The sequence below is a fragment of the Sphingobium sp. GW821-FHT02B05 genome (assembly GCF_059421905.1).
Genome location: NZ_JBWKVW010000001.1, coordinates 839661 through 895727, shown reverse-complemented (window position 1 = coordinate 895727; position 56067 = coordinate 839661). Strand labels below are relative to the sequence as shown.

General features: G+C 62.7%; 54 protein-coding genes and 3 tRNA genes (2 of these 57 running past the window's edge). 39 read left to right on the top strand and 18 right to left on the bottom strand.

What is annotated here, in order from left to right:
• The 8 genes from AC07UX_RS04555 to AC07UX_RS04520 all read left to right on the top strand — a co-directional run.
• Positions 1–1169 carry the 3' portion of a hydrolase gene (locus AC07UX_RS04555; protein WP_495190784.1) on the top strand. It extends 79 nt beyond the left edge of the window, so only the last 1169 of its 1248 coding nucleotides appear in the window; its start codon lies off the left edge, out of view; it ends in the stop codon at positions 1167–1169.
• Positions 1166–2185, top strand: coding sequence for an arginine N-succinyltransferase (locus AC07UX_RS04550; protein ID WP_495190783.1), 1020 nt, complete (start codon positions 1166–1168; stop codon positions 2183–2185). The genes AC07UX_RS04555 and AC07UX_RS04550 overlap by 4 nt, the downstream gene beginning before the upstream one ends.
• Positions 2182–3444, top strand: a complete 1263-nt coding sequence (locus AC07UX_RS04545) for an N-succinylarginine dihydrolase (protein ID WP_495190782.1) — start codon at positions 2182–2184, stop codon at positions 3442–3444. The genes AC07UX_RS04550 and AC07UX_RS04545 overlap by 4 nt, the downstream gene beginning before the upstream one ends.
• Before the next feature lie 26 nt (positions 3445–3470).
• Positions 3471–3686 (top strand): hypothetical protein, encoded by a 216-nt coding sequence (locus tag AC07UX_RS04540; protein ID WP_495190781.1) that lies wholly within the window; start codon positions 3471–3473, stop codon positions 3684–3686.
• 93 nt (positions 3687–3779) lie between these two features.
• On the top strand, positions 3780–4664 hold the full coding sequence (locus AC07UX_RS04535; protein ID WP_495190780.1) for a PAS domain-containing protein: 885 nt from the start codon (positions 3780–3782) through the stop codon (positions 4662–4664).
• A 172-nt stretch (positions 4665–4836) separates the two neighbouring features.
• Complete coding sequence (locus AC07UX_RS04530; protein WP_495190779.1) at positions 4837–5280, top strand: TadE/TadG family type IV pilus assembly protein; 444 nt, start codon at positions 4837–4839, stop codon at positions 5278–5280.
• Complete coding sequence (locus tag AC07UX_RS04525) at positions 5277–6902, top strand: pilus assembly protein TadG-related protein (RefSeq protein WP_495190778.1); 1626 nt, start codon at positions 5277–5279, stop codon at positions 6900–6902. The genes AC07UX_RS04530 and AC07UX_RS04525 overlap by 4 nt, the downstream gene beginning before the upstream one ends.
• Before the next feature lie 40 nt (positions 6903–6942).
• Positions 6943–8394 (top strand): cobyric acid synthase, encoded by a 1452-nt coding sequence (locus AC07UX_RS04520; RefSeq protein WP_495190777.1) that lies wholly within the window; start codon positions 6943–6945, stop codon positions 8392–8394.
• A 55-nt stretch (positions 8395–8449) separates the two neighbouring features.
• On the opposite strand, the gene AC07UX_RS04515 is transcribed toward AC07UX_RS04520, so the two are convergent.
• Positions 8450–8526, bottom strand: a tRNA-Arg gene (locus AC07UX_RS04515).
• Positions 8527–8581: 55 nt separating this feature from the next.
• Positions 8582–8658 (bottom strand) — tRNA-Arg (locus AC07UX_RS04510).
• Positions 8659–8784: 126 nt separating this feature from the next.
• Here AC07UX_RS04510 and AC07UX_RS04505 point away from each other — a divergent pair.
• Positions 8785–9261: a helix-hairpin-helix domain-containing protein gene (locus tag AC07UX_RS04505; protein WP_495191787.1), complete on the top strand. Its 477-nt coding sequence runs from the start codon at positions 8785–8787 to the stop codon at positions 9259–9261.
• Between the two features lie 53 nt (positions 9262–9314).
• On the opposite strand, the gene ppdK is transcribed toward AC07UX_RS04505, so the two are convergent.
• The 3 genes from ppdK to AC07UX_RS04490 all read right to left on the bottom strand — a co-directional run bounded on the left by ppdK (position 9315) and on the right by AC07UX_RS04490 (position 15320).
• Positions 9315–12014 (bottom strand): pyruvate, phosphate dikinase, encoded by a 2700-nt coding sequence (gene ppdK, locus AC07UX_RS04500; protein ID WP_495190776.1) that lies wholly within the window; start codon positions 12012–12014, stop codon positions 9315–9317.
• A 139-nt stretch (positions 12015–12153) separates the two neighbouring features.
• Positions 12154–14448, bottom strand: coding sequence for a glycine--tRNA ligase subunit beta (gene glyS / locus AC07UX_RS04495; RefSeq protein WP_495190775.1), 2295 nt, complete (start codon positions 14446–14448; stop codon positions 12154–12156).
• Entirely contained in the window at positions 14448–15320 is an 873-nt protein-coding gene (locus AC07UX_RS04490) for a glycine--tRNA ligase subunit alpha (protein ID WP_495190774.1), read from the bottom strand. The genes glyS and AC07UX_RS04490 overlap by 1 nt, the downstream gene beginning before the upstream one ends.
• A gap of 134 nt (positions 15321–15454) precedes the next feature.
• Here AC07UX_RS04490 and AC07UX_RS04485 point away from each other — a divergent pair, with 134 nt between their 5' ends.
• The 6 genes from AC07UX_RS04485 to AC07UX_RS04460 all read left to right on the top strand — a co-directional run bounded on the left by AC07UX_RS04485 (position 15455) and on the right by AC07UX_RS04460 (position 21244).
• Positions 15455–16357 (top strand): TraB/GumN family protein, encoded by a 903-nt coding sequence (locus AC07UX_RS04485; RefSeq protein WP_495190773.1) that lies wholly within the window; start codon positions 15455–15457, stop codon positions 16355–16357.
• A complete protein-coding gene (locus AC07UX_RS04480) occupies positions 16354–17241 on the top strand; it encodes a TraB/GumN family protein (protein WP_495190772.1) in 888 nt (295 codons plus the stop codon). Before AC07UX_RS04485 ends, AC07UX_RS04480 begins: the two co-directional genes overlap by 4 nt.
• 120 nt (positions 17242–17361) lie before the next feature.
• Positions 17362–17982 carry a 50S ribosomal protein L25/general stress protein Ctc gene (locus AC07UX_RS04475; protein WP_495190771.1) on the top strand — a complete coding sequence of 207 codons (621 nt, stop codon included), beginning with the start codon at positions 17362–17364 and terminating at the stop codon, positions 17980–17982.
• A gap of 80 nt (positions 17983–18062) precedes the next feature.
• On the top strand, positions 18063–18632 hold the full coding sequence (gene pth, locus AC07UX_RS04470) for an aminoacyl-tRNA hydrolase (RefSeq protein ID WP_495190770.1): 570 nt from the start codon (positions 18063–18065) through the stop codon (positions 18630–18632).
• A gap of 183 nt (positions 18633–18815) precedes the next feature.
• Complete coding sequence (locus AC07UX_RS04465) at positions 18816–20444, top strand: alpha-D-glucose phosphate-specific phosphoglucomutase (protein WP_495190769.1); 1629 nt, start codon at positions 18816–18818, stop codon at positions 20442–20444.
• A 116-nt stretch (positions 20445–20560) separates the two neighbouring features.
• Entirely contained in the window at positions 20561–21244 is a 684-nt protein-coding gene (locus tag AC07UX_RS04460; RefSeq protein ID WP_495190768.1) for a DUF2490 domain-containing protein, read from the top strand.
• 143 nt (positions 21245–21387) lie between these two features.
• Here AC07UX_RS04460 and AC07UX_RS04455 read toward each other — a convergent pair whose 3' ends face one another.
• Positions 21388–22119 (bottom strand): hypothetical protein, encoded by a 732-nt coding sequence (locus tag AC07UX_RS04455; RefSeq protein ID WP_495190767.1) that lies wholly within the window; start codon positions 22117–22119, stop codon positions 21388–21390.
• A 158-nt stretch (positions 22120–22277) separates the two neighbouring features.
• Here AC07UX_RS04455 and AC07UX_RS04450 point away from each other — a divergent pair, with 158 nt between their 5' ends.
• From AC07UX_RS04450 to AC07UX_RS04435, 4 genes are read left to right on the top strand one after another with little or no spacing between them, the layout of a single operon-like run.
• Positions 22278–22499, top strand: coding sequence for a hypothetical protein (locus AC07UX_RS04450; RefSeq protein ID WP_495191786.1), 222 nt, complete (start codon positions 22278–22280; stop codon positions 22497–22499).
• 11 nt (positions 22500–22510) lie between these two features.
• Complete coding sequence (rarD, locus tag AC07UX_RS04445; RefSeq protein WP_495190766.1) at positions 22511–23398, top strand: EamA family transporter RarD; 888 nt, start codon at positions 22511–22513, stop codon at positions 23396–23398.
• 37 nt (positions 23399–23435) lie between these two features.
• Entirely contained in the window at positions 23436–24173 is a 738-nt protein-coding gene (ygfZ, locus tag AC07UX_RS04440; RefSeq protein WP_495190765.1) for a CAF17-like 4Fe-4S cluster assembly/insertion protein YgfZ, read from the top strand.
• The gene (locus AC07UX_RS04435) at positions 24170–24916 is read left to right on the top strand and encodes a glutaminyl-peptide cyclotransferase (protein ID WP_495190764.1); all 747 of its coding nucleotides are present in this window, start codon (positions 24170–24172) and stop codon (positions 24914–24916) included. Before ygfZ ends, AC07UX_RS04435 begins: the two co-directional genes overlap by 4 nt.
• A gap of 4 nt (positions 24917–24920) precedes the next feature.
• On the opposite strand, the gene AC07UX_RS04430 is transcribed toward AC07UX_RS04435, so the two are convergent.
• Positions 24921–25364 (bottom strand): DUF983 domain-containing protein, encoded by a 444-nt coding sequence (locus AC07UX_RS04430; protein ID WP_495190763.1) that lies wholly within the window; start codon positions 25362–25364, stop codon positions 24921–24923.
• Positions 25365–25523: 159 nt separating this feature from the next.
• Between AC07UX_RS04430 and ychF the strand changes: the two genes are divergently transcribed.
• The 4 genes from ychF to AC07UX_RS04410 all read left to right on the top strand — a co-directional run bounded on the left by ychF (position 25524) and on the right by AC07UX_RS04410 (position 29087).
• On the top strand, positions 25524–26624 hold the full coding sequence (gene ychF, locus AC07UX_RS04425; RefSeq protein ID WP_495190762.1) for a redox-regulated ATPase YchF: 1101 nt from the start codon (positions 25524–25526) through the stop codon (positions 26622–26624).
• A gap of 6 nt (positions 26625–26630) precedes the next feature.
• Positions 26631–27152, top strand: coding sequence for a DNA-deoxyinosine glycosylase (locus AC07UX_RS04420; protein WP_495190761.1), 522 nt, complete (start codon positions 26631–26633; stop codon positions 27150–27152).
• Between the two features lie 79 nt (positions 27153–27231).
• Positions 27232–28521, top strand: a complete 1290-nt coding sequence (locus AC07UX_RS04415) for an alkaline phosphatase family protein (RefSeq protein WP_495190760.1) — start codon at positions 27232–27234, stop codon at positions 28519–28521.
• A 92-nt stretch (positions 28522–28613) separates the two neighbouring features.
• Positions 28614–29087: a MaoC family dehydratase gene (locus tag AC07UX_RS04410; protein WP_495190759.1), complete on the top strand. Its 474-nt coding sequence runs from the start codon at positions 28614–28616 to the stop codon at positions 29085–29087.
• A 67-nt stretch (positions 29088–29154) separates the two neighbouring features.
• On the opposite strand, the gene mutL is transcribed toward AC07UX_RS04410, so the two are convergent.
• The gene (mutL, locus tag AC07UX_RS04405; protein ID WP_495190758.1) at positions 29155–30951 is read right to left on the bottom strand and encodes a DNA mismatch repair endonuclease MutL; all 1797 of its coding nucleotides are present in this window, start codon (positions 30949–30951) and stop codon (positions 29155–29157) included.
• Positions 30952–31113: 162 nt separating this feature from the next.
• Between mutL and AC07UX_RS04400 the strand changes: the two genes are divergently transcribed.
• The 7 genes from AC07UX_RS04400 (at position 31114) to AC07UX_RS04370 (ending at position 37524) form a co-directional block, all read left to right on the top strand.
• Positions 31114–32160 (top strand): rod shape-determining protein, encoded by a 1047-nt coding sequence (locus AC07UX_RS04400; protein ID WP_024019606.1) that lies wholly within the window; start codon positions 31114–31116, stop codon positions 32158–32160.
• Between the two features lie 17 nt (positions 32161–32177).
• Positions 32178–33092 carry a rod shape-determining protein MreC gene (gene mreC, locus AC07UX_RS04395; RefSeq protein ID WP_495190757.1) on the top strand — a complete coding sequence of 305 codons (915 nt, stop codon included), beginning with the start codon at positions 32178–32180 and terminating at the stop codon, positions 33090–33092.
• Positions 33089–33616, top strand: coding sequence for a rod shape-determining protein MreD (gene mreD, locus AC07UX_RS04390; RefSeq protein WP_495190756.1), 528 nt, complete (start codon positions 33089–33091; stop codon positions 33614–33616). The genes mreC and mreD overlap by 4 nt, the downstream gene beginning before the upstream one ends.
• Positions 33613–35688, top strand: coding sequence for a penicillin-binding protein 2 (gene mrdA, locus AC07UX_RS04385; protein ID WP_495190755.1), 2076 nt, complete (start codon positions 33613–33615; stop codon positions 35686–35688). Before mreD ends, mrdA begins: the two co-directional genes overlap by 4 nt.
• A complete protein-coding gene (rodA, locus tag AC07UX_RS04380; RefSeq protein WP_495190754.1) occupies positions 35685–36797 on the top strand; it encodes a rod shape-determining protein RodA in 1113 nt (370 codons plus the stop codon). Before mrdA ends, rodA begins: the two co-directional genes overlap by 4 nt.
• A gap of 106 nt (positions 36798–36903) precedes the next feature.
• Positions 36904–36979, top strand: a tRNA-Lys gene (locus AC07UX_RS04375).
• Positions 36980–37149: 170 nt separating this feature from the next.
• The gene (locus AC07UX_RS04370) at positions 37150–37524 is read left to right on the top strand and encodes a c-type cytochrome (RefSeq protein ID WP_495190753.1); all 375 of its coding nucleotides are present in this window, start codon (positions 37150–37152) and stop codon (positions 37522–37524) included.
• 7 nt (positions 37525–37531) lie between these two features.
• Here the strand turns inward: AC07UX_RS04370 and AC07UX_RS04365 are convergent, their stop codons facing one another.
• Complete coding sequence (locus AC07UX_RS04365) at positions 37532–38293, bottom strand: competence/damage-inducible protein A (protein WP_495190752.1); 762 nt, start codon at positions 38291–38293, stop codon at positions 37532–37534.
• 79 nt (positions 38294–38372) lie between these two features.
• Here AC07UX_RS04365 and map point away from each other — a divergent pair, with 79 nt between their 5' ends.
• The 4 genes from map to AC07UX_RS04345 all read left to right on the top strand — a co-directional run bounded on the left by map (position 38373) and on the right by AC07UX_RS04345 (position 42445).
• Complete coding sequence (gene map, locus AC07UX_RS04360) at positions 38373–39203, top strand: type I methionyl aminopeptidase (protein WP_495190751.1); 831 nt, start codon at positions 38373–38375, stop codon at positions 39201–39203.
• A gap of 243 nt (positions 39204–39446) precedes the next feature.
• The gene (locus tag AC07UX_RS04355) at positions 39447–39785 is read left to right on the top strand and encodes a P-II family nitrogen regulator (protein ID WP_495190750.1); all 339 of its coding nucleotides are present in this window, start codon (positions 39447–39449) and stop codon (positions 39783–39785) included.
• A 106-nt stretch (positions 39786–39891) separates the two neighbouring features.
• A complete protein-coding gene (glnA, locus tag AC07UX_RS04350; RefSeq protein WP_495190749.1) occupies positions 39892–41304 on the top strand; it encodes a type I glutamate--ammonia ligase in 1413 nt (470 codons plus the stop codon).
• Positions 41305–41383: 79 nt separating this feature from the next.
• A complete protein-coding gene (locus AC07UX_RS04345; RefSeq protein ID WP_495190748.1) occupies positions 41384–42445 on the top strand; it encodes an NAD(P)H-dependent flavin oxidoreductase in 1062 nt (353 codons plus the stop codon).
• A gap of 46 nt (positions 42446–42491) precedes the next feature.
• Here AC07UX_RS04345 and AC07UX_RS04340 read toward each other — a convergent pair whose 3' ends face one another.
• Positions 42492–43148: a histidine phosphotransferase family protein gene (locus AC07UX_RS04340; protein ID WP_495190747.1), complete on the bottom strand. Its 657-nt coding sequence runs from the start codon at positions 43146–43148 to the stop codon at positions 42492–42494.
• Between the two features lie 96 nt (positions 43149–43244).
• Positions 43245–43646 (bottom strand): M67 family metallopeptidase, encoded by a 402-nt coding sequence (locus AC07UX_RS04335; protein WP_495190746.1) that lies wholly within the window; start codon positions 43644–43646, stop codon positions 43245–43247.
• 17 nt (positions 43647–43663) lie between these two features.
• Between AC07UX_RS04335 and AC07UX_RS04330 the strand changes: the two genes are divergently transcribed.
• The 3 genes from AC07UX_RS04330 to AC07UX_RS04320 all read left to right on the top strand — a co-directional run bounded on the left by AC07UX_RS04330 (position 43664) and on the right by AC07UX_RS04320 (position 45991).
• Positions 43664–44617, top strand: a complete 954-nt coding sequence (locus AC07UX_RS04330; RefSeq protein WP_495190745.1) for an RluA family pseudouridine synthase — start codon at positions 43664–43666, stop codon at positions 44615–44617.
• A gap of 73 nt (positions 44618–44690) precedes the next feature.
• Positions 44691–45602, top strand: coding sequence for an RNA polymerase sigma factor RpoH (gene rpoH / locus AC07UX_RS04325; RefSeq protein WP_495190744.1), 912 nt, complete (start codon positions 44691–44693; stop codon positions 45600–45602).
• Positions 45603–45784: 182 nt separating this feature from the next.
• Positions 45785–45991, top strand: a complete 207-nt coding sequence (locus AC07UX_RS04320) for a hypothetical protein (protein ID WP_495190743.1) — start codon at positions 45785–45787, stop codon at positions 45989–45991.
• A 26-nt stretch (positions 45992–46017) separates the two neighbouring features.
• Here the strand turns inward: AC07UX_RS04320 and AC07UX_RS04315 are convergent, their stop codons facing one another.
• Complete coding sequence (locus tag AC07UX_RS04315) at positions 46018–46491, bottom strand: GNAT family N-acetyltransferase (RefSeq protein WP_495190742.1); 474 nt, start codon at positions 46489–46491, stop codon at positions 46018–46020.
• Positions 46488–47051 carry a TetR/AcrR family transcriptional regulator gene (locus AC07UX_RS04310; protein ID WP_495190741.1) on the bottom strand — a complete coding sequence of 188 codons (564 nt, stop codon included), beginning with the start codon at positions 47049–47051 and terminating at the stop codon, positions 46488–46490. The genes AC07UX_RS04315 and AC07UX_RS04310 overlap by 4 nt, the downstream gene beginning before the upstream one ends.
• Before the next feature lie 88 nt (positions 47052–47139).
• Here AC07UX_RS04310 and AC07UX_RS04305 point away from each other — a divergent pair, with 88 nt between their 5' ends.
• Together AC07UX_RS04305 and mtgA are read left to right on the top strand one after the other, a co-directional pair.
• A complete protein-coding gene (locus AC07UX_RS04305) occupies positions 47140–48432 on the top strand; it encodes an MFS transporter (RefSeq protein WP_495190740.1) in 1293 nt (430 codons plus the stop codon).
• A 33-nt stretch (positions 48433–48465) separates the two neighbouring features.
• Complete coding sequence (gene mtgA, locus AC07UX_RS04300) at positions 48466–49161, top strand: monofunctional biosynthetic peptidoglycan transglycosylase (RefSeq protein WP_495190739.1); 696 nt, start codon at positions 48466–48468, stop codon at positions 49159–49161.
• Positions 49162–49345: 184 nt separating this feature from the next.
• Here the strand turns inward: mtgA and AC07UX_RS04295 are convergent, their stop codons facing one another.
• The 5 genes from AC07UX_RS04295 to tig all read right to left on the bottom strand — a co-directional run.
• Positions 49346–52003: a TonB-dependent receptor gene (locus AC07UX_RS04295; RefSeq protein WP_495190738.1), complete on the bottom strand. Its 2658-nt coding sequence runs from the start codon at positions 52001–52003 to the stop codon at positions 49346–49348.
• A 366-nt stretch (positions 52004–52369) separates the two neighbouring features.
• On the bottom strand, positions 52370–53638 hold the full coding sequence (gene clpX, locus AC07UX_RS04290; RefSeq protein ID WP_495190737.1) for an ATP-dependent Clp protease ATP-binding subunit ClpX: 1269 nt from the start codon (positions 53636–53638) through the stop codon (positions 52370–52372).
• A 140-nt stretch (positions 53639–53778) separates the two neighbouring features.
• A complete protein-coding gene (gene clpP, locus AC07UX_RS04285) occupies positions 53779–54414 on the bottom strand; it encodes an ATP-dependent Clp endopeptidase proteolytic subunit ClpP (protein WP_120250008.1) in 636 nt (211 codons plus the stop codon).
• 103 nt (positions 54415–54517) lie between these two features.
• Positions 54518–55495, bottom strand: coding sequence for a glycosyltransferase family 2 protein (locus tag AC07UX_RS04280; RefSeq protein WP_495190736.1), 978 nt, complete (start codon positions 55493–55495; stop codon positions 54518–54520).
• Positions 55496–55634: 139 nt separating this feature from the next.
• A protein-coding gene (gene tig, locus AC07UX_RS04275) for a trigger factor (RefSeq protein ID WP_495190735.1) crosses the window boundary here: on the bottom strand, positions 55635–56067 show its end. The gene runs 1169 nt beyond the window's last position; only the last 433 of its 1602 coding nucleotides appear in the window; the start codon falls outside the window, past its right edge — the gene reads right to left on this strand; the stop codon is at positions 55635–55637.

The following is a 56067-nucleotide window of genomic DNA, read 5'->3' as shown; positions in this document are numbered from 1 at the left end:
GGGCCGCGATCAACAGCGGGTCGCGCAATCTGGATGGGCTCGCCCGGATGGCGGATGGGCTGGCCGACGCCTTTTCCATCCTGCCCGGCGACCTTCGCCTGATCGATCCCGCGCCGGTCGATAATGTAACGCCCGACGGGCGCATCCAACCGATCGCCCATGGTCGGCACCTTCACCTGTCGGTTCGCCCCGACGCGCCGATCCGCCTGTTGCTGACCGGCCATATGGACACGGTCTTCCCCCCCGATCATCCTTTTCAGAATCAGCGCTGGCTGGAGCCGGGCATCCTCAATGGTCCCGGGGTTGCCGATATGAAGGGGGGCATCGCCGTCATGCTGGCGGCGCTGACCGCGATCGAGGGATCGGATGCGGGGGTGACGCTGGGCTATGACGTCATCATCAATAGTGATGAGGAAGTGGGTAGTGCTTCCTCCGCATCGCTGTTGCGGACGGCAGCGGCGGGCAAGCTGGCGGCCTTCACCTATGAGCCGTCGGCGCTGCCGGACGGGACGCTGGCTGGCGCGCGCGCAGGCAGCGGCAATTTCTCGATCGTCGTCACGGGCCTGAGCGCCCATGCCGGCCGCAATCCCGACGATGGCCGCAACGCCCTGCTGGCCGCCGCCGACCTGGCGTTGCGATTGAAGGCAGGCAGCAAGGGGGCCGGCTTTTCCTGCAACCCCGCGAAGATCGACGGTGGTGGCCCCAACAATGTCGTGCCCGACCATGCGGTGCTTCGAGTCAATTTCCGGCCCCGAACACCAGCGGACGAGATGGCCGCCCGCGCGCTGATCGACCGGGCCATGGCGGATGTCGCGCGAGACCATGACGTCAGCCTGCGTCTGCACGGGGGTTTCGGCCGCCCACCCAAGCCGATGGATGGCAAGGCGCAGGCGTTGTTCGGGTTGGTGCGTGCATGCGGCGTGGAGCTGGGCCTCGACATCGGATGGCGTGACACGGGCGGCGTGTGCGACGGCAACAACATCGCCGCCTGTGGCGTGCCGGTGGTCGACACGATGGGCGTGCGTGGCGGCAGCATCCATAGCGATGCCGAATTTCTGCTGACCGACAGCCTGCCCGAACGGGCGCAGCTATCGGCGCTGGCCCTGTGGCGCATCGCGAAGGGGCAATTCATACCAGGACATAATCAGACAGAGGGGATGACCGCTTGAGCTTCATCATGCGCATCGCGCGCGCGGACGATCTGCAAACGCTCTATGAAATGGCCAAGCTCACCGGGGGTGGCTTCACCAACCTGCCGCCCGACCGCACGTCACTGGCCGCCAAGCTGGAGCGCACCGAAAAGGCGCTGGCGCGCGAAGGCGACGGCATCGAGGACGAATTAATCGTCATGGTGCTGGAAAATGTGGAGACGGGCCAGGTGCGCGGCACGTGCCAGATATTCTCCACCGTCGGGCAAAGCTGGCCCTTCTACAGCTATCGGCTCGGCGTGCTGACCCAGCATAGCCGGGAATTGGGTCGCACGTTCCGCGCGCAGATGCTTTCGCTCACGACCGACCTGGAAGGATCGGCGGAGGTTGGCGGGCTGTTCCTCCACCCGCGCGAACGGGCCGAGGGATTGGGCCTGCTGCTGGCCCGCAGCCGCTATCTCTATATCCGCGCGCACCGCAGCCGCTTTGGCGACAAGGTGCTGGCCGAATTGCGCGGCGTGATCGACGAAGCGGGCGGGTCGCCCTTCTGGGACGGCTTGGCCGGGCGCTTCTTCGGCATGAATTTCCAGGAAGCGGACGAATTCAACGCCGTCAACGGCAACCAGTTCATCGCCGATCTGATGCCCAAGACGCCTATCTATACCGCCATGCTGACCGACAGCGCCCGCGCCGTCATCGGCCTGCCCCATCCCAATGGCCGCGCCGCGATGCGGATGCTGGAGACGGAAGGCTTCGACAATGCGGGTTATGTCGATATTTTCGATGGCGGCCCGACCATGGTGGGGCAGATCGACCAGTTGCGCACGATCGCCGGTGCGCGCGACGTCACCCTGTCCGCCACCCATGAAAAAGGCGGGGAGAAGATGTTGATCGCGACCGGCCGACTGGCGGACTATCGTTGCACCTGGGGCTTCGTGCAGCAGGACGATAATGGGGAAGTGTCGCTGGATGCGGCCAGCGTGACGCGATTGCGGCTGGATACCGGCGCGTCCTTCACGATGGCGGGGCGGGCATGAGCGTCCGGGAGATCAATTTCGACGGGATCATCGGTCCCAGCCATAATTATGCGGGCCTGAGCCTTGGCAACCTTGCGTCCGCGCGCAATGCCGGCGGCGTGTCGCAACCGCGCGCGGCGGCGCTTCAGGGGCTGGAAAAGATGCGGGGCAATATCCGCCTCGGCCTGACGCAAGGCATCTTCCTGCCGCAGTGGCGCCCCGACGTCGCCTGGCTGACGAAGCTGGGCACCGACGTCGGCAATGCCGAACCGCATATCCGGGCGGCGGCCATGTCCGCTTCCTCCATGTGGGCGGCCAACGCAGCGACCATTTCGCCGGCCAGCGATACGGCGGACGGACGCACGCACCTGACCGTTGCCAACCTCGTCACCATGCCCCATCGCAGCCATGAGTGGCCGCAGACGCTGGCGCAACTGCGCATCGCCTTTTCCGACAATCGCGCCTTTGTAGTGCATGATCCGATCCCCGCGCCCTTCGGCGATGAGGGCGCGGCGAACCATATGCGGCTGACGCAAAGCCATGGCGAGGCCGGCGTGGAAGTCTTTGTTTACGGCCGGTCAGGCGGCGCCTTTCCCGCGCGCCAGCATGTCGAGGCGAGCAAGGCGATCGCGCGCAACCATGGCCTCGATCCCACCCGCACCTTGTTTGTGGAACAGTCCGAAGCGGCGATCGCGGCAGGGGCCTTCCACAATGATGTCGTCGCGGTGGCCAACGAGCATGTGCTCTTCACCCACGAACAGGCCTTTGCCGACAAGGATGGCTTTTACGCCGACCTGCGCGCCGCCCTGCCCTGCGTCGAGATCGTCGAGGTACCGGCCAGCGCGGTCAGCCTGAGCGATGCGATCAAATCCTATCTGTTCAACGCGCAACTCGTCACCCTGCCCGATGGTGGGGGGATGGCGTTGATCCTGCCGACCGAGGCGCAGGAGACGCCGGCTGTCTGGCGGTGGCTGGAGCAGATGATCGCCGGCAATGGCCCGATCCGCCGGCTGGTGCCGGTCGACGTGCGGCAATCCATGGCCAATGGCGGCGGTCCTGCCTGCCTGCGACTGCGCGTGGTGGCCGATCCTGCCGATATCGATCCCCGCTTTCTGGTGGACGAAGCGCGGTTGGAGGGCATTGCGCGGATCGTGTCCCAATATTGGCCAGAATCGATCGAACCCCAGGATTTGGGCGACACGCGGCTGATTGCCCGGATCGAACAATCATGGTTAACTCTTGTTGACCATTTGCAGCTGGTGGGCGACTTATCTCCCTGACGGCGGGGCAAGCCGGACGGGATGACATGGAACGGATCAAGAGCTTCTTCACCATCAAGACCAAGTTCGAGGCGTTCCTGGTCATATATGCGCTGGCGCTGGGCGCGGCCGAGCGTGGGCATGTCTATATGCAGCAATATCCAGGTACCGGTGGCCATCTGCTGGCGCTCGCCTGTTCGGGCGCGGTCTTCATGGCGGGCGGCAAGATACTCGACGCGCTGGATTATCAGCGCAGCCTGTAGGCCCCATCTTATTCCATAACGGATCGAACTGAACGACCGGTCCAGCCCGATCTGCATTATCCTCCCTCCATTGGGCCATGGAGGGACAATCAGATGCTGGACGATCGTCGCAGGCGTAGCGTGCCCGCTGCCGAACTGGTGCGCAATTTTGCCCATTGGCGCGAAGTCGGATCGCGCGAGCCAGTGATGGTGACGCACCATGGCCGCGAAACCCATGTCTTCATGGGGCTGGACCGGTTCCGCACGATGGCGGTGAGCGACGAGGAGGCGCCCGCCCCCGACCGTACTTTCGAACTGGCGGCGCGCATTCACCAGGGGCTGGTCCTGTGCGCACCGGACATGAGCATCGATTATGTAAACGGCGTTGCGCTGGCCATGGCGAAGCGTTGGGACCGGCATCTGGAGGGGCAGTCGCTATGGGACGCTTTCCCCGAACTGGCCGGCACCTTGACCGAAGCCCATATTCGTCACAGCCTGTCGTCCGGGGAGGCCAGCGCGGCCGATATCCCCTCGCCGTTCCGCGACGACGTGTGGCTGCATGTACAGACTTTTCCCTTTGCCGGGGGCGTCGCGCTGCTGATGCGAGACATCACCGCCGATATGCAGCGCCATCGTCTGGCGGACGTCAAATCCGCGATCCTAAAGGCGATGGGGGTGCATGGGGGCGTGGGCTATGCCCGCGTGTCGATGCGCGGCTTCATCGATGTCGTGAATGACAGTTTTTGCGCGATGGTGGGGCTCGGCGCCGACAGGCTGGCCGACGTCCCGATTGCCGATCTGGTCGAACTGCCTGTCCGGCCGTTGTTCCGCGAACAATTGGAGCGGGTTCTGCGCGGTGATGGCGACATGCGCATTGCCACCCAATTGCTGACCAATGAGGGATCGGTCGCGCCGGTCGATGCCGCCATCGCCCGCCTGCATGGCATCTACGGCACGGAAGGTGCCGTGATCGTCGTTACCCCCCGTTCTGCGGCTTAATTTGCAGGTAACAACGTCCATATCGGATGCAGCGCGCCGGCCCTTTGCAAGATTTGCATGATTACGGCCCTTTCCGAACGGGAGGCAACGCATCCACGCTACGTAAAATCCGTGAACCGCAAAGCGGATGCGGCAAACCCGATGTTGAACGGAGGGGGCTAAGCTGCATTCCATGACCTGCGATAGCATCCTTGCCCGACCATGCCGGCTGCTGATCCGGCTTGTCCGCCATCAGGCTGGCAGCAGCCTTATCGAGGCGGCCTTTGCGTTGCCGCTCCTGATCCTGCTGCTGATGGGCATATTGGGCTATGGCAGTTGGTTCATGATGGCGCATAGCCTGCAACAAGCGGCCAACGATGCGGCCCGCGCCTCCGTTGCCGGACTGACCACGGCCGAGCGGCGCAGTCTGGTCGATCAGAGCATCATCGCCGCTCGCGCCGCTTTCCCGGCCCCCGACGCGCAGACGATCGGCGTCGCTACAGGTGAAAGCAGCGGCTATTACAGGGTCACTTTGCGATATGATCTGGTCCATGCGCCGCTGCTCGCCGCCATCCCGGTCCCGTTACCCGGCGCGACGCTGGAGCGCAGTGCAGTGGTCCGGATCGCCAGCCAATGACCCGCTTGCCGCTCCATCGGGCGTTGGCGCGAGATCAACGCGGCGGCGTCATGCTGATCCTGGCCGGATCACTGTTCATGCTGGCCGGAGCGGCGACCGTGGCCGTCGATCTTGGCTCCGTCTTTCTTGCGCGCCGCCAGTTGCAGGGCGTTGCGGATGCAGCGGCGCTGGCAGCGGCAGACGGAGGCCGCTCCGCCGCCGAGCAATTGATCGGCCAAAGCGGCGTCAGCGGCGTCTCCCTCGCCACGATCGACACCGGTAGCTATGCGGCCGACCCAGCGATACCCTTGGAGCAACGTTTTCGTGTCAACGATCCGGCCGGCGGGGCGATGCGGGTCGAACTACGCCGCCGCACGCCGTTGTTCTTCGGCAAGCTGCTGGTCGGACGCGACGGCATCGACCTTAGCGCGCGCGCAACCGCCGCCCGCACGGATGCCGCCGCCTTTTCGCTCGGTACCGGCCTTGCCTCCATAAGTGGAGGATTACCCAATATGCTGCTGTCCAATCTGGCGGGCACCGAACTCAATCTGTCCGTGATGGACTATAACGGACTGGTCAGTGCCGACCTGGACCTATTGGGCGTCGCCGATGCCTTGCGCGTGCGGACGGGGCGCGATGGCGATACCTATGGCACCCTGTTCGATCGGGAAATACCCTTGTCCGACCTGCTGGGCGCGATGGCCGATAGCGCGGGCAACAGCGCGGCGGCGCATACGCTGTCGGCGTTGGCGGGCCGCATACCGGGTCGGTCAGTGCGCCTCAGCGACGTGATAGACCTTGGCCCGGCACGCGGCGCCGCCAATGCCATCGGACAGCCCAATATCCTGCTCGACGCTTTTTCGATGTTGCGCATGGTTCTAAGCCCGCCATCGGGCACCAGCATCCCCATGGACCTGCGCGTCACCGTGCCCGGCCTCAGCAGCACGCGATTGATGCTGGTGACGGGCGAAGGCCAGAGCCGATCCCCGCTGATGAGCATTACTGCCAAGCGCGACGTCGTGCTGCGCACCGCCCAGACCCGCATCTATCTGGAAAGCTCGGTCGCTACCGCCCTGTCTGGCATCGCATCGGTGCGGATTCCGCTTTATGTGGAACTGGCCGCCGCAGAAGCGCGCCTGTCCGACATTCAGTGCGGAGACAATGGTGGGGTCACGCTGGCGGTAACGCCGTCGGTCGGCACCGCCGCACTGGGCGACGTCGATGTCGGCGCCCTCACCAATTTTTCGATGCCGGCCAATCCGCGCGCCGCGTTGCTGGCGCAGACATTGGGCACGCGCGTCACCGGCTATGCCAATATCAGCCTGGGTGGCACCCACACGCAAAATGTCCATTTCTCTCCCGCAGAGATTAGCGCGCAGAAGGCCAAGACCGTCAGCACGCAGGACCTGACCCAGGGCATTGCCGCCAGCCTGACGCAAAAGACGCAGGTTCAGGTGTCGCTGTTGGGCCTGACCATCAGCAACAGTCCGCTCAGCCCCTTGGTCGGCACAGTGCTGGGCACCGCCGCGCCCCTGTTGGACGGCGTCGTCAACAGCGTCACCGCGACCTTGGGCGTGCGCGTGGGGTCGGCGGAAGTGCGCGTGCATCAGCGCCGTTGCGGCATGGCGGCCATCGTCGCCTGATTTTCTTGCCTTGGCGTCGCTCCGCCTTCAGGAGCGTTGCATGGGCGCTATCATGTTGCAGGGAACCGGATCGGACGTCGGCAAATCGGTGCTGGTGGCGGGGCTGTGCCGCGCGCTGGTGCGCCGGGGTTATCGGGTGCGTCCGTTCAAGCCGCAAAATATGTCGAACAATGCTGCCGTCACCAGCGACGGTGGCGAAATCGGTCGGGCGCAGGCCTTGCAGGCGATCGCCTGCCGCGTGGCGCCGCATACGGATATGAACCCGGTCCTGCTGAAGCCGCAGGCCGACCGGACGTCCCAACTGATCGTCCATGGCCAGGTACGCGGCGTGCTGGGCTCCGGCAATTTCCGCAGCGCGCGCGGGCAGTTGCTGGGCGTAGTTTTGGAAAGCTACGACCGGTTGCGCGGCCAGTGCGATATTGTCGTCGTCGAAGGTGCCGGATCGCCGGCCGAAATCAACCTGCGCGGCGGCGACATCGCCAATATGGGCTTTGCCCGCGCCGCCAACGTGCCGGTGATCCTGGTCGGCGATATCGACCGGGGCGGCGTCATCGCAGCGGTGGTCGGCACTCGCGCAGTGATCGATGCGGACGATGCAGCGATGATCCGCGGCTTCCTCATCAACAAATTCCGCGGCGATCCGGCCCTGTTCGAGGATGGCTATCGCCAGATCGAGGCGCTGGCGGGCTGGCGCGGCTTTGGCGTGGTGCCATGGCTGGACGCCGTGGCCCGCCTGCCAAGCGAGGATGCGGTCGTACTGGAGCGGCGAACTTTCTCTGCGGCGGCGCCACTGGTCGTCGCCTGCCCGATCCTGCCGCGCATTTCCAATTTCGACGATCTCGATCCGCTCAAGCTGGAGCCGGGCGTCGACCTGCGCATGATCCCGCCCGGTCAGCCCGTTCCGGGCGATACGGCACTGGTCATCCTGCCAGGATCGAAAGCGACGATCGCCGATATGCGCGCGCTCGTTGCCCAGGGCTGGGACATCGACATTCGTGCGCATCATCGGCGCGGCGGGGCCGTGCTGGGTCTTTGCGGCGGCTATCAGATGCTGGGACGGACGATTTCCGACCCGGACGGGCTGGAGGGACCGGCAGGATCTGTGCCGGGCCTGGGCCTGCTCGACGTGGACACCACGCTATCGGTCGGCAAGACGCTGGAGCAGGTCCATGGTCGCGCCCTCGATGCCGATTTTGGTGGCTATGAAATGCACATGGGCGTCACCACCGGGCCTGATTGCGGTCGCCCTTTCGCCCTGATCGATAGCGCGCGGCCGGATGGTGCGATCAGTCGCGATGGGCAAGTGATGGGCAGCTATGTCCATGGCTTGTTGGGCAGCACGGCTCTGCGCGACGCGCTGTTGCAGCGCCTGGGCACCCAATCAGCCGGGGCGGACTATGACCAGTCGGTAGAAGATGCCCTGGACGAGGTTGCCGCGCTGCTCGAAACGCATGTCGACATCGATGCGATGATCGCACTGGCGATGGCGTGAGCGCAAATAAAAAAGGCGGCTCTCGCCACCTGTTGTTTTCTCGACAAAGGGAGAATGGTGCACCCGGAACGATTCGAACGTCCGACCCTCAGATTCGTAGTCTGATGCTCTATCCAGCTGAGCTACGGGTGCACTTTTCTAAGTAAAGGCGACGGCTTGAAGCCGAAACCTGTCACGATGTTTCCAATGGTGCACCCGGAACGATTCGAACGTCCGACCCTCAGATTCGTAGTCTGATGCTCTATCCAGCTGAGCTACGGGTGCGTTGGAGAGGCGCAGATAGAAGCGCTTGGCAGATTGGGCAAGCCCCTTTTTCGGCTTTCCTGCACTTTTATCGCCGGGCAACTTTTAACCCCGGTTTTTCGTTGATGCGGTCAGGAGGATTCGATGATGAGCTTCAATCTGAACGAGGCGGCGCTGCTGCTGATTGCATTGGTGATCGGCTGGCTGCTGGGCCTGATGATGAGCGGTCGCGGCAAATATCGGCGATTGTGGCGCGACGAGCAGATTGCCCATCGCCAGGCGATCAAGGATCGCGATGCCCGTATCGAGGCTTCCCATGCCCGTATTGCGGAGCTGGAGCGGCAGTCGGCCGGGCCGATCGGCGCTGGCACGGCCACGGCGGTTGCAGGCGCGGTCCATGGCCGGGACGACCTGAGCCGGATCAACGGCGTCAGCCAGGCGCAGGAGGTAGCGCTGAACGAGGCCGGCTATCATCGCTATGCCCAGATCGCAGCGCTCAATGCCGAGCAGGAAGCCACGCTGGAGGCCCGGCTGGGCCTGAAGCCTGGCACCATCAGCCATGAAGATTGGCGCAAACAGGCCGATGATCTGGCGCATGGCCGCAAACGCGGCCTGTTCGGCTAAATCCGGACAGTCCCAACGAAAAGGGCGGGGTTTGTTGCCCCGCCCTTTTTTTATCACTTATTCGCCAGCGCCGCCTGCGCCGCCGCCAGCCGGGCGATCGGCACGCGATAGGGCGATGCCGAGACATAATCGAGGCCGGTCCGCTCGCAGAAGGCGATCGAGGCCGGATCGCCACCATGTTCGCCGCAGATGCCCAGCTTGATGCCCGGACGGGTCTTGCGACCACGTTCGGCGGCCAGTTCGATCAGTTCGCCCACGCCCTCGACATCGATGCTGACGAAGGGATCGCGGGCGAAGATGCCCTTGTCCACATATTGCGTCAGGAAACGGCCGGCGTCGTCGCGGCTGATGCCGATCGTCGTTTGCGTCAGGTCGTTGGTGCCGAAGGAAAAGAATTCGCCCACTTCGGCGATCTCGCCAGCCTTCAGCGCCGCACGCGGCAGTTCGATCATGGTGCCGACCAGATAATCGACGCTGTTGCCCTGCTCCTCGAACACTTCGGCCGCAACGCGATCGACGATCGCCTTCATCAGCTCCAGCTCCTTGCGCGTGGCGACCAGCGGGATCATGATCTCCGGGATCGGCGCCTCGCCGCCCCGCGCCTTCACGATCAGCGCCGCTTCGAAGATCGCGCGAGCCTGCATCTCGTAGATTTCCGGATAGGTCACGCCCAGACGGCACCCGCGATGGCCCAGCATCGGGTTGAATTCATGCAGTTCGGCGGCGCGACGCTTGAGCGTATCGACGCTGACGCCTGCGCCCTTGGCCACTTCCTCAAACTCCGCTTCGCCATGCGGCAGGAATTCATGCAGCGGCGGATCGAGCAGGCGGATGGTGACGGGCAGGCCCGCCATCACCATGAAGATCTGCGCGAAATCGTCCCGCTGTTCGGGCAGCAGCTTTTCGAGCGCCACGCGGCGGCCCTTCTCACTGTCGGCCAGGATCATTTCGCGCACGGCGGTGATGCGCGCCGCGTCGAAGAACATATGTTCCGTGCGGCACAGGCCCACGCCTTCCGCACCGAATTCGCGCGCGACCTTGCAGTCCTGCGGCGTTTCGGCGTTGGCGCGCACCTTGAGGCGGCGGACCTTGTCGGCCCACACCATCAGCGTGCCGAAATCGCCGGCCAGTTCGGGCTGAACCGTCGGCACTTCGCCCGCCATCACCTCGCCGGTCGAACCGTCGATGGTCAGGATGTCCCCTTCCTTCAACTCGCGGCTGCCGACGCGCAGGATCTTGGTCTTGCCGTCGATCGAAATGCCACCGGCGCCGGAGACGCAGGGGCGGCCCATGCCGCGCGCCACCACGGCGGCGTGGCTGGTCATACCACCACGCGCGGTCAGGATGCCCTTGGCCGCGTGCATGCCGTGAATATCTTCCGGGCTGGTTTCGACACGGACCAGGATGACGGCATCACCCAGTTCGGCACGACGCTCGGCCGTGTCGGCGTCGAACACGATCAGGCCCGAAGCGGCGCCCGGCGAGGCGGGAAGGCCCTTGGTCAGCACGTCGCGCGGCGCGCTGGGGTCGAGCGTGGGGTGCAGCAACTGGTCGAGCGCGGCGGGATCGACGCGGGCGACGGCTTCCTCTTCGGTAATCAGACCCTCGGACGCCATGTCCACGGCCATTTTCAGCGCGGCCTTGGCGGTGCGCTTGCCCGAACGGGTTTGCAGCATCCACAGCTTGCCCTGCTGCACCGTGAATTCGATGTCCTGCATGTCGCGATAATGGGTTTCGAGGATTTCGAACACCTTTGCCAGTTCGGCATAGGTTTCCGGCATCGCCTCTTCCATAGACAGTGGCTTGGCCCCTGCCCGCTCGCGCGCGGCCAGCGTCAGATATTGCGGGGTGCGGATGCCGGCGACGACGTCCTCACCCTGCGCATTGATCAGATATTCGCCATAATAGGCATTCTCGCCGGTCGACGGATCGCGGGTGAAGGCAACGCCGGTGGCGGAAGTTTCGCCCATATTGCCGAACACCATCGCCTGCACGTTGACCGCAGTGCCCCATTCGCCGGGGATGTTGTTGAGGCGGCGATACACCTTGGCGCGCTCCGACTGCCAGGAGCCGAACACGGCCGAAATCGCGCCCCACAGCTGGTCATGCACATCCTGCGGGAAGGGCTTGTTCCACAGCTTCTGCACCAGCGCCTTATATTCGGCGACCAGCGTCTTCCAGTCGTCGGCGGTCAGCTCTGTATCGAGCGTATAGCCATTGTCCTCCTTGGCGATTTCGAGTGCTTCCTCGAAAGCGCCATGGTCCAGCTCCAGCACGACGTCCGAATACATCTGGATGAAGCGGCGATAGCTGTCCCAGGCGAAACGCTCGTCGCCCGACGTTTTGGCGAGGCCGATCACGGTTTCGTCGTTGAGGCCAAGGTTGAGGACCGTGTCCATCATGCCCGGCATCGACGCGCGCGCGCCCGAACGGACCGACACCAGCAGCGGGTCGGCGGCGTCGCCGAATGTCTTGCCGGTGATGCCCTCGATATGCGCGATGCCGTTTGCGACTTCCGCGGTCAGGCTTTCGGGATATTTGCCACCGTCCACATAATAGCGGGTGCACATTTCCGTCGTGATGGTGAAGCCCGGCGGCACCGGCAGGCCGATCGCCGCCATGCCGTCCAGATTGGCGCCCTTGCCGCCCAGCAGATTGCGGTCGCCCTGACCGCCATCGTCCACGCCGCCGCCGAACCGATAGACATAGCGGGTCGCGGTGCTGTTCATGATGGCCTCTTCCGTCGTAACCATAGATCCGGCTCTCCCTGCACTGATTGCCGTGTTGTGCGATGCAATAATAATGTCGCAAATAGCGATTTAAGAGTGAATAGAATAGGAGATAACGCGCTTAACTTCGCATATTTCCCGTTCAATTCGAAATTTAATGTCCTTACCCCGTAATTTTCGAAAAGTCCGCGACGTTGTGCACCGCAGCACGCACCTGCGCTAGCAGCGCGAGGCGAGTCGTGCGCTTGGCCGGATCGGCGTCGTTGACGGTCACGCTTTCGAAGAAGGCGTCGATCGGCTTGCGGAGCGTCGCGAGCGCCGCCATGGCGCCCTCAAAATCCTCGGCCGCGACAGCCTGCGCCGCCTGTGGTTCCGCCACGTCTAGCGCTGCAAGCAGGTCAGCTTCGGCCTGTTCGGGCGTGTAGGACAGCGCTTTATTCGTCACCCCAGTGAAGGCCGGGGTCTCATGAGGCAGCGCGCCATCGCCTGCGACCCCAGCCTTCGCTGGGGTGACGGAAAGATCAGGCGCTTCCTTCTTGAGGATATTGGCGGCGCGCTTGTACCCGGCGAGCAGGTTCACGCCATCGTCAGTAGCAACGAAGGACTGAAGCGCCTTTACACGAGCGAGCAGACGGACGAGATCTCCCTCTTTGCCTTCGCCCCCTTCGATAGCCTGCGCTGCACGGATGATGTCAGCCCGTTCATTTTCCTTCATCGCCACTTCAAGGCGATCAAGAAGGAAATCCCTAACGTCTGCTGCAACAACCACACCGCGGCCGAACGTATCTACGTTTGGTTTGCGAGGGTCAGGCATAGCTTTAACGATTTCGACAATCGCTTTTACAAAATGCTCTGCATTAGACTTCTCGATGAGACTATTGATTACCGGCAAAGCCTTGAGCAATGGTTCCCGGTCGCGTTCTTGCTGCGTAGCAACCAGCGACGGTATCAACGATACAAATGCCGCTAGCACGATATCTACACGCAGACCATTCTCGCGAATAAGCGCTATGATGCCCAGAGCGGCCCGACGTAATGCAAACGGATCTTTGGAACCCGTAGGCTTTTCACCGATCTCGAAAAACAATGAGATTGTATCCAGCTTGTCCGCCAAACTCACAGCCACCGTCACCGGCGCGGTCGGCACGTCATCGCCCTGCCCGACCGGCTTGTAATGGTCGCGGATGGCGTCGGCCACGGCATTGGGCAGGCCTTCGGCGCGGGCATAATAGCCGCCCATCACGCCCTGCAATTCGGGGAATTCGCCGACCATTTCGGTGACGAGATCGGCCTTGCACAGTTCGGCCGCCTGACGCGCCAGCGCCGGGTCGCAGTTCGGCACAATGCCTTCGCTTGCAAGCCATTCGGCCAGCTTGGCTACGCGCTCCACCTTGTCGGCGACGGTGCCCAGTTTCTCATGGAACGTAATCCGCTCCAGCTTCTTCGCCTGCTCGGCCAGCGGCGTCCTGCGGTCCTGCTCCCAGAAGAAGCGCGCGTCGCTCAGGCGCGCGGCCAGCACCTTGCGGTTGCCGGCGACGATTGCCGCGCCGCCATCCTTCGCCTCGATATTGGCGGTGCAGATGAAGGCCGGGGCCAACTTGCCTTCGCCATCCCGCAGCACGAAATATTTCTGGTTAATCCGAAGGGTTAGCTGGATGACTTCAGGCGGCACCTCAAGAAAGGCCGGATCGAAATCGCCCAGCAGAGGCACCGGCCATTCGGTCAGGCCGGCATTTTCCGCGATCAGCCCCTTGTCCTCGATCACGCTGTACCCGTGCGCGGCGGCAGCTTCGTCAGCCTTGGCTGCGATGATCGCTTGCCGCTCCTGATGGCTGACGATCACATGGCAGGCGCGCAGCTTTTCGACATAGTCGTCGGCGCCGCCGATGGTGATTTCACCGGGATGATGGAAGCGATGGCCGAGCGTGGCATAGCCCGACCGCACGCCCTCAATCTCGATATCGACCAGGTCTTCGCCCAGGATCGCGACGATGCCCTTCAAGGGGCGAACCCAGCGCAGGCTCTCGGTCGTCTGGCTCGCCGCGCCCCAGCGCATGGATTTGGGCCAGGGAAAGGCGCGGATGATGGCAGGCACCGCTTGCGCCAGCACATCGGCGGTCGCGCGGCCGGGCTTGTTCACGACGGCGAACCACACGCCATCGCGATCCTCAAGTTGATCCTGCGTCAGGCCGGTCTTGCGCAGGAAGCCGTCCAGCGCCTGCGCCGGCGCGCTGGTGCGTGGACCCTTGAACTCTTCGCTGACCGCCGCCGTCTCCAGCGGCAGGTCGCGCGCGATCAGGGCAAGGCGACGCGGCGTGACGAAACTGTCGATGGCGGCGGGCTTCAACCCGGCCTTTGCCAGTTCTTCGGCGAACAGGCGGGCGAGATCGTCGGACGCCTTCAACTGCATCCGCGCCGGAATTTCTTCGCAACGGATTTCGAGGAGGAAATCGGTCATCACGCGGCCCACCCGTTCACTTCCATCCACTTTTCGCAACTGCCCTTCGCCATGTCGCGCACCTGGCCCATGTAGCTGGCGCGTTCCTGCACGGAGATCACGCCGCGTGCCTGAAGCAGGTTGAAGGTGTGGCTGGCCTTGATCGCCTGCTCGAATGCGGCGAGCGGCACGCCATTTTCGATGCACTGGTCATATTCCGCGCGGCAATCCTTGAACCAGCGGAATAGCTTCTCCGTGTCGGCGACCTCGAAATTCCATTTGGACATCTGCCGCTCATTTTCCAGGAATACGTCGCCATAGGTGACGCCGGCGTCGTTGAACTTCAGGTCATACACGCTGTCGACGCCCTGAATATACATTGCCAGCCGCTCAAGCCCGTAGGTCAGCTCGCCCGCGACCGGCTTGCAATCATAGCCGCCCATCTGCTGGAAATAGGTGAACTGCGTGACCTCCATGCCGTCGCACCATACTTCCCAGCCAAGGCCCCAGGCGCCCAGCGTCGGGCTTTCCCAGTCGTCCTCGACAAAGCGGATGTCATGGACCAGCGGGTCGATGCCGATTTCCACCAGCGACCCCAGATAGAGTTCCTGAAGGTTCGCCGGGGACGGCTTCATGATGACCTGATATTGGTAATAATGCTGGAGCCGGTTGGGGTTCTCGCCATAGCGGCCGTCGGTCGGGCGGCGGCTGGGCTGCACATAGGCGGCGTTCCAGGCGTTGGGCCCCAGCGCGCGCAGGGTGGTCGCCGGGTGGAAGGTGCCCGCGCCGACTTCCATGTCGAGCGGCTGAAGGATGACGCAGCCCTGTTTCCCCCAATAGGCATGCAGGGTCAGGATCAGGTCCTGGAAGGAAAGCACTTTGCCTTCGGCCACGGATAGTCCTCAAAAAATTGCAATCTAGAATGTCGCGCGCCTTGGCGCATGGCATGCCCATGGTCAAGGGAAAGCGGCGGCAAACAGGGTTAAGCGGCTTGCCCTGCGCCCACGCGCTCCCCATTGAGGGAGACATGAAGATGCTCCCTGCCCTGTTCCGTGCTTTGAGTGCCACGCTGCTGATGATCGGCGGCGTCGCACAGGCCCGCACGGCCCAAACCGCGACCCCTGCCCTGTGGCAGGTGAAGGATGATGACACGACCATCTATCTGTTCGGCACCGTCCATGTGATGAAGCCGGATATCGACTGGTTCCATGGCGATGTGAAGCGCGCCTTCGACCGGGCCGATACGCTGGTGCTGGAGATTATCGAGCCGGACGATCCCAATGCCATCGCAGCGACCATGGCCGGATTGGCGATGGCCAAGGACGGGGTGAAGTTGTCGGATCGGCTGACGCCGGACGCCCGGACCAGATATCAGGCAGCGATGGACGGCAACGGCCTGCCCTGGCGGACGTTCGACATGTTCAATCCGTGGATGAGCGGCATGGCCCTGTCGGTCGCCCCGCTGGAGAAGCTGGGTTACAAGAACGACCTGGGCGCGGAGAAAATCCTGCGCACCGCCGCCATGGGCGCTGGCAAGAAAGTCGATGCGCTGGAGACGGTGGAGCAGCAGGTCGGCTTCTTCGCCAGCCTGCCGATGGAACAGCAGGTGCAGTTCCTGAACGCCACGGTGGATGGCCTGCCGGACATGGAAAAGGAATTTGGCGACCTGCTGCGCTACTGGCAGGCGGGGCAGCCGGACAGGCTGGCCAAGTCCATGAACGAATCGCTGGAGGCGACGCCGGAACTGGCGCAGGTGTTGCTGACCGGACGCAACGCCAATTGGGCCAAGTGGATCAAGGCGCGGCTCGACCAGCCGGGCACCGTCTTCGTGGCGGTCGGCGCGGGCCATCTGGCCGGCAAGGGCAGCGTGCAGGAGCAACTCAAGGCGCTGGGCGTCCAAGCCAAGCGAATGAAGAAGGTCGAGCCATGAAGCCTATCCTGACCCGCCTGCTGGCGCTCTTCGCATTGTCCTTGGTTGCGGCCTGCGGTCAGGACGGCAAGCCGGTGGCCAAGGTCGAGAGCGGCCCGGCGCTGTGGCAGGTGCAGCGCGGCGAACTGAACGGCTGGCTGTTCGGCACCATCCATGTCCTGCCTAAGGGCGTGGCGTGGGAGACGCCGGCGATCAAGGACGCGATGGGCGCGTCGGACCGGCTGATATTGGAAGCGGCCGATTTGCAGGACGAGCAGAAGACGCTGGGCCTGTTCGAGACGATGGGCCGCAGCCCCAACCTTCCGCCGCTGGAAAAGCGGGTACCGGATGGCGAGAAGGCGGCGCTGAGCAAGGCGATGGCCGATGGCGGCACCAACAGCCAGCTCTTGTCCGGTTATGAAAGCTGGGCCGCCGCGATGCTGCTGTCCGCCGCCAGCCAGCAGGGCCTGGGCGTCAGCCAGAGCGACGGCGTGGAGCCGGTGCTGATCGGCACCTACAAGAAAGCGGGCAAGCCGATCGGCGGGCTTGAGACGGTGGAGCGCCAGTTCGCGGCATTCGACACGCTGCCCCAAAGCGCGCAATCGGCGCTGCTGGTGCAAACCGTGCATGAGGCCAAGGGGATGAAGGCGCTGTACGATCGCATCCTGACCGCCTGGTCGAAGGGCGATATGGACGCGATCGCCAGGGAAGATAAAAATGGCGAGCAACCCGACCCGGTCGTGGAGGACGCGGTCCTGGTCGCTCGCAACCGCGACTGGGTGAAGGCGATCGAACCGATGAAGGGGCGCCCCTTTATCGCGGTGGGTGCGGGCCACCTGACCGGGCGCGAAAATCTGATCGCGTTGCTGAAGGCGCGCGGGTACACAGTCACGCGGGTTCAGTGAACCCGCCCTTCCCCACCCCTTGCCTTTCCGCCATTTCCTGCTAAAGGGCCGCCTTCCCGCGATGGTCATCCCTGGAGGCGTGGCGGGAAAGTACATCAATTTTGCTTTTGGAGACACGCAATGAGCGAGCAGCTTACGCTGTCGGCCGAGGCACGCGATCGGGCAGGCAAGGGAGCCTCCCGCGCCCTCCGCCGTGAGGGCCGCGTACCCGCCGTCATCTATGGAATGAACGAAGAACCCCTGTCGATCCATGTCGAGGAAAAGCTCCTCAACAAGCAGCTCGGCACCGGCCACTTCTTCAATTCGGTCATCATGGTCGAAGTCGGCGGCAAGACCGTCCGCACGCTCGCCAAGGACGTGGCCTTCCACCCCGTCACCGACCGTCCGCTGCACGCCGATTTCCTGCGCGTTTCGGAACATGCCACCGTTCACGTCCATGTGCCGGTGCGCTTCGAAAATGAAGACGCCTCGCCGGGCCTGAAGAAGGGCGGCGTGCTGAACATCGTGGCGCATGACATCGAACTGGAAGTCGACGCCGCCAACATTCCCGACGAGGTCGTTGTCGACCTGACCGGTCTGGAAGTCGGCGATTCGCTGCACATCAGCGCTGTGACCCTGCCCAAGGGCACCAAGGCGCTGCATGCCGACACCGACTTCTCGATCGCGACCGTCGTCGCCCCCTCGGCGCTCAAGAGCGCCGAAGGCGATGCGGAAGCCGAGACTGCTGCCGAAGGCGAATAAGCCTTTCCCAGCTTCAAGCTATTTGCGAAATCCCGTTCGAGCCATGCTCGGGCGGGGTTTTGCTTTTCTGGAGGATTTCGATGCAGATCTGGGCGGGCCTGGGCAATCCGGGGCAGCAATATGCGATGCACCGTCACAATGTCGGCTTCATGGTCGCAGACCTCATCGCGGACATGTATCGCTTCTCCCCCTCGAAAAAGCAGTTTCAGGGCTGGGTGCAGGAAGGCCGGATCGGCACGGAGAAGGTCATCCTGCTGAAACCCGCCACATTCATGAACGAAAGCGGCCGTTCGATCGGCGAGGCGATGCGCTTCTACAAGCTGACGCCGCAGGACGTCACCGTCTTCCACGACGAACTCGACCTTGTACCCATGAAGGTGAAGGTGAAGCGCGGCGGCGGCAATGCCGGGCATAACGGGCTGCGCTCCACCGACGCGCATATCGGCAATGATTTTCGCCGGGTTCGTATCGGCATCGGCCATCCGGGGCATAAGGACAAGGTCCATGGCTATGTGCTGGGCAATTATGCCAAGAGCGAGATGGACGCACTGAGCGACATGCTGGGTGCGATCGGTGCCGAGGCCGAATGGCTGGCAAAGGATGACGACGCCCGCTTCATGAACGAAGTGGCGCTGCGCCTGGCTGCCTGAACGGCCGAAACATCCAGACATGGCGTTCCCCGGCGAAGGCCGGGGTCCAGTTCCAAGCGTAGTTCTGGGCCACGACAATCCATAGCTTGGCATTAAACCGCCTGAACATTCTTAACCCGATTGCGCGTTGCAACATTGCCGGGCCATAAGGCGCGGCGAAAATGCGACTTCAGGGGATTTTGGGTGATTCAGACCGTTTCGACGACGCCGTTCAACGACCAGAAGCCCGGCACGTCCGGCCTGCGCAAGAAGGTCCGGGTTTTCCAGCAGCCCCATTATGCGGAAAATTTCGTCCAGTCGGTGTTCGACAGCCTGGACGGCTTTGCAGGCCAGACGCTGGTGGTGGGCGGCGACGGTCGCTACCTGAACCGCGAAGTCATCCAGATCGTCATCAAGATGGCGGCCGCCAACGGCTTTGGCCGCGTTCTCGTGGGTCAGGGCGGCATCCTCTCCACCCCCGCCGCCTCGCACCTCATTCGTGCTTCTGGCGCCTTTGGCGGCCTCGTCCTGTCGGCCAGCCACAATCCCGGCGGACCGGATGAGGATTTCGGCATCAAATATAATATCGGCAATGGCGGCCCGGCACCGGAAAAGGTGACCGATGCCATCGCCGCGCGATCGCTGGTCATCGACAGCTACAAGATACTGGATGCCGCGGATGTGGATATCGACGCGATCGGCACCAGCCAGTTGGGCGCCATGACCGTCGAAGTCGTCGACCCCGTCACCGCCTATGCCGACCTGATGGAAAGCCTGTTCGATTTCGCAGCCATCCGCGCACAGATCGCCGGCGGCTTCACCCTAGCCTTCGACAGCATGAGCGCCGTCACAGGCCCCTATGCGGTCGAGATTTTCGAACGGCGCCTGGGCGCGCCCGCCGGCACGGTGATGAACGGCACCCCCCTGCCCGATTTCGGTCATCATCATCCCGACCCCAATCTGGTCCACGCGAAACAATTATACGACCGGATGATGGCCGCCGACGCGCCCGATTTCGGCGCTGCGTCGGACGGCGATGGCGACCGCAACCTGATCATCGGGCGGCACAGCTATGTCACGCCGTCGGATTCCCTCGCGGTGCTGGCGGCCAACGCGCATCTGGCGCCGGGCTATAAGGCTGGCCTCAAGGGCATCGCCCGCTCCATGCCGACCAGCGGCGCGGCGGACCGGGTCGCGGAGAAACTGGGCGTGCCGCTCTACGAAACGCCCACCGGCTGGAAATTCTTCGGCAACCTGCTCGACGCCGGCATGGCGACCATCTGCGGCGAGGAAAGCGCCGGCACCGGGTCGGACCATGTGCGCGAGAAGGACGGCATCTGGGCCGTGCTGCTCTGGCTCAACATTCTCGCCGTGCGGCAGCAGAGCGTAGCCGCCATCATGGCCGATCATTGGGCGACCTATGGCCGCAATTACTATGCCCGCCACGACTATGAAGCGATCGCCAAGGACAAGGCCGATGCGCTGATGGCCGCGCTGCGCGGGAAGCTGGACAACTTGCCAGGCACCTCCAACAGCGGTGGCACGGTCAAGAGCGCGGACGATTTCGCTTATACCGATCCGACCGATCAGTCGGTCAGCCGCAACCAGGGCGTACGCATATTGTTCGACGATGGATCCCGCGTCGTGTTCCGTCTGTCGGGCACCGGCACGGAAGGGGCGACCTTGCGCGTCTATATCGAACGCTATGTCGGGCCGGACGGCGATCTGGGATCGGAGACGGGCGACGCGCTGGCCCCGCTGATCGCCGCGGCGCAGGCGGTGGCCGACATCAGCGGCTATACCGGCATGGACAAGCCCAGCGTCATCACCTGATCTTTGCCACGGCACGCAAGGCAGGCTTGCGGTGGACACAAACTGACAGGCGGGAAACAGGATAGCAATGCGCGCGCATTATGGGGACGGGGAGTTTTTCCTCCCCAAGGACCATCATGCGCCGCCTTGCCTTCTGCCTGTCCGCCTGTCTTACCCTCCTCTCCAGCCCTGCCGGCGCGGCGACCAGTCAGGACGAGCAATTCTGGCTCAACCTCACCGCCATGGGATCTATCAAGGACGAGCTGGTCTATTTCGCGGAAATCCAGCCCCGGATCGGCGATGGCATATCGCGTGTCGACCAGTCACTGTTTCGGGGCGCGCTCGGCTGGAAAATTTCGCCGACCATGACTGTCTATCAAGGCTATGCCCATGTGGTCGTGCCAATCGAAGCCGGCAAGGACATCAATGAGGAACGCAGTTTCCAGCAATTGAGCTGGACGCTGGGCAAGCCATGGGGCGGTGAACTGTCGTCCCGCACCCGTCTGGAGCAACGCTGGCGCTCGAACGGCGACGATATGGGATGGCGCCTGCGTGAAATGCTGCGTTACGAAAAGCCGTTGAAGCCGGGCAGCGATGCCGTCAACGCGCTGGTCTATGCGGAGGGGTTCGTAGCGCTCAACGACACGGACTGGGGCGCGCGCAGCGGGTTCGATCAACTCCGCAGCTTCGCCGGCGCGGAAATCGGCCTGCCCGGCGCATCCACGCTGGAAGTGGGCTATCTCAACCAGTTGGTGAACCAGCGTGCCGGCGACACGCGCGTCAACCATGTCGCATCGATCACGCTGTTCTTCCGGCATTGATAAGCGCTAAGTCATTGATTATAAAAATAAATATTATGATTGCGCGAAAGCATCCCGCCATGACGCAGAAAAGCACAGCCATTACAGCGACTTAAAATCGCGTAATCCGAAACAACTGTCCAACTGGTTGTCGCAAGACGGGCTCAGCGCCCGTTATCGGCGATGATGTCCACGCTGGTCTTGCCGCCCGGCGCGTCGGTAAACAGGATGAAATAGGCGCTGCCATCGGCGCTGCGCGTGCCGCCCAGCACATGGTCGCCGCCCAAAATCCTGTGCTCGCCATCATAGCCGGCGCGGCGCGCCAGCGTGTAATAATAATCCATCACGCCCTGACGCGACACGGCGGTCACGAAACTTGCCGCCCGCAATTTGCAGCCGTCCACCTGCGCGCCGGCAGCTTCGGTCAGTTGCGCGCCGGGATAGAGGGCGAAGGGTTCGGGCAGGCGCTGCGCCCATTCCATTCCGTAGGCCAGTTTCCTGGCGCAATTGCCCTTGCCCGCGCCTTCCCGTGCGACCGCACCCAGCGTAACGGTGGAAGCCAGCGCCTCGCCCTGCGTCGCGGCAGGTGCGCTGAGCAGTTTGCCACCGGCCAGCTTGACCGCCTGCGCCTGCGCCGCGCCCGCATCGCTGCCCAGCACCGGTACCGCCCCATTGGCGGGCTTGTCGGCCGTGCGCACCGCGTTGCGATTGGACTGGCCCACCAGTTGCGGATCGACCACGATCGGATCGGCGAGCGCCCCCTTAAGCGCCGGATCGGTCGCATTGTCGGTCAGTTGCGCGTCGAGCGACGCAAGACTGGCATCCTTGTCACCCTTGCCACAGGCGGCGAGCGCCAGAACCAGAGATATCATGCCAACAGACCGGAAACGCGCCATCCTTCACTCCTTCGTAAACAAGCCCTGAAGAGCAAAGGTTAATATTGCGTTAGGACTATTGGTGAATCTGCCGAATTTCGGCACGAATGGCCAGTCGGCATCGACTGGCATTGTCCCACTGTCTTGCTCTGGGACAGATGAACCGCCATGATCCATCGATGCTCAATATCCTGTCAGGCTTTATCGGCCTTGTCACCCTTGTCCTAATGATCCCGGCGGTGTTTCCGTTTTTGGGAGCGCTCAACTGGATACTGATACCGATGGCCCTGTTCGGCGCGTTCATCGGCCTGATGTCGTCGAAGAAGGGCGGGCAGAATTTCTGCCTGATCGTGGCGGCATTTGGCGCATTGCGCCTGTTCCTGGGCGGAGGCATTTTCTGACACAGGATCATATGGAAGTGCGCAAGGGGCTGCTCGCAGCCCTGGGCGCCTACGGAATGTGGGGCCTGCTGCCGCTCTTCTTCCGCCTGCTGCACCAGGTCGATCCCGTGGAGATCGTAACGCAGCGCATTCTCTGGTCGCTGCTCCTGATTTTCGTCATCCTGGTCGCGCGCAAGGGCTTGCCGGCCTTTGCCGCAGCTTTTCGAGACAGGCGGCTGGTCCTGCCGCTGACCGGATCGGCGCTCATGATCGGCCTCAACTGGTTGACCTATGTGTGGGCGGTGAATGAAGGTCATGTCGTGGCGGCCAGCCTTGGCTATTTCCTCAATCCGCTGGTCGTCGTGACGCTGGGCGTGCTGGTACTGAAGGAAAGGCTGCGCCGACCGCAGATGCTGGCCATCGCGGTAGCATCGATCGGCGTCGCCATCCTGGCCGCCTCGGCGCTGACCACGCTCTGGATCAGCCTGTCGCTGGCCTTCAGCTTCGCCTTTTACGGCTTGCTGCGCAAGGTGACGCCCGTCGCGCCGATGACCGGGCTGGGCGTCGAAACCGCAATATTGGCGCCTCTGGCCATCGCCTATCTTCTGTGGGAATCGGGTCATGGCGGCACAAGCTTCGGTCAGGATAGCCCAACTACTTCCCTGCTGATAATTTCAGGGGCAGTGACGACCGTGCCTCTGGTGCTGTTCGCCATGGCGGCGCAACGCCTGCCGATGGCGACGCTGGGCCTGCTGCAATATCTGGCCCCCACGCTCCAGTTTCTCTGCGGCATATTATTGTTCGACGAGAAGCTGAGCGGTGGCCAGATCGCCAGTTTCGGCCTGATCTGGGTCGGCCTGATCCTCTTTGCCAGCGACGGCATCGCCACCGCGCGACGCAACCGGATGATGACGGCATAAGGCTTGGCTTAGGCGCGCGGCGCTCCTATTTAGGGGCATGACTGGCACGACCCTGACCGACCGCGCGATCCTGAGAATTTCCGGCGACGAGGCTAAACCCTTCCTCCAGGGGCTGCTGACCCGCGATGTTCTGAAACTGGCGGAAGGAGAGCCGCGCTGGACCGCCCTGCTCACGCCGCAGGGCAAGGCGCTGTTCGATTTCATCCTCTGGGCGGATGGCGATGATGTGCTCATCGATTGCGAAGCCGGGCAGGCCGACACGCTTGCCAAACGCCTGACCCTGTATCGATTGCGCCGCAAGGTCGCGATCGCCCGCGAAGCGGGTCTTGCGGTTCATTGGTCGCCTGCCGCGATCGATCGACCTTTCGACCCGCGCCTTGCCGCGCTGGGCCATCGTTGGCTTGCTCCGGCCGATGCCGGCGGTGCCTCCGCCGCCTTTCGTGCCCATCGCCTGTCGCTGGGCGTTTTCGAGGGCGCGGGCGAACTGGGGCAGGACCAGACGCTTTGGCTGGAAACCAATGCCGAGGAATTGAACGGCGTCGATTATGACAAGGGATGCTATGTGGGACAGGAGAATACCGCCCGCATGCATTATCGCAACAAGGTGAGCCGGCGACTGATCGCCGTGCCATTGGCACGCGCCGACGAAAAGCGTCAGCGCGCTGCCCTGCCCGACCTTGGCCTGTCGATCGAACTGCATCGGATAGAATCGGTCGATCCCGCCGTCCTGCCCGCATGGCTCGCGACTGCGATCGAAAGCCAGGCTGCCGAATGAAGCGCGCGCTGATGGCGCTGCTCTGCGCCTTCACCCTGACTGCGCCGGCCGCCGCCGACACGCGCTGGACCCTGGTCAGAACCTATCCCCATGATGCGCAGGCCTTTACCGAGGGGCTCTTCTATCTGGATGGCGACCTCTACGAAAGCACGGGACTGGAGGGGCAGTCGGACGTCCGCAAGGTTGCGCTGAAGACCGGGACGGTCCTGCAAAGCCGGACTATCGAGCCACCCTATTTTGGCGAAGGCATCGTCAATTGGAAGGATCGGCTGGTCAGCCTGACCTGGCGCCATCGCAAGGGCTTTGTCTGGAATCTGAACGATCTGACGCCGGTTGCCGATTTCAGATATGAAGGCGAAGGCTGGGGCCTGACACAGGATGGCCGCAGCCTCATCATGAGTGACGGTAGCACGCAGTTGCGCTTTCTCGATCCCGACAGCCTGAAGGAACAGCGCCGCATCACCGTGACCTGGAACGGCCGCGGCGTCGAGCGACTGAACGAACTGGAATATGTGCGCGGCGAAATATGGGCGAATATCTGGTACGATAGCCGCATCGCGCGGATAGACCCTGCGACCGGCGCGGTAATCGACTGGATCGATGTCGGCCCGCTGCGCAAGGCCGCCGGCGTCACCGACAGCGAAGCCGTCGCCAACGGCATCGCCTATGACGCTAAGAAGGATCGCGTCTTCATAACCGGCAAGAATTGGCCGAAATTGTTCGAGATCAAGGTCGATCGCTAGAAAGTCAGTGGCGCGGTTCGTTGCCGTGCATCTTGGCCCACAGCGCAGCGGTGCCGGCCTCCTGCGCGCGGGTGGTGAACTGGGCTGCGATCAGCCAGCCCTTGATCGGGCGGAGCGGCAGGATCGCCGTCAGGATCAGCACGGGAATACCCACGGCCAGATGCACCCACAGGCCCGGCCGTGCCATGATCTCCAGCATCACGATGAAGACCACGCCCGGCACGCAGGCGAAAAGCTGCACGAACACGGCTGGACCATCGGCGGGATCGGCGAAACTATAGTCGAGGCCGCAGACTTCGCAATGATCGCGCACGGTCAGGAAACCGGTAAAGATATGCCCTTCACCGCAACGTGGGCAGCGGCCGATCACGCCCGTTTCATGCGCCGGGCGCTTCTTCCACGCGCGACCATTTTGGTCGATCCAGTGGGTCTCGCTGTTCTGTTCCATATTCTCTCCTGACACCTGCCCCATGGCGTATCGGCACCGCATTTATCAATTGCGCCTTTTGTCCCACCCGGTTTTGCCTGTTCCCCAAAGGCTGGCCTTTCCACGCACAAAGCGCTATCGGCGCGCCAATCCTTCTTTCCGATCTTGTAAGGCAGTCAAATGGGTTTTCGTTGCGGTATCGTCGGCCTCCCCAATGTGGGCAAGTCCACCCTGTTCAATGCGCTGACCGAAACGCAGGCGGCGCAGGCGGCCAATTATCCCTTCTGCACGATCGAGCCGAATGAAGGCCGCGTCGCCGTGCCCGACGACCGGCTCGACACCATCGCGAAGATCGGCGGCAGCGCCAAGATCATCGAAACGCAACTGAGCTTCGTCGATATCGCCGGCCTGGTGCGCGGCGCGTCCAAGGGCGAAGGGCTGGGCAACCAGTTCCTGGCGAACATCCGCGAGACGGACGCGATCGTCCACGTCCTGCGCTGTTTCGAAGATGGCGACATCACCCATGTCGAAGGCAAGGTCGATCCCATCGCCGACGCGGAGACGGTCGAGACGGAACTGATGCTCGCGGATCTGGAAAGCCTGGAAAAGCGCGTCCCCAACCTGGCCAAGAAAGCCGCGCAGGGCGACAAGGAGGCCAAGGCGGCCGCCGCCGTGCTGGGACAGGCGCTCGACCTGCTGCGCGAGGGCAAGCCCGCACGCCTGACCGTGCCACGCGACGTCGAGGAAGAACGCCTCTTCGCGCAGGCGCAATTGCTGACCGCCAAGCCCGTCCTCTATGTCTGCAATGTCGAGGAAGACAGCGCATCGAGCGGCAACGCCCATTCGGCGCGCGTGTTCGAAAAGGCCGCGGCGGAAAATGCCAAGGCGGTGATCGTGTCCGCCGCGATCGAGGCCGAATTGGTCACGATGCCCATCGAGGAACGTGCCGAATATCTCGAAGCACTGGGCCTGACCGAAGCCGGCCTCGCCCGCATCATCCGCGCCGGCTACGAATTGCTGGGCCTTATCACCTTCTTCACCGTCGGGCCGAAGGAAGCCCGTGCCTGGACCGTTGCCAAGGGCAGCAAGGCACCGCAGGCCGCCGGCGCAATCCACACCGATTTCGAAAAGGGCTTCATCCGCGCCGAAACCATGGCCTATGCCGATTATGTCCAGTATAATGGCGAAGCCGGTGCGAAGGAAGCGGGCAAGTGGCGCTCCGAAGGCAAGGACTATGTGACGCAGGATGGCGACATCATGCTGTTCCGCTTCAACGTCTGATCGACCATGGCGCTGCGTCTTGGCCAAATGCCCGCGCAGCGCAAGGCGGCCTTTCCGCCCAGCGTCGATGCCGATACGCGGCTGTTGATCCTGGGCAGCCTGCCCGGTGATGCGTCGATCAAGCAGGGCGAATATTATGCCCATCGCGGCAATGCCTTCTGGGACTTGCTGGGCGATGTGCTGGATGAGGATTTGCGCGGCCAACCCTACGCGATGCGGCTGAAACGCCTGCGCGCGCTCGGCGTCGGACTATGGGATGTGATCGAGAGCGCGGAGCGGCCCGGCAGTCTGGACAGCAGCATCAAAGGCGCGGAACTGCGCGACCTTGGACTGTTCGTGGAGCGGCTCCCGGCGTTGCGGGCCATTGGCTTTAACGGGAAGACGGCCAGCCTGCATGGCAGGCGGCAGTTGGGGGATCGGCCTGGCCTGCGCTTGATCGACCTGCCCTCCTCCAGCGGTGCCTATGCCAGCCTGTCGCGCGCGGCGAAATTGCAGGCCTGGATGGGCCTGCGTGACGCGCTGACATAAAAGCCTACCAAAACGTCACTTTACCGTCATCGCATGGCTGCTAAGCGATTTCGATCCGAACGAAATCTGAAGAGTCGCCATGTTATCCCGCACATTCGCCCCTGCCCTGTTCGCTCTTGCTGCCCTGAGCGGCTGTACCACCGTCGCCTCGACGGAGCGCCCAGCGCCCTCCGCGCAAGCGGAGCAGCGTGCGCCGGTTACCATATTAGTATCCATCGACGGGTTTCGCGCGGATTATCTCCAGCGCGGAGTCACGCCCAACCTGACGGCGTTGGCAAGCGGCGGGATCGAGGCGCCGATGCGCCCGTCTTTCCCCACCAAGACCTTCCCCAATCATTGGGCGATCGTCACCGGCGACCGGCCCGATCGCAACGGCATCGTCGCCAACAATATGGAAGACGCCGCCCGTCCGGACGAGAAATTCACCATGGCGAGCGACGATCCCTATTGGTGGAATGACGTCGAGCCGATCTGGGTAACGGCAGAAAAAGCCGGTGTCCGCACGGCGACCATGTTCTGGCCGGGGTCCAACGTGCCATGGGGTGGCACGCAGGACAAGGAATGGCCGCGGGCCATCCACGGCGGCACGCGGCCGCAGGATTGGGCGCAATTCAACCAGCAGATTGGCGGCACGCAGCGCGTCAACATGGTGTTGGACATATTGCGCCGCCCCGCCGACATCCGTCCGCGCTTCGTGACGCTGTACTTCGACACGGTCGATACGGCGGGCCATGTAAAGGGGCCGGATGCGCCGGAAACGACGCAGGCCATTGCCGAGGTGGACGCGCATATCGGGGAACTGGTCGCGGGGCTGAAGGCTATGGGCCAGCCGGCCAATCTCATCGTGCTGGCCGACCATGGCATGGCGGCGCGTTCCGCCGACCGGATCATTCCGCTCGACACGATTGCCGACCCGGCCGATTATCATATCGTCGAAAGCGGCCCCTATGCCAGCCTGACCGCAATAGCGGGACATGAAAAGGCGCTGGAGGCTGCGCTGCTCAAGCCGACGCCGCATATGCAATGCTGGCGCAAAGGCGAGATACCCGCGCGCTTCCATTATGGCACGCATCGCCGCATCCCGCCCTATTTCTGCCTGGCCGATACCGGTTGGGAGATTCAGCCGAGCAAGCCAAAGGGCGCGGTGACCGGCGGCAATCATGGCTGGGACGATCGGGCGCCGGAAATGCAGGCGCTGTTCATCGCCAACGGCCCGGCCTTCGCCAGGGGTGCCAAGGCGCCGGCGGACGGATTTGCCAATGTCGATGTCTATCCTCTGCTCGCCCACCTGATCGGCGTGACGCCGCGGGCCTCGGATGGCAATCCCGCCACCCTGTCCGGTCTTCTTGCCGTCCCGCAGAAGCCGTGACATCGCGCGAAGGATATGCGTGCGGCTGACTTCACATTGACGTAAACGGAAGGCAACTCTACACTCCTGTTCATTGAAACAGGAGACGGGCCATGACCGACGATATAGTCTATTTCGAGGATATCGCGATCGGCGACGGCTTCGATTTCGGGCCGCTCGCCGTCTCGCGCGAAGAGACGATCGCCTTCGCCGCCGAATTTGATCCGCAGCCCTTCCACCTGTCGGACGAGGCCGCCGCGACTACCCATTTCGGCACGATCTCCGCGAGCGGCTGGCATACGACGGCCCTGTTCATGAAGATGTTCGTTGCGGAAATGCAGGCACATCCGGGCCGTCAGGCTGCCAGCCTGGGCGCTATGGGCGTGGACGAACTGCGCTGGCTGCGCCCGGTCCGCCCCGGCGACACATTGCGGGGGCGGAGCGAAGTGATCGACAGGAAAGCATCGCAAAGCCGCCCGGAAATGGGGATTGTCCGTAGCAAGGTGACGATCCTCAATCAGAACGATCAGCCGGTGCTGACCATGATCCCGATCGCCATGTGGCGGACGCGGCCCACCTTGGGATAAGAGCCTCACCCATCTCCACCGATCTGGCTCAGGGAGCGGCCGTGCGGATGGCAGTCAAAAGATGAGGCTATTTTCGCCCGAACAGCTTCTCGATATCGCCATGGCCCAACTTCACCCAGGTCGGGCGCCCATGATTGCATTGGCCCGACCGGGGCGTGACTTCCATCTCCCGCAGCAGCGCATTCATTTCCGCGACGCTCAACACCCGGCCGGCGCGGACGGAGCCGTGGCAGGCCATGGTCGCAGCGACGAGATCAAGGCGCTCCTTCAACGACAAAGCGCTGTCATAGGCCGCCAGATCGTCTGCCAGATCCGTGACCATGCCCTGCACATCGGCTTGGCCAAGCATGGCGGGAACGGAGCGCACCAGCATGGCCGAGGGGCCGAACCGCTCCAGATCCAGGCCGAATTCCTTGAGTTCGGCGATCCGCGCCTCCAGCCGGTCGCAGGCGGTTTCCTCCAGTTCGACCACTTCGGGCAGGAGCAAAGCCTGGGACGCCACGCCCTGCCCCTCCATCGCGCGGCGCATCCGCTCCAGCGTCAGCCGTTCATGCGCGGCATGCTGGTCCACGATGACGAGGCCATCCTCCGCCTCCGCAACGATATAGGTGCGCGCCACCTGTCCGCGCGCCACGCCGAGCGGGAAGCTATGACCTTCGGGGGCTGGCGCAGCGGCGGGCTCGGCGCGGGCCTGCGGCGGGGGCGTGATGAACGAGGTCCGGCGATCGGCGAAGGCGGAGGATGGCGTGAACTGATTATAGCTGGGAGGCAGCGACGCGCCTGCCGCCGCGAAGATCGGCATCGAGCCGATCGGCGTTGGCGAAATCGGCTCAGCCTTCCACGCCGACAGGGCCGCCGGATCGGCATTCTGGACCGCGCGGAATCCCTCGGCATCCAACGCACGGCGCAGGCCGGAGACGATCATGCCCCGGATCAGCGCCGGGTCGCGGAAGCGCACCTCCGTCTTGGCGGGGTGAACATTGACGTCCACTTCGAGCGGCGGAACGTCCAGAAACAGGGCGACGACCGGATGGCGATCGCGCGCCAGCATGTCGGCATAGGCGCCGCGCAGCGCCCCGATCAGCAACCGGTCCCGGACCGGGCGGCCATTGACGAACAGATATTGATGGTCGCCCACGCCGCGATTGTAGGTGGGGAGCGAGGCGACGCCGGACAGTTGCACGCCCTCCCGCTCCAGTGAAACGATTACATGATTGTCGGCCAGCGCCCGGTCGGTGAGCGCGGCGACGCGCTCCTCCCGCGCTTCGCCGCCTTGGACGCCCAGCACACGCCGGCCATCATGTTCGACCGAAAAGGCGACCGAGGGATGTGCCATTGCGAGACGACGGACGATGTCGAGACAGGCAGCATATTCGGCCTTGGCCGTGCGCAGGAATTTGCGCCGCGCCGGTACCTTTCCGAACAGCTGCTCCACGGTGACGCGGGTGCCGGGGGGAAGCGCCGCCGGACCTTCTGCAACCAGTTGCCCGTTATCAACGGTACGGTTCCACCCGTCTGCCCCGCGCGGGCGGCTGTCTATCGACAGGCGCGCGACGCTGGCAATGGACGGCAGCGCTTCCCCCCGGAAGCCCAAAGTGGCCACATTTTCAATGGCATCGTCGGGCAGTTTCGACGTGGCATGGCGCTCCAGCGCCAGCGCCATGTCGGCCGAATCCATGCCGCAGCCGTCATCGCTGACCTCGATCCGGTCCAGCCCGCCACTGGACAGGCGGATCGCAATGCGAGTCGCGCCAGCGTCCAAAGCGTTTTCGACGATTTCTTTCAGCGCGCTGGCGGGTCTTTCGACCACTTCACCGGCAGCGATACGATTGACCAGATGTTCGGGTAGGCGGCGTATTGACATTGATTAGGGACTAGCCCAAGCGAGCGCTTTCCGCGAGCCGCGACCTCAAATTTTTTGCACTGCAAGGCGCAAGGAAGCTAAGGTTAACGGCAGGAGCAGAAACAGCTTTCCGACCAGTCCCCCAGTCGCGTCGCGGGGACGGCGGGCGATACAGGATAAGGCATGTCGATCTTCTCGCGTCTCTTCAAATTCTCCTCGCAGGATATGGCCATCGATCTCGGCACCGCCAATACGGTGGTGTATGTGCGTGGGCGCGGCATCGTGCTGAACGAACCGTCCGTGGTGGCTGTCGAGACTCTGAACGGCGTGAAGCGGGTGAAGGCCGTGGGCGTCGACGCCAAGCTGATGATGGGCAAGACCCCGGATTCGATCGAGGCCATCCGCCCGTTGCGCGATGGCGTGATTGCCGACATCGACGTCGCCGAACAGATGATCAAGCATTTCATCACCAAGGTGCATGGCGGCAAGCACAGCCCCTGGCGCGCGCCTGAAATCGTGATCTGCGTGCCGTCGGGTTCGACCAGCGTGGAACGCCGCGCCATTCGCGACGCCGCCAGCAATGCGGGCGCATCGCAGGTCTTCCTGATCGAAGAGCCGATGGCCGCCGCGATCGGCGCCGACATGCCCGTGACCGAGCCGATCGGTTCGATGGTCGTCGACATCGGCGGCGGCACGACCGAAGTCGCCGTGCTCTCGCTGCGAGGCCTCGCCTACACCACCTCGGTCCGCGTCGGCGGGGACAAGATGGACGAAGCGATCGTGTCCTTCGTGCGTCGTCATCATAATCTGCTGATCGGCGAAGCCACGGCGGAACGGATCAAGAAGCAGTTTGGCGTCGCCCAGCCCCCCGAAGACGGCGTGGGCGAAACGATCCACATTAAAGGTCGCGACCTGGTAAACGGCGTGCCCAAGGAAATCAGCATCAACCAGGGCCAGATTGCCGATGCACTGGCCGAGCCGATCAGCACCATCGTGGAAGGCGTACGGATCGCGCTGGAAAACACCGCGCCTGAACTGGCCGCCGATATCGTCGATCAGGGCATCGTCCTGACCGGCGGCGGCGCGCTGCTGAAGGGATTGGACGACGAGCTGCGCGACGAAACGGGCCTGCCCGTCACCATCGCCGAAGATCCGCTGACCTGCGTGGCCATTGGCACCGGTCGCGCTATGGAAGACCCGATCTTCCGAGGCGTGCTGCAAACCGCCTGATCGAGAAGGACGATTAGATGGCGCGGCCAGCCAGCCGGCGCCCCGGTATCAACCGGAAGGCGCAATATAGCCTGTTCGCCAGCTATGTCGTGGCGGTGGTCGGTGCGACCATAGGTCTGCTGCTGGTGGTAGTCGCGATTTTCGACCCCACCGGCTTTGCGGCCATTCGCATCGCCACGTCCGAAGTCAGTCGCCCCGTCTCCAACACGCTGAAGGGCATGGTGAGCGGCGTGGGGTCGGTGGACGAAGTGCTGGCCGCCTATTGGCGCGCCGGATCGCAGAATGTCGCGCTGCGCCGGCAGGTCGAGACGGACCGCAACCGCATCATCGAGGCCAAGGCCGTAGCTCAGGAAAATGTGCGGCTGAAAAAGCTGCTCAGGCTGGTCGATTCCGATGCCAGCGAAGTGCTGACCGCGCGCCTGATCGCTTCATCGGCCACCAGCGCCCGCCGCTTCGCCCGGCTCAATGCCGGGCGGTGGCAGGGCGTTCGGCCCGGCATGCCGGTGCGCGCGCCCGAAGGGTTGATCGGCCGCATCCATATCGCCACGCCGAACAGTTCCGAAGTGCTGCTGCTGACCGACACGAGCAACATCGTGCCGGTCCGCCGCGCCAATGACAGCATTCCCGCCATTTCGACGGGCCTTGGCGACGGGTCGGTGGAGGTCCGCGCGCTCACGGCGGGGCGCAACCCTTTCAAACCCGGCGACCTGCTGGTGACGTCGGGCATCGGCGGCGTCTATCAACCCAATATCCCTGTCGCAGTCGTTGTTCGCGCGCAGGGTGAAATCGCCTATGCCGTGCCGCTGGCCAACCCAGCCCGCGTGGATGCCGTGGTGGTGGAACGCGCATTCGAGGATGCGGTGACCCGCGCCGGCCCGGCAGTCCCGAGCGTCGCGGACGAGACGACCGCCGGCAACGTCGCCCAGCCATGATCGATCCGCATCTGTATCATGTACCACGGCTGGGGCGGCATCCTTCCCGCTTCCGGCTGGCGGGTACGCCGGTCATTACCGTTTTGCTGGGGTCTTTCCTGACGGCGCTGCCGGTCATCGCGCAATCGCCGATCATGCCCCCCTTCGGCCTGCTGCTGCTGCTGGCGTGGCGATTGCTGCGGCCGGACCTGTGGCGTGCCTGGATTGGTCTGCCGCTCGGCCTGTTCGACGACGTGATGAGCGGCCAGCCGATCGGGTCGGCCATGTTCCTTTGGACCGTAGCGTTGATGGGCGTCGATGCGATCGAACATCGCATGGTGTGGCGCAGCTATCGTCAGGACTGGCTAATTGCGACCCTCGCGATTATCTTCTGCATTTCCGGTGGCCTGTTTTTTGCACGGATCACGGGTGGAGGTAATGTGACGCTTTTCCTGGTCGCGCCGCAGATGGTCTGGACGATTTTACTGTTTCCTTTCGTCGTCCGGCAATGCGCGCGGATCGATCGCTGGCGCGTGATGGCATGAAGTTTCCGTTCCCCAAGCGCAAGATCGTTACCGAAGCCACCCAGTCCTTCACCTTTTCGCGCCGCGCAATGGTGGTGGGTGGATTGCAGGGCGCGATCGGTGCGGTACTGATCGGGCGCATGGCCTGGATCAGTGTCGTCCAGAATGAGAAATACAGCCTCCTTTCGGAGAGTAATCGCGTCAACCTGACGCTGATCCCGCCTCGCCGGGGCTGGATCATCGATCGCAACGGGCGGCCGCTGGCAAACAACCGTACCGATTTCCGTGTCGATCTGATCCCGCAGCGGATCGTCGATGCAGAATCCACGATCACGCATCTGGCCCAGTTGCTCAGGCTGGAACCGGACGATGTCGATCGCATCCGCGAAGATCTGGAAAAATCCGCCGGCTTTCGCCCGGTACAGGTCGCCGACAAATTGACCTACGATCAATATGCCGCGATCAGCGTGCGCCTGCCCGACCTGCCGGGCGTCGCACCAAGCCAGGGTTTTTCACGCCATTATCCGGCCGGTTCCACTGTCGGGCATTTGCTGGGCTATGTCGGCCCTGCGACGGCGGAAGATTATAAGGCGCGGCGTGATCCGCTGCTCATCACGCCGGGTTTCAAGGTCGGCAAGGATGGACTGGAAAAGGCGTTCGATCGCCATCTGACCGGCAAGCCCGGCGCCAAGCGGGTCGAGGTGACGGCGCGTGGCAAGATCGTGCAGGAATTGACGACCCGTACCGACACGCCGGGTCGGACGATCAAGCTGACGATCGACGCGGGCTTGCAGGAATTTGCAGGCAGGCGACTGGCGACGCAGAGCGGATCGGTCGTGGTGATCGACTGCCATAATGGCGACGTGTTGGCGCTGGCATCCATGCCCAGCTTCGATCCCAACAGTTTTTCCGACGGCATCAGCCATCTGGAATATGAGATGCTGTCGAAGGACGATCATGTCCCGCTGCGCAACAAGACGCTGCAAGGGCTTTATCCGCCCGGTTCGACGGTCAAGCCCATGGTGGCGCTGGCGCTGCTGGAGGCAGGGATCGGGCCGCAGGAAACGATCAATTGTCCCGGCGCCATTCGCGTTGGCAACACCCTGTTCCATTGCCACAAGAGACGCGGCCATGGCCCGCTCAACATGCGCGGCGCCATCGCGCAAAGCTGCGATATCTATTTCTACCAGATGGCCCAGCGCATCGGCATGGACCGGATCGCCAGCATGGCCCGCCGCGTCGGCATGGGCCAGAGGTTCGACCTGCCCTTCCCCAGCCAGAGCTATGGCACCGTGCCCGACCCGGCATGGAAGGAGCGGAAATATGATCAGAAATGGCAGGTTTACGACACGGTGAACGCCACCATCGGTCAGGGCTATATGCTGATCAATCCGCTACAGATGGCGGTGATGGCGGCCCGACTTGCGACCGGCAAGCAACTGATGCCCAATTTCATCTTCGGCGCGCCCCGGCCTGACCCGGCCTCGGTCGGCGCGAGCGAGGAGCATCTGGTGGTGATCCGCGACGCCATGAATGCAGTGGTGAATGGCGGCGGCACCGGTGGCGCGGCGCGCAGTTCCATTCCGGGCGTCATGGTGGCGGGCAAGACAGGCACGGCGCAGGTCAGGCGCATCACCATGGCGGAACGTGCCGGCGGCGTGCGGGGCAACAGTTCGCTGGCATTCAAGTTGCGCGATCATGCCCTGTTTCAGGGCTTTGCGCCGTTCGACAACCCGAGATACGCCATCGCCTGCATCATCGAGCATGGCGGCCATATGATCCGCAACGAGGATGCGCCGATGATCGCCAGCGATACATTGTCCTATCTGTTCGATCCGGCCAAGGCGATGGAGAAGCTGGAAACGCTTGAGAAAGGATGGGGCGGCACGCCCACGGAGCGGCAAGCGCGGCAGATGGCCGCGTTCCGCCTGGCCAAGGCGATCGAGAAGGGCGAAGTGCCGCCGGCGGCGGACAACGGGATGAATGCGGCTGGCGGGAACGTCGCTGCGCCTGCCGCCCCGCCTGCGCCGGCTCCAGCGGCGGCAGAAGAAGATGATGTCCCGGCTCCAGCCAACAGCCCGGCCGCGCCATGAGCATCGTTCCCAAGCCCCTGACCGAATTCCCCTGGCGCATTTTAGCGCTTCTACTGGCGATCGCCGGCTTTGGGACGGTCGTGCTCTATAGCGCTGCGGGCGGCAGCATCTTTCCATGGGCCGTCAACCAAGCGGTCCGCTTCTGCATCTTTTCAGCCATGGCGCTGGGCCTCAGCCGCATTCCGGTCGAGATGTTCGCGCGTTTCGCCTTTCCAGCCTATGGTGCGGTGCTCGTCGCCCTTTTCCTGGTGGAGCTGATCGGCGGCGTGGCAGGCGGCAGTCAGCGCTGGATCAACCTTGGCTTCATGCAGTTGCAGCCGTCCGAGTTCATGAAGCCGATCATCGTGCTGACCATCGCGCGATTTTACGCGCTGTTGCCGGTCGGCGAGATACGCCGATGGAATGCGATTTGGCCCGCGCTCATATTGATCGGCCTTCCATGGGCGCTGGTGTTGATCCAGCCTGACCTTGGCACCGCGACGATGATCCTTGCCGGTGGCATTACCGTCATGTTTCTGGCGGGCCTGCCGCTGCGCCTGTTCGTCGGTTCGGGTTTGGCCGTCGCCGCCGTCATTCCCATCGCCTTCAGTTTCCTGCATGACTATCAGAAGAACCGCGTGCTGATCTTTCTCGACCCGGAAAGCGATCCTTTGGGCGCCGGCTATCATATCAGCCAGTCGAAGATAGCGATCGGTTCGGGCGGTATCTGGGGCAAGGGCTTTCTCAAGGGGTCGCAGAGCCACCTGGATTATCTTCCGGAAGGCCATACCGATTTCGCCTTTGCCACCATGGCGGAAGAGTGGGGGCTGCTGGGCGGCACATTGCTGATCCTGGCGTTCATGCTCTTGTTCCGTTGGGGCATACGGGTGTCCATGCGCACGCAGGACAAGTTTGCGCGGATGGTGGCCGCTGGGCTGACCACAACAATCTTCTTCTATGTCGCAATCAACCTGATGATGGTCATGGGCCTGGCGCCGGTGGTGGGCATCCCCTTGCCCTTCATGTCCTATGGCGGCTCTTCGATGCTGACCGTGATGCTGTGTGTGGGTGTCATCATGGCGATCGACCGCGCAGGCAAGCGCCGGGCCGGTACAGGAAACTGGCGCTGAACAGCGACTTTGTGAAAAATTCCCGTCACAAAGCAATTAACTGTTTGCAGAATCGCAAGTGGCTGCTAACAGCCCGCCACGCAGGAGTGCTTAGTTGCCCCAGCATGGACACATAGCTCAGTTGGTAGAGCAGCTGACTCTTAATCAGCGGGTCCTTGGTTCGAGCCCAAGTGTGTCCACCATCCCTATCCGGTTCATCATAAATTGATGGCATATCCATATTGGGGGTATGCCTATGGATGTTCGGACGCTTAAACCCCCGTTCAGACATTCCGCCATATGGCGATGCCAAGGCAGAGGGGCAGATCCTTCGCCTTGCAGTGGGACAAGGGTAGGGTTTATGAATTCATTCATGTCGGTTTCCAGAACGTTCGTCCTGATGACCCTATGTGCTGCAAACGTGCCGGCAATGGCCCAGACAGCCGATGCGGCCAAGGGCAAGGCCGTGTTCGCGAGATGTGCGCTCTGCCATGACGTGAAGGCTGGGCCCAAAAAGATGGGGCCATCCCTTGCCGGCCTGTTTGGCCGGACGTCCGGAACCATGGCGGGATTTACCTATTCGCCCGCGATGCAGAAGGCGAAGATCAAATGGGATGCCAAGAGCCTGGACGCATTCCTGACCAAGCCGACCGCCCTGGTGCCGGGTAATCGCATGGCCTTTGCTGGCCTGCCCAATGCAACAGACCGCGCCAACCTCATCGCCTATCTGGCGAGCGCAACCAAGTAGGGCGCGATCAGATACCGCCTGCGGTCACGGCCCAGCCGCCGCTCTCCAACGCGGCGGTGAGGTCGGCCGTACAAGCATCCAGCGTTGCCACATCCGTCGATCGAATCACGAAGTTGGCTCCGGTGCGGCCTTCGCGGAAGAAAGGGTAGCTGCCGATCTGGCACCCCATATGCGCACGCTCCGTCGCAGCGAGCAGGTCGGCAATCTCGCTTTCCGCCACCCAACAGCCGATCGTGGTGGATTGGAGAGGCAAACCGCCTTCCAGCTTGCCGGTCAGGCTATCCAGCATGCCGGCGGTGATGGAAGGCACGCCGGCCATAATGAAGATATTGCCATGGCGGATGCCCGGCGCGCCCGACATGCGATTTTCGATCAGGTCGGCGCCGGCAGGCACACGGGCCATGCGCAGGCGCGCTTCGGTCAGGCCCCCGCGCGCCTCATAATAGTTGGACAGGATCGCGCGGGCCCCTTCATGGACATCCACCTCCACGCCCAGTGCCGCCGCAATGGCATCGACGGTGATATCGTCATGGGTCGGGCCGATGCCGCCGGTCGTAAAAAGATAATCATTGCGTGCTCGCAGCGCATTCACGGCTTCGACGATGGCATCTTGATCGTCGGGCACGACGCGCACTTCACGCAGGCGGATGCCCTGCACGCCCAGCCAGAGTGCGATCTGGCTGACATTCTTGTCCTGGGTGCGGCCAGAAAGGATTTCGTCGCCGATGACGATCAGCGCTGCGGTCCAGATGCGGGTAGGATCGGCCATGGCAAGCCCATAGCCTGCCCCGTCGATCCTGCCTAGCCGCCCTCTCGCATTATCCGCTCCGCGCGCCTATAAATAGGCCATGACCGAATATATGACGATGACGGCCGATACGCCGACCACCCGATCCACCGCGATCAAGCTCTACGACGAATCCGGCTTTGCCGGCATGCGCAAGGCCGGTCGCCTGGCCGCCGAGATATTGGACGCGCTGGTGCCGCATGTCGTGCCGGGCGTGACCACGGGCGAATTGGACGACATCGTCCGCCGCATGACGCTGGATGGTGGCGGGGTACCGGCGACTTTGGGCTATCGCGGCTATACGCACAGCTGCTGCATCTCGCTCAACAATGTCATCTGTCACGGCATTCCAGGCGACTATAAGCTCAAGGACGGCGATATATTGAATATCGACGTCACGCCGCTGGTCGATGGCTGGCATGGCGACACCAGCCGCATGTTCATCGTCGGTGAAGCAGCGATCAAGGCACGGCGCCTGGTCGAGGTGACCTATGAGTGCCTGATGCTGGGCATCGAACAGGCCAAGCCCGGCAATCATCTGGGCGATATCGGCTATGTGATCCAGCGCCATGCCGAAAAGCATCGTTATGGCGTGGTGCGGGATTTTTGCGGCCATGGGCTGGGCCAGGTCTTCCATGACAGCCCGGAGGTCGTGCATATCGGCCGCCCCGGTACTGGTCCCGAGCTTCGTCCCGGCATGTTCTTCACCATCGAGCCGATGATCAATATCGGCAAGCCCGGCGTGAAGATGCTGGACGATGGCTGGACGGCCGTGACGCGCGATCGCACCCTTTCCGCCCAGTTCGAACACAGCATCGGCATCACCGATACCGGGTGCGAGATCTTTACAAAGAGCCCTGCCGGTTTCGACTGCCCGCCCTATTCGCCCTGACCATCGGATTGCTGCCCAAAAAACAGGCAAGCCGTCACGATATTGCCCGGAAAGCGGGCAATATGGACAAAGATTGCTGCATCGCCGAAAGCATGTCCTAGCGATTCGCCATTTGGCACGGTAATTGATTGTTAAGGGGAACGGCGCCTGCCTTGGGGTGCATGACGATCGTTCCTTAAAGGAAATGCGGATGCGGGTCGCGCCCGCATTCCGGACGTGCGTCATGGGTTGGGATTACAAGTGATGAAAAAGATCGAAGCGATCATCAAGCCGTTCAAGCTGGACGAGGTAAAGGAAGCGCTGCACGAAGTAGGCGTATCCGGCATCACGGTAACCGAGGCCAAGGGCTTCGGCCGGCAAAAGGGCCATACCGAACTCTATCGCGGCGCTGAATATGTCGTCGATTTCCTGCCGAAGGTGAAACTTGAAGTCGTGGTCGACGACGCGCTGGCGGAACGGGTGGTGGAAGCGATCAGCGCGGCTGCGCAGACGGGCCGGATCGGCGACGGCAAAATCTTCATCTCGGCGATCGAGGGCGCGGTGCGCATCCGCACGGGCGAGCGGGACAGCGACGCCATCTGATTTTCAACAGGTTTTCGCCGGCTTGAAGGGGAAACTCCCGGAGCCTTGGCGGACGCATATCAACCTACCCCTTCGGGGGGGTATTTTAAAAGAAGGGCAAGTTCACATGGCTAACACGCCTAAAGACATCCTGAAGATGATCGAAGAAAAGGAGATCGAATGGGTCGATGTCCGCTTCACCGATCCCAAGGGCAAGTGGCAGCACCTGACCATGGTCGCTTCGGTGCTGGGCGAAGATGAACTGACCCAGGGTCTGATGTTCGACGGTTCCTCGATCGAGGGCTGGAAGACGATCAACGAATCCGACATGATCCTGAAGCCCGACCTGGACGCCGTCTATGTCGATCCGTTCAGTGCCACCCCCATGCTGATCCTGATCTGCGACATCGTGGAACCCGACACCGGCGAACTCTACACCCGCGATCCGCGCTCGACCGCCAAGCGCGCCGAAGCGTTCGTGAAGTCGGCCGGCTTCGGCGACACCGTCTATGTCGGCCCGGAAGCCGAATTCTTCATGTTCGACGATGTGCGTTTCGAAAACGACTATTCGCAGAGCTATTACAAAATCGACGATATCGAACTGCCGACCAACACCGGCAAGGAATATGAAGGCGGCAACCTGGGCCATCGTCCGCGTGCCAAGGGCGGTTACTTCCCCGTCGCGCCGGTCGATCCGGCCACCGACATCCGCGCGGAAATGGTTTCGACCATGCTGGAAATGGGCCTGCCCTGCGACAAGCATCACCATGAAGTCGCCGCGGCACAGCATGAGCTGGGCCTGACCTTCGGCACGCTGGTTCAGACCGCGGACCGCATGCAGGTTTACAAATATGTCGTGTGGAACGTTGCCCAGGCCTATGGCAAGTCGGCAACCTTCATGCCCAAGCCGATCGCGCAGGACAATGGTTCGGGCATGCACACCCACATGTCGATCTGGGACGGTGGCAAGCCGCTGTTCGCGGGTGAAGGCTATGCCGGTCTGTCCGACATGTGCCTCTACTTCATCGGCGGCGTCATCAAGCATGCCAAGGCCCTGAACGCCTTCACCAACCCGACCACCAACAGCTACAAGCGTCTGGTGCCCGGCTTCGAGGCACCGGTTCTGCTGGCCTATTCGGCCCGTAACCGTTCAGCATCGTGCCGTATTCCCTATGGCGCGGGCGCCAAGGCGAAGCGCGTGGAATTCCGCTTCCCCGATGCGATGGCCAACCCCTATCTCTGCTATTCGGCCTTGCTGATGGCGGGTCTGGACGGCATCGAGAACAAGATCCATCCGGGCGCGGCGATGGACAAGAACCTGTACGATCTTCCGCCGGAAGAGCTGAGCCAGGTGCCGACCGTTTGCGCCTCGCTGCGTGAAGCGCTCACCAGCTTGGAAGCCGATCACGAGTTCCTGTTGAAGGGCGACGTGTTCACCAAGGACCAGATCGAAGCCTATATTGAATTGAAATGGCCCGAAGTGTACCGTTGGGAAATGGCGCCTTCGCCGGTCGAGTTCGACATGTATTACAGCAGCTGATCCTTTCAGCTTTGCTTTCGGGGAAGGCCCGGTCGCAGCGATGCGGCCGGGCCTTTTCCTTTGGGCCTGACGCGCCCACATGGGGGCCATGACGCTCGACTCCCTTGGCCTCGCCCATCCCATCATCCAGGCGCCGATGGCCGGCGTATCGACCCCCGCCATGGCAGCCGCCGTAAGCCAAGCCGGGGGATTGGGGTCGATCGGCGCGGGCGCCGTGGATGCGGCAGGTGCGCAGGGAATGATCGATGCCGTGCGGGCGCTGACCGGGCGGCCGTTCAACGTCAATCTGTTCGTCCATGCCCCAGCCCGACCACGGCCCGAAACCGAAAGGCGCTGGCTGGAGGCGCTGGCCCCTGTCTTTGCCCGTTACGGCGGGACAGCGCCAACGGTGCTGCGGGAAATCTATCGTAGTTTCGCCGAGGATGACGCGATGCTGCAAATGCTGGTCGAGGCCCAACCGGCGGTAGTCAGTTTCCATTTCGGCCTACCCGATGGGGATCGGATCGCTGCCCTCAAGGCGGCCGGCTGCCTGCTTATCGCCACCGCGACCAATTTGGACGAGGCGCTGGCGGCCAAGGGAGCCGGGATCGACGCCGTGGTGGCGCAGGGCATGGAGGCTGGTGGACATCGCGGCATGTTTGATCCCGATGCCCCCGACGCGCAGTTGGGCGTCTTGCCGCTGACCCGGTTGCTGGTGGAAAAAACCGGTCTGCCCGTCATCGCAGCGGGCGGGATCATGGATGGACGGGGCATCAGGGCGGCGCTCGGTCTGGGCGCAGTGGCGGCGCAATTGGGCACCGCCTTCATCGGCTGCCCGGAAAGCAGCGCTGACGAGGATTATCGCGCGGCGCTGTTCAGCGTAGCGGCGCATCGCACCATGCTGACACGAGCCATTTCGGGGCGTCCGGCCCGTTGTCTCGCCAATCGCTTTACCGAGTGGGGGATGCAGATCGATCTGCCCTCCCCCGACTATCCGATCGCCTATGATGCCGGCAAGGCGATCAATCAGGCGGCCAAGGCGGCTGGCGAAGGGGGGTATGGCGCGCAATGGGCGGGACAAGGCGCACCAATGGCCCGCGCATTGCCCGTATCGGAACTGATGGAACTGCTGGTTGCAGAAATGCAGGATGCGCGGGTTTAGCAGCCGCGCAAACGAGACAGCGAGTTGGACAGTATTTTTGCGGTGTTTACGGCCTGCGATCAGGGATAGACGCGCCAAACAGCAGCACAGGTTCGCCGGGTGGAGAGAGGGCGATTTCGCCGCCACTCTCGACCACCATTTGGCGGATCATCCAGGCGGCGGCGGTACGGGATGCCAGGCCCTCGATCGGCAAGGTGCCAGCCAGCGCGCCGCGAAGATCGGGATCGAGCACGATCTTGGGCCCTTCGCCGCGTACGACGATTTCGGTGAGGCCCGGCCGCTTTTCAGCGCCAATATCCAATTGTCCGCCGCGGACCAGCGCATCGCCTGCGATCAGCGCCAGGTTGAGGAGAATTTTGGCCGCCAGCTTGTCAAGCATCTGTTCTTCGACCAGCCAGCCAACCTTCACCCGACCGGCCGTGGCGAACATGCCTTCGATCGCGACCTTCGCCTCATGCGGCGGAACGGCGTCGCCGAAACCGCCGGCCGAGCCAAACGCGAGCCGGAAGAATTTGAGCTTGTTCGCCGAGGTCTTCGCACTGTCGGCCAACAGGTCGAGACAACGCTGACGCATTTCCGGATCGGTTTCGTCCGCCATCAACTCCAGCCCATTATTGAGCGCGCCGACCGGGCTGAGCAAGTCATGGCACAGACGCGAGCAAAGCAGGCTGGCAAATTCGATACTGTCGGTCGGATTGGTCATGCGGATCAGGGTCGCCGGATTAGGAGGAAGGGAAGCATTTATCTGGCTAATGCGCTGCACGGCGCGGCGATGCAAGCCCGGCCTGCCGCCTTTCGATCACCGACTGTCGAGATGGATTTTGGTGAAATGGACATTAACCGCCGTACCCGGCCCGGCGCGCCACAAAGTCGCCTCTCCGCCTGCAACGATAAGCCACAAACTTCCGTCCGGCATTGCACAGGCCGCATCGGTTGCGGAGGGGGCCGCGACGCCCGATGGGTGGGAATGATAGTGACCGATGATCGCGGGGCCGCCAGACCGCGCATTGCGGTGAGCGGCGACCAACGCCGCCGGGTCAAGCTCGAAATGACGGGCCGGATCGGGAGCGACATTGGCGGCAGGGATGATCGCCTTTATCTTGTCTGCGGTGCCAAGCAAAAGCCCGCACACCTCATCCCGGTCAGCCGCCGCCAGGGCCACGATTTGTTCCAACAGCGATCTTGAAATTCCTACGATCATTCCTACATCCGTAACAAATGGTTCCGGGGGTTTCCATCTTAGACGCAATTATCAGCGAGGCGCAGGATGGGCTGCGGCTCGATCGTGCCCTGGCGGACCTGTTGCCCGACCTGTCGCGCGAGCGGATCAAGGGCCTGATCGGCGAGGGGCAGGTATCGTGCGCGCAAGTGCCCAGGATCAACGCTTCGATGAAGGTCGCCGTGGGCCAGACCTATATCGTCACCCTTCCCGCCCCTGTACCACTGGATACGGTGGCACAGAATATCCCGCTGACTATCGTCCATGAAGATGCCGACCTGATCGTGGTGGACAAGCCCGCCGGGCTGGTCGTCCATCCCGCCGCGGGCAATCCGGACGGTACGCTGGTCAATGCGCTGCTGCATCACTGCCACGGGCAGTTATCCGGCATCGGTGGGGTCGCCAGACCGGGCATCGTGCATCGGATCGACAAGGATACGTCCGGGCTGCTGGTGGTCGCCAAGTCCGACAAGGCGCATGAGGGCCTGGCCCGCCAATTCAAGGACCATAGTATCGATCGCCTCTATGCCGCCATCGTCTATGGCGTGCCGGTCCCCGGTTCCGGGACGGTGGATGCGTGGGTGGGCCGATCCGACGCCGATCGAAAGAAGATGGCGGTTCATCGGGAAGGCCGGGGCAAACATGCCGTGACCCATTATCGCATGGTGAAGCGTTTGCAGGGCGCGGCACTGGTCGAATGTCGGCTGGAAACCGGCCGTACACATCAGGTTCGCGTGCATATGCACCATATCGGACACCCCTTGATCGGTGATCCGGTTTACGGTAGAGAAAGAAAAGGTTTCAAATCAATACTGGAAACGCTGGGTTTCAAAAGGCAGGCATTGCACGCCAAAAGCCTGGGGTTCATACATCCGGTAACGAGCGAACGGCTTATGTTTCAAAGTATGTTGCCTTGCGATATGCAGGAACTGTTAAGCCAGCTCGACGTATAGGTTCTGACAAGTTTGCGACGGCGCAGGACGCCTCTTCTGGGTTCCGCCGTGCATGAAAGGGAAAGGTAACGACATGGCCAAGAGCAATGTCCCCGCAGTTCCGGCGCTGGGCGGTGAAGCCAGCCTCAACCGATATCTTTCGGAGATCCGGAAGTTTCCTCTGCTGACGCCCGAGCAGGAATATATGCTCGCCAAGCGATATGAGGAACATCAGGATCCCGATGCGGCCGCCCAATTGGTCACGTCACACTTGCGCCTGGTGGCCAAAATCGCGATGGGCTATCGCGGTTACGGCCTGCCGGTCAGCGAGCTGATTTCCGAAGGGAATATCGGCCTGATGCAGGGCGTGAAGAAATTCGAGGCCGAGCGCGGCTTCCGCCTGGCGACCTATGCCATGTGGTGGATCCGCGCGTCGATCCAGGAATTCATCCTGCGCAGCTGGTCGCTGGTCAAGATGGGCACCACCGCCTCTCAGAAGAAGCTGTTCTTCAACCTTCGCCGGATGAAGAACAATATCGAAGCGTTCGAGGATGGCGACCTGCGCCCTGAAGACGTGACCAAGATCGCGACCGATCTGGGCGTGTCGGAAGATGACGTCGTGTCCATGAACCGTCGTATGGCGATGGGTGGCGACACATCGCTCAACGTGCCGATGCGCGAGGATGGCGAAGGCCAGTGGCAGGATTGGTTGCAGGACAATGATCCGTTGCAGGACGAGCGCGTCGCCGAGGAACAGGAAAAGACCCAGCGTCACGAGATGCTGGTCGAGGCGATGACCGATCTGAACGATCGCGAAAAGCACATCCTGGCCGAACGTCGCCTGGCCGAAGAGCCCAAGACGCTGGAAGAGCTGAGCCAGGTCTATGGAGTATCGCGCGAGCGCGTTCGCCAGATCGAGGTGCGCGCCTTCGAGAAGCTGCAAAAAGCGATGATGCGCATTGCCGGCGATCGGCTGGGCAAGATGGCCCGCTTCGCGCTCGCCTGATCGGTCCGATAAAGTGACAGAAAAAGCCCCGGAGCGATCCGGGGCTTTTTTGTTGCGGGCCGTTTGGGGATGAGGGTGGTTAACGGGGTTGATCCATGACGATCGCGGCGGCAGTGGCATTTACCCCTCCCTTCCCAACCGGAATGAAAATGCAGAAATTTCTTAGGCTTATAGTCGTTCTCTTGATCGGTATCATCGTCATGTTCGGCGGGCGTTGGTACGCCTATGTCGCGCTGGGCAGCAGTCCCTATGATGAGGTCGGCATTGCGCTGAATGGCTATATGCCTACGCCGCTCCGCGATTGGGGTTGCCACAAGATGCAGACGCGCTTTGCCGATCAGATGCCGCCCCATGGCTGCGCCGGACCGGATGGACGTAGCTGGCGCTAATCGAAACCGTTCCGGCGCGGTGACGTCTAGCGCGACTGTTGCATCGCCAGGCTGCCGTCTCCATAGGTGTCGCCTCCGGCCACGATGGTGAAACCGTTCCGGACCCAGAAGGCGTCCGCGCCATTGACCGCCGTGAGCGCGATCCGCTTGAAGCCGGTCCGTCTCGCCTCTTCCTGCACGATCCCGATCGCCCTCTGTGCTGCGCCGCTACCCCGCGCATCGGGCAGCAAGGCGAGATCGTGCAGATAATAATGATCGGCCGGTTCCGGCAGCGCCTGCATCGGATGGTTCAACGCTGGCGGTTGAGTGCCTGCCCAAGGGTGACTGATCAGATAGCCGATCGGCTTGCCATCCCGCTCCAGCAGCCAGCAGCCCTGGGGGGAAAGTCGCAGGCGATCGGCATAGACGGCCGCCTGTTCCGTATAATCGCCATGCACCGCATCGGAGATCGCCGCGACGGCCGGAACGTCCGCTGCCCTCATGGGGCGCCAGTCGCTCATGCCGGCACGCCCAACGCGTGACGGGCAGCCGCCAACACCTCTTCGGAAAGAGCAGGATCGGCGACCCCGCGCGCCAATACCATCGCGCCGACCATCTGTGCCATGCGGGCCAACGCATCCTGACGATCCATATCCGTCGCGGACTGCTGCAATATTTTCGTCAGTTCTTCGAACCCCTCACGAAAGGCCGTCGCCAGATCGCCACCGCGTCGGGCGGCGTCCGGCCCCAGCGCGATCAGGGCGCAACCGGTTTCCGGGGCGTCGCGATTGCGGGCGCTAAGATAATTGGCGGCAATGGCGGTGGGCGCTTCGCCTTTTCCTGCCTCCGCCGCGACGGTGCGCCAGCGCGTGGCACTATTCGCGAGCGACGCGGCGCAGGCTTCCGCGACCAGCGCGCCCTTCGAACCGAACTGGTTGTAGAAACCACCATGGGTGAGGCCGCATTCGCGCATCACTTCCCCTATGCCGACGCCATCCACGCCGCGTGCGCGGAACAGGCGCGATGCGGCGTCCACCACCTTCTCGCGATTGCGCGCGGCCTGATCGCGGCTGACCTTCATGATCGGTGCTCCATAATTGGCCTCTTGACCTTATATATGATGTTCATCATTTAACGCCAGTCCGATTGTCACCCGAAGGGGGAAATTGATGTTCTCGACCGTCCTTGCACGCCGCCTGTCCGCGCGGGACATTCACTATGGCTGGGCGGTGGTGGCTGCGACCTTCCTGACCATGTTGGTGGTGGCGGGCGCAGTCGGGGCGCCAGGCGTATTCATCATCCCGTTGCAGAAGGAATTTGGCTGGAGCGCGGCGGATATCAGCGGCGCGCTGGCCATCCGTTTCCTGCTGTTCGGTGGCATGGGGCCGTTTGCCGCAGCTTTCATGAACCGCTTCGGGGTGCGTCGGATGATGCTGATTTCGCTGTCGATCGTGATCGGCGGGCTGCTGCTGTCGCTCGGCATGACGCAGTTGTGGCAGTTGGTGCTGCTGTGGGGCGTGGTGATTGGCCTTGGCACCGGCATGACCGCGATGGTGCTGGGCGCGACGGTGGCGACGCGCTGGTTCGGGCAGCGGCGCGGGCTGGTGATGGGATTGCTGTCGGCCAGCACGGCGACCGGACAACTGGCGTTCCTGCCGCTGCTGGCGGGACTGACGGCGGCGCATGGCTGGCGCGCGGCATTGCTGCTGGTGTGCGGCGCGATCGTGGTCGCAGGCGTCGCCGTGATCCTGCTGATGCGGGACCGGCCGGCGGATCTGGGTCTGGCGCCCTATGGCGAAAGCGCGGTTCAGGCCGCCCCGCCCCAGCCCGCAAGCCTCACCGCATTGCTGGTCATGCCGATCCATGTGCTGCGTGACGCAGCGCGAGTGCCGACCTTCTGGATCCTCTTCTTTTCCTTCTTCGTGTGCGGGGCCAGTACCAATGGGCTGATCCAGACCCATTTCATCGCCATGTGCGGCGATTATGGACTGGCCGCGGTGGGCGCGGCGTCGATGCTGGCGATGATGGGCTTTTTCGACTTTTTCGGCACGTTGGGATCGGGATGGCTGAGCGACCGTTTCGACAATCGCTGGCTGTTGTTCGTCTATTACGGCCTGCGGGGCCTATCCCTCCTCTATCTGCCGTTCAGCGACTTCTCGCTCTACAGCCTGTCGCTCTTCGCGGTCTTCTATGGTCTCGACTGGATCGCGACGGTGCCGCCGACGGTGAAGCTCACCGCACAGCGTTTCGGGCCGGAGCGGACGAACATCGTTTTCGGCTGGATCTTCGCCGGGCATCAGCTGGGCGCGGCGAGCGCGGCGCTGGGCGGGGGTTTGGCGCGGACGGTCTGGGCGAGCTACATGCCCGCCTTTATCGGCGCGGGTGTCCTCTGCCTGATCGGTGCGGGAATGGTGCTACTCATCAATCGCGAACAGCGGCGGGGGACGCTCGCGGCGGCTTGAAACGGATAAGGCGGGCGCGCTACCACCGGGGGCATGAAAGCATCCTCCGCATCGCCCCGCCGCCGCTTCCGCTGGATCATGATCCCGGTCAAGATCCTGTTGGCCTTCATCGCCCTGTCGCTGTTGATGGTGGCCATCTATCGCTTCGTGCCGCCACCGGTGACGCTTACGATGCTGTTCGATCCCAACGGCATCACCAAGGATTGGACCAGCCTGGACGATATCGATCCGGATATGGCGCGGGCGGCAATTGCCGGGGAGGATGGCAAATTCTGCACCCATCATGGCTTTGACGTGGACGCCATCACCAAGGCGGCGCTGCATAATGCCAGTGGCGGGCGCATAAGGGGTGGATCGACAATCAGCCAGCAGACGGCGAAGAATGTCTTCCTGTGGCAGGGCGGCGGTTTCTTGCGCAAGGGGCTGGAGGCCTGGTTCACCGTTCTGATCGAGGCGATGTGGGGCAAGAAGCGGATCATGGAAGTCTATCTGAACGTCGCGGAGACGGGGATCGGCACCTATGGCGTGCAGGCCGGGTCGATCCGATATTTCCATCATGGCGCGGGCAAGCTGAGCCGGGCCGAAGCGGGGCGCATCGCGGCTGTCCTGCCGCTGCCCAAGAAGCGCGCGGCGGTGGCGCCGAGCGGTTTCACGCGCCGTTATGGCAACACGATCGCGGCGCGGATCGGGGTGGTGCAGCGGGACGGGCTGGATCGCTGCCTGCGTTGAGACCCGGCTTAACTTCGCACATTTCCCGCAGATTTTGACATGATGTTGCGCCGGCCCGTTCCTATCGGAAAGCGGCCTGCCCGATGATAGGCCGGCTTGCGCGAATAGGACAGCGCGTTGGCAGGCACAGAAAAAGGGCGGGGATTGCTCCCCGCCCTTTTTCTGTTTGAGGTGTCAACCGTGATTAGAAGCCGACGATCAGCGAGGCACTGATCGCGCGCGGCGAACCGAAGTTCACGAAGGCCGAGGACGAGCTGGCCAACGTGTCCAGACCGCCACTGAACGAGCCGACATAGAATTTGTCGAACAGGTTGCTGACGTTCAGCTGGATCGCGCCCTTTTCCATGCCGAGACTGGCGAGCGAGTAACGCAGGTCCAAATCGACGATGGTGTAGGCACCGAACTTCGCACCCGGAGCGATGATGCGCGTTGCGCCGGTGCTGGTGGTGGCAACGCCGACTTCGCCGTTGATGTCGTTCATGTAGCGCGAGCTGGTCTTCTTCGCCTGAACGCCCAAGGTGAAGTCGCCCAGATTGCCCTGGAGACGGCCACCGAACAGATATTTCGGTGCGCTGCGTTCGCGCTTGCCGGCGGTGCGCAGATAGTTGACGCCATCCTGCGTGTAGCAGAGGCCCGCCAGCTGAATGTCGCTGTCGAGCGCGCAGCTGCCCGTCACCGCATCATTCTGGATTTCCGACTTGATGTAGGAACCGAACAGATATGCCGTCACTTCCTTGATCGGGCTATACGAAATGCTGCTGTCGATGCCGTACTTCTTGACCGGACCCAGGTTTGTGTCGGTGCCGTTGCCGTCGATATCGTAGGCAGTGACCAGGCGGTTCTTGTACTTGGAGTACCAGCCGGTGATCGCAGCCTGCACCGTCGACGAATTGTAGCGGATGCTGGCGTCGAAACTGTCCGAGGTTTCAGGGACGCGGTAAGCCGCGTCGCTGTCCGCCGGGAAAACAAACGCATTATACAACGCATCGGTGCTGGGCACCGAGAGGTTCTTGGCATAGCTGCCTGCGATGCTGATTTCCGGCGTGATCTTGAAGGTCGCGCCGACGTTCGGCAGGAACTTGTCATACTTCAGCTTGCGTTCTTGCGGTGCGGCCGAACCCGTGGCCCGTCCCGTCGTCTGATTGTAGCTGTAGGGACGAGCCGCAGCGTATGCGGCCTCCTGGTCTGCCGGCACGCAGTCCACGAAACCGCCCGAGCTTGTCGTGAAGCAGTTCTGGTCCAGTTCGCGCTTGAAGAACGGCAGACGCCCACCCAGCAGCACAGTGAGCCTGTTTTCGAAGAACTGACCACGATATTCACCGGCGATCTGGTTCAGCTCGGCGATGGATTTGCGATCACGCTTTTGCAGGGCATTGCCAGCGCCGTCCAGAACCGGATCGTTGATCGGGAATACGTCTAACGGCTCACCATTCCGCGAGAGGAAGCCGGCGTAGCCGGTCTGACGGTGACGGGCCCGATCATAGCTGTACGACAGGCGGACGCGATGAGCGTCGCTGATTTCGTAGGCGAGGTTCGCGATGCCAACCCAACGGCGAGTGTTGGTCTGACTGGGCTGAAGCAGCGTATAACGATCAGATTCAGTGATCGTCGTGCGCGTTCCGTTGCTGTTGGTAACGGTATAATCTTGGATACGCCCGTCGCCATTCTTGTCGACGCCCAAGGTGCCGTCACCGTTGAAATCGCGACCGAAATAATAGGAGCCGCCATAGTTGCCGGTGAAGGCCTGCGACCCGATATAGTAATTGCCTTCATAAGCGCTGGTCGTGCCACCGCCGTTGGCCTTCACCCACTGATAGGCGCCATCGACCGAGAAGGTCAGGCGATCGGTCAAGGTGTACTTCGAGTTCAGGCGGATGTTGCCGGTATTCGACGGATTGTAGCGACGTTCGAAATCCGTACCGCAGGCATTGGTCTGGTCTGCGACAGTAGCGCTTCCCGTCGAATTAACGGTGCAGGGAAAACCGCCGGCGATGTCATAGAAACGGCCGGCCTTGCTGCCAGTGAAGGCGCTGGCGCGCAGCGGAGAGCCGCCGAAATTGTTGCGGTTCTGATTGTAGTGACCGGCAAGCGAGATGAAATCGCCATTGTCGCCAATGTCCTGCCAGATCTTCGCATTATACTGCTGCTTGGACACTTTGCCATAGTTGGCGAAGGCGGCATCATTGCGAATGCGCGAAGCCGAAACCCATGCCTTGGTGCCGTGGCCGGTCAGGTCGCCGGTGTTGACGACGCCGAACATGCGAAAATAGGGTCGATCACCCGCGCCATTGGCGGCGATGTTGCCGTAGCTCGCACTGGCCAGAACGCCATATTCGTCGCTAGGCTCGAGCGTCTTGATGTTAACGGTGCCGCCAACCGCAGCAGCGGTCGGGCTGTCAACGTCAGTCGAACCCAGGTTTACATTGACGTTTTCGATCAGTTCAGCGTCAACCTGCTGGTTGGTGTAAACCGCATAGTTGCCTGAATCGTTGAGCGGGATACCGTCGAACGTCTGCGAGATGCGGTCCGAGCTGAAACCGCGGATGGTGAAGCTGCCGCCCGACGAACCCCAAGGATCGTTGTTGGTGAAGCTGACGCCGGGCACCAGGTTGATGATTTCATTGATGGTCTGTCCGGGGCGTTGCGCCTGGATGATTTCCTGACCCAACACGACCTTCGCCTTGGGCGAGTCGGGGATCTTCACGCCGCCGACGCCTTGATTGACTGTCGCGCCGGTGACGACGATCGTGTCGAAATCGTCCGAACCGGTCGATTGCGCAAACGCGATGGCGGGGCTGGCGACGGCGATGATCGCGGCGCTGCCCATCAGAAATTTCTTCATTTGACCCTTGTCCCTTTTCAAGAGTGGCGCGAGCCACGCCCCTAAACTGTCTGCTCTTTCAAGCCGGCGCCGCTCTTGGCGGCTGCTGGCGACGGCCCTGTGATGCGTCGATTGCATTTATGTTACAATGCACCCGCAGGACTGTCACATTCCTCCCCTGCCCCGCCCGCTCAGGCTTAAGGACGCACTGCCTTTGGTGGTAATTTATTGAAGTTTAATGACATTTTCTCAGTCAAACCGGCTAGTTTGACACTGGTGCAATTTTGCAACGCGGCAGGAATTTTTGTGCAGCGCACGCAACCATAATGAAAAAGGGCCGGCGATCGCTCGCCGGCCCATATTTCATACGGGTAGAAAGGGATTGAATCAGGCCGCGTCTTCGGCCCGCTTTTCCTTTTCACTGAATACCCGAATCGGTTCCTTCGTCCCGGCCACGACATCCTTGTCGACGACCACTTCGCCGACGCCCTGCATGGATGGCAGATCGAACATGGTGTCCAGCAGGATCGCTTCGAGAATGGAACGCAGCCCGCGTGCACCGGTCTTGCGCTCGATCGCCTTCTTCGCGATCGCGGTGAGGGCATCGTCGGTGAAGCTGAGTTCGACATTCTCCATGTCGAACAGCTTGCCATATTGCTTAACCAGCGCGTTCTTCGGCTCAACCAGGATCTTGACCAGAGCGGTTACATCCAGATCCTCCAGCGTCGCGATGACGGGCAGACGGCCGACAAATTCGGGGATCAGGCCGAACTTGAGCAGATCTTCAGGCTCGCTCTGACGCAGCAGTTCGCCGGTCTTGCGTTCCTCGGGCGCGGCGACATGAGCGCCAAAGCCGATCGACTTGGCCTCCAGACGGTCGCCGATGATCTTTTCAAGGCCCGCAAAGGCGCCGCCGCAGATGAACAGGATGTTGGTCGTATCGACCTGAAGAAATTCCTGCTGCGGGTGCTTGCGGCCACCCTGGGGCGGAACCGAGGCGGTGGTGCCTTCCATCAGCTTGAGCAGCGCCTGCTGCACGCCTTCGCCCGATACGTCGCGGGTAATGGAGGGATTCTCCGCCTTGCGGCTGATCTTGTCGATTTCGTCGATATAGACGATGCCGCGCTGCGCCTTTTCGACATTATAGTCGGACGCCTGGAGCAGCTTGAGGATGATATTTTCCACATCCTCACCGACATAGCCGGCTTCGGTCAGCGTGGTCGCATCCGCCATGGTGAAAGGCACGTCGAACGTCTTGGCCAGCGTCTGCGCCAGCAAGGTCTTGCCGCAGCCGGTCGGGCCGACGAGCAGGATATTCGACTTGGCCAGCTCCACCTCGCCCGGCTTGGAGCCGTGGTTCAGGCGCTTGTAATGATTGTGGACAGCGACAGACAACACGCGCTTCGCGCGGTTCTGGCCGATCACATAATCGTCGAGGACATCGCAGATTTCCTGCGGGGTGGGCACGCCGCCATCCTTCTTGCCAACAAGACCACCCTTGGTCTCCTCGCGGATGATGTCGTTGCACAGTTCCACGCATTCGTCGCAGATGAACACGGTCGGTCCTGCGATCAGCTTGCGCACTTCATGCTGCGACTTCCCGCAGAAGGAGCAGTACAATGTGCTTTTCGAATCCGAACCGGTAAGCTTAGTCATTCGCCATTCTCTCTTCCCCCCCGGTTTACAGCCACCAGAACCGCGTTCGGTGAGGGATTTTCTGGTCCAAAGGCCATTCTAGACCGCGGCGCGTCCATTCCACAAGGGCAGAAAGTGACGCATCGCGGTAAAGATTGTCTTTAAGCGTCGTTAGGATCGACCGCGACCGGACGGCGATCGAACACTTCATCGACCAGACCGAACGCCTTGGCTTCGTCCGCTTCAAGGAAGGTGTCGCGGTCCATCGCCTTTTCGACCGCTTCGAGCGTCTGCCCGGTGTACTGGACATACAAGTCGTTCAGGCGACGGCGGATACGCAGGATTTCCTTGGCCTGGATCTCGATATCCGACGCCATGCCCTGTGCACCGCCGGACGGCTGATGCACCATGATGCGCGCATTGGAGAGCGCGATGCGCTTGCCCGGTTCACCGGCGGCCAGCAGGAAGCTGCCCATCGATGCGGCCTGGCCGATGCAGACGGTGCCGACCTGCGGACGGATATATTTCATCGTATCGTGGATCGCCATGCCGGCCGTCACCACGCCGCCGGGCGAGTTGATATACATCCAGATGTCCTTCTTCGGATTTTCCGATTCAAGGAACAGAAGCTGGGCGACGATCAGCGACGCCATATGATCTTCGACCTGGCCGGTGACGAAAATGATGCGTTCCCGCAGCAGCCGCGAGAAAATGTCGAAGCTGCGTTCGCCGCGGTTCGACTGTTCGATGACGATGGGAACCAGGGCGGCCATGGGATCGGTCATGATATCGGTCATTGTGCTCTTTCAGTCTGGTGCTTTTGCCCGGTCCCTACATCGGCACAAAAGGCGGATGGTTCAAGGGGGAAGGCGTCGCCGTCTTCCAGGGCATGAATGAGGTTCAGTCGCGACGGCCGTAGTCGGATGGCGCGCGGAAGGCGAGATAGGCAAGGCGGCGGACTTCGCGACGTCCGCGTACGACCGTGTCGAGGATAAGGCCGCACATGGCACACAGCGTCGCCAGGATCATGAGGCCGGTGACCAGGATCGCGGTGGGGAAACGCGGGACCAGGCCGGTGTGGAGATAGGTGACGATCAGCGGCGCCGCAAGGCCAAGAGCCAGGGCCGCCAGGAAAGCCGCGATGATGCCGAAGAAAAGGATCGGCCGCTCGATGCGGTAGAGCGTGATGATCGTTCGCAGGATGCGGAAGCCGTCGCGATAGGTGCTGAGCTTGCTGACCGATCCTTCGGGACGCGCGCCATAGGCGGTCATGACCTCCGAAACGGGCATGGCGAGTTCCAGCGCATGGACGCTGATTTCCGTTTCAATCTCGAAACCGGCCGACAGGACCGGGAAGCTCTTGACGAAGCGGCGGGAAAAGACGCGATAGCCAGACAGGATGTCGGTAAAGCTGCGGCCGAACAGCTGCTTCAGCAGGCTGGTGAGCGCCCAGTTGCCGAAGCGGTGGCCGCGACGATAGGCTTCCTCCACCTCCGACCTGCGGGCGCCCACGACCATGTCCAGATTATCCTCCAGCATGGCGGCAACCATGCGGGGCGCGGCGGCGGCCTCATAGGTCGCATCGCCATCGGCCATGATGTAGATGTCGGCATCGACGTCTGCAAACATGCGGCGGACGACATGGCCCTTCCCCTGCTGACCCACGCGGCGGACGATCGCCCCTGCCCCGGCAGCGAGTTCGCGGCTGCCGTCCGTGCTGTTATTGTCGAACACGTAGATATCGGCGGCGGGCAGCGCGCGGCGGAAATCCGCCACCGTCTGCACGATCGCACCGGCTTCATTATAGCAGGGCAGGATCACCGCGACGCGCGGGGCCGCAACGGCCGGTTGACTGTTCACCGCGGGATATTCCTTCATCGCCTTCCCATGCCCCCATCTGACTGGGTTCGACATGGCGCATCATGATTAAAATTTCGTCTGCCATGCCGCGTTGGAAATGAAAAGCGCCCGCGCTTCGCGAGGAAGCCGGGCGCTCATCATGTCGGCAAGGACGGGCTTATTCAGCCTTGGCAGCGGCCTTCTTGGGGGCAGCCTTCTTCTTGGGCTTCTCTTCAGCCGCCGCGTCTTCCCCGGCGACAGCTTCGTCCTTCTTGGCCGCGGCCTTCTTGGGCGCAGCCTTCTTCACCGGCGCTTCTTCAGCAGCGGCTTCCTCGGCAGGCGCGTCTTCGGCTTCGGCCTTCTTCTTGGCCGCGGCCTTCTTGGCCTTGGGCTTTTCGTCGCCATGGTCATGACCGCAGCCGGGGCCGTGGACATGGGGCTTCAGATCGCCGTCTTCGGCTTCGATCGCGGCTTCCAGCTCTTCACGGCTGACGGCGCGGTCGGTTACTTCTGCCTTCTCGAACAGGAAATCGACGACCTTGTCTTCATACAGGGGGGCGCGCAGCTGAGCGGCGGCCATCGGATCCTGGCGGACATATTGCACGAAGCGC

Bases quoted from the DNA above. Each gene is read 5' to 3' on its own strand.
- AC07UX_RS04545 (WP_495190782.1), top strand. From the start codon at position 2,182: ATGAGCGTCCGGGAGATCAATTTCGACGGGATCATCGGTCCCAGCCAT.
- AC07UX_RS04540 (WP_495190781.1), top strand. From the start codon at position 3,471: ATGGAACGGATCAAGAGCTTCTTCACCATCAAGACCAAGTTCGAGGCG.
- AC07UX_RS04535 (WP_495190780.1), top strand. From the start codon at position 3,780: ATGCTGGACGATCGTCGCAGGCGTAGCGTGCCCGCTGCCGAACTGGTG.
- AC07UX_RS04530 (WP_495190779.1), top strand. From the start codon at position 4,837: ATGACCTGCGATAGCATCCTTGCCCGACCATGCCGGCTGCTGATCCGG.
- AC07UX_RS04525 (WP_495190778.1), top strand. From the start codon at position 5,277: ATGACCCGCTTGCCGCTCCATCGGGCGTTGGCGCGAGATCAACGCGGC.
- AC07UX_RS04520 (WP_495190777.1), top strand. From the start codon at position 6,943: ATGGGCGCTATCATGTTGCAGGGAACCGGATCGGACGTCGGCAAATCG.
- AC07UX_RS04505 (WP_495191787.1), top strand. From the start codon at position 8,785: ATGAGCTTCAATCTGAACGAGGCGGCGCTGCTGCTGATTGCATTGGTG.
- ppdK (WP_495190776.1), bottom strand. From the start codon at position 12,014: ATGGTTACGACGGAAGAGGCCATCATGAACAGCACCGCGACCCGCTAT.
- glyS (WP_495190775.1), bottom strand. From the start codon at position 14,448: ATGACCGATTTCCTCCTCGAAATCCGTTGCGAAGAAATTCCGGCGCGG.
- AC07UX_RS04485 (WP_495190773.1), top strand. From the start codon at position 15,455: ATGAAGATGCTCCCTGCCCTGTTCCGTGCTTTGAGTGCCACGCTGCTG.
- AC07UX_RS04480 (WP_495190772.1), top strand. From the start codon at position 16,354: ATGAAGCCTATCCTGACCCGCCTGCTGGCGCTCTTCGCATTGTCCTTG.
- AC07UX_RS04475 (WP_495190771.1), top strand. From the start codon at position 17,362: ATGAGCGAGCAGCTTACGCTGTCGGCCGAGGCACGCGATCGGGCAGGC.
- pth (WP_495190770.1), top strand. From the start codon at position 18,063: ATGCAGATCTGGGCGGGCCTGGGCAATCCGGGGCAGCAATATGCGATG.
- AC07UX_RS04460 (WP_495190768.1), top strand. From the start codon at position 20,561: ATGCGCCGCCTTGCCTTCTGCCTGTCCGCCTGTCTTACCCTCCTCTCC.
- AC07UX_RS04455 (WP_495190767.1), bottom strand. From the start codon at position 22,119: ATGGCGCGTTTCCGGTCTGTTGGCATGATATCTCTGGTTCTGGCGCTC.
- AC07UX_RS04450 (WP_495191786.1), top strand. From the start codon at position 22,278: ATGCTCAATATCCTGTCAGGCTTTATCGGCCTTGTCACCCTTGTCCTA.
- rarD (WP_495190766.1), top strand. From the start codon at position 22,511: ATGGAAGTGCGCAAGGGGCTGCTCGCAGCCCTGGGCGCCTACGGAATG.
- ygfZ (WP_495190765.1), top strand. From the start codon at position 23,436: ATGACTGGCACGACCCTGACCGACCGCGCGATCCTGAGAATTTCCGGC.
- AC07UX_RS04435 (WP_495190764.1), top strand. From the start codon at position 24,170: ATGAAGCGCGCGCTGATGGCGCTGCTCTGCGCCTTCACCCTGACTGCG.
- AC07UX_RS04430 (WP_495190763.1), bottom strand. From the start codon at position 25,364: ATGGAACAGAACAGCGAGACCCACTGGATCGACCAAAATGGTCGCGCG.
- ychF (WP_495190762.1), top strand. From the start codon at position 25,524: ATGGGTTTTCGTTGCGGTATCGTCGGCCTCCCCAATGTGGGCAAGTCC.
- AC07UX_RS04420 (WP_495190761.1), top strand. From the start codon at position 26,631: ATGGCGCTGCGTCTTGGCCAAATGCCCGCGCAGCGCAAGGCGGCCTTT.
- AC07UX_RS04415 (WP_495190760.1), top strand. From the start codon at position 27,232: ATGTTATCCCGCACATTCGCCCCTGCCCTGTTCGCTCTTGCTGCCCTG.
- AC07UX_RS04410 (WP_495190759.1), top strand. From the start codon at position 28,614: ATGACCGACGATATAGTCTATTTCGAGGATATCGCGATCGGCGACGGC.
- mutL (WP_495190758.1), bottom strand. From the start codon at position 30,951: ATGTCAATACGCCGCCTACCCGAACATCTGGTCAATCGTATCGCTGCC.
- AC07UX_RS04400 (WP_024019606.1), top strand. From the start codon at position 31,114: ATGTCGATCTTCTCGCGTCTCTTCAAATTCTCCTCGCAGGATATGGCC.
- mreC (WP_495190757.1), top strand. From the start codon at position 32,178: ATGGCGCGGCCAGCCAGCCGGCGCCCCGGTATCAACCGGAAGGCGCAA.
- mreD (WP_495190756.1), top strand. From the start codon at position 33,089: ATGATCGATCCGCATCTGTATCATGTACCACGGCTGGGGCGGCATCCT.
- mrdA (WP_495190755.1), top strand. From the start codon at position 33,613: ATGAAGTTTCCGTTCCCCAAGCGCAAGATCGTTACCGAAGCCACCCAG.
- rodA (WP_495190754.1), top strand. From the start codon at position 35,685: ATGAGCATCGTTCCCAAGCCCCTGACCGAATTCCCCTGGCGCATTTTA.
- AC07UX_RS04370 (WP_495190753.1), top strand. From the start codon at position 37,150: ATGTCGGTTTCCAGAACGTTCGTCCTGATGACCCTATGTGCTGCAAAC.
- AC07UX_RS04365 (WP_495190752.1), bottom strand. From the start codon at position 38,293: ATGGCCGATCCTACCCGCATCTGGACCGCAGCGCTGATCGTCATCGGC.
- map (WP_495190751.1), top strand. From the start codon at position 38,373: ATGACCGAATATATGACGATGACGGCCGATACGCCGACCACCCGATCC.
- AC07UX_RS04355 (WP_495190750.1), top strand. From the start codon at position 39,447: ATGAAAAAGATCGAAGCGATCATCAAGCCGTTCAAGCTGGACGAGGTA.
- glnA (WP_495190749.1), top strand. From the start codon at position 39,892: ATGGCTAACACGCCTAAAGACATCCTGAAGATGATCGAAGAAAAGGAG.
- AC07UX_RS04345 (WP_495190748.1), top strand. From the start codon at position 41,384: ATGGGGGCCATGACGCTCGACTCCCTTGGCCTCGCCCATCCCATCATC.
- AC07UX_RS04340 (WP_495190747.1), bottom strand. From the start codon at position 43,148: ATGACCAATCCGACCGACAGTATCGAATTTGCCAGCCTGCTTTGCTCG.
- AC07UX_RS04335 (WP_495190746.1), bottom strand. From the start codon at position 43,646: ATGATCGTAGGAATTTCAAGATCGCTGTTGGAACAAATCGTGGCCCTG.
- AC07UX_RS04330 (WP_495190745.1), top strand. From the start codon at position 43,664: ATGGTTCCGGGGGTTTCCATCTTAGACGCAATTATCAGCGAGGCGCAG.
- rpoH (WP_495190744.1), top strand. From the start codon at position 44,691: ATGGCCAAGAGCAATGTCCCCGCAGTTCCGGCGCTGGGCGGTGAAGCC.
- AC07UX_RS04315 (WP_495190742.1), bottom strand. From the start codon at position 46,491: ATGAGCGACTGGCGCCCCATGAGGGCAGCGGACGTTCCGGCCGTCGCG.
- AC07UX_RS04310 (WP_495190741.1), bottom strand. From the start codon at position 47,051: ATGAAGGTCAGCCGCGATCAGGCCGCGCGCAATCGCGAGAAGGTGGTG.
- AC07UX_RS04305 (WP_495190740.1), top strand. From the start codon at position 47,140: ATGTTCTCGACCGTCCTTGCACGCCGCCTGTCCGCGCGGGACATTCAC.
- mtgA (WP_495190739.1), top strand. From the start codon at position 48,466: ATGAAAGCATCCTCCGCATCGCCCCGCCGCCGCTTCCGCTGGATCATG.
- AC07UX_RS04295 (WP_495190738.1), bottom strand. From the start codon at position 52,003: ATGAAGAAATTTCTGATGGGCAGCGCCGCGATCATCGCCGTCGCCAGC.
- clpX (WP_495190737.1), bottom strand. From the start codon at position 53,638: ATGACTAAGCTTACCGGTTCGGATTCGAAAAGCACATTGTACTGCTCC.
- clpP (WP_120250008.1), bottom strand. From the start codon at position 54,414: ATGACCGATATCATGACCGATCCCATGGCCGCCCTGGTTCCCATCGTC.
- AC07UX_RS04280 (WP_495190736.1), bottom strand. From the start codon at position 55,495: ATGAAGGAATATCCCGCGGTGAACAGTCAACCGGCCGTTGCGGCCCCG.